The 53,520-nt window shown below is 33.9% G+C and carries 44 protein-coding genes and 1 other RNA gene; 26 read left to right on the top strand and 19 right to left on the bottom strand.

Annotated features, from left to right (window positions below; genetic code table 11):
* Window positions 1–225: 225 nt before the first annotated feature.
* The 4 genes from ES674_RS15250 to ES674_RS15235 all read left to right on the top strand — a co-directional run bounded on the left by ES674_RS15250 (window position 226) and on the right by ES674_RS15235 (window position 3,856).
* Complete coding sequence (locus ES674_RS15250) at window positions 226–903, top strand: hypothetical protein (protein WP_148405496.1); 678 nt, start codon at window positions 226–228, stop codon at window positions 901–903.
* Window positions 904–1,204: 301 nt separating this feature from the next.
* Window positions 1,205–2,377, top strand: a complete 1,173-nt coding sequence (locus ES674_RS15245) for a hypothetical protein (protein ID WP_148405493.1) — start codon at window positions 1,205–1,207, stop codon at window positions 2,375–2,377.
* Window positions 2,378–2,516: 139 nt separating this feature from the next.
* Window positions 2,517–2,963, top strand: a complete 447-nt coding sequence (locus ES674_RS15240; protein WP_148405491.1) for a hypothetical protein — start codon at window positions 2,517–2,519, stop codon at window positions 2,961–2,963.
* Window positions 2,964–3,127: 164 nt separating this feature from the next.
* A complete protein-coding gene (locus ES674_RS15235; RefSeq protein WP_148405489.1) occupies window positions 3,128–3,856 on the top strand; it encodes a hypothetical protein in 729 nt (242 codons plus the stop codon).
* Window positions 3,857–4,020: 164 nt separating this feature from the next.
* On the opposite strand, the gene ES674_RS15230 is transcribed toward ES674_RS15235, so the two are convergent.
* The 3 genes from ES674_RS15230 to ES674_RS15220 form a co-directional block, all read right to left on the bottom strand.
* Window positions 4,021–4,275, bottom strand: coding sequence for a hypothetical protein (locus ES674_RS15230; RefSeq protein WP_148405487.1), 255 nt, complete (start codon window positions 4,273–4,275; stop codon window positions 4,021–4,023).
* Between the two features lie 39 nt (window positions 4,276–4,314).
* A complete protein-coding gene (locus tag ES674_RS15225) occupies window positions 4,315–6,447 on the bottom strand; it encodes a prolyl oligopeptidase family serine peptidase (protein ID WP_148405486.1) in 2,133 nt (710 codons plus the stop codon).
* A 98-nt stretch (window positions 6,448–6,545) separates the two neighbouring features.
* Window positions 6,546–8,594, bottom strand: coding sequence for an HD family phosphohydrolase (locus tag ES674_RS15220; protein ID WP_148405484.1), 2,049 nt, complete (start codon window positions 8,592–8,594; stop codon window positions 6,546–6,548).
* Window positions 8,595–8,724: 130 nt separating this feature from the next.
* Between ES674_RS15220 and ES674_RS15215 the strand changes: the two genes are divergently transcribed.
* Window positions 8,725–9,903 carry an acetyl-CoA C-acyltransferase gene (locus ES674_RS15215; protein ID WP_148405482.1) on the top strand — a complete coding sequence of 393 codons (1,179 nt, stop codon included), beginning with the start codon at window positions 8,725–8,727 and terminating at the stop codon, window positions 9,901–9,903.
* 15 nt (window positions 9,904–9,918) lie between these two features.
* Window positions 9,919–10,671: a C40 family peptidase gene (locus ES674_RS15210; protein WP_148405480.1), complete on the top strand. Its 753-nt coding sequence runs from the start codon at window positions 9,919–9,921 to the stop codon at window positions 10,669–10,671.
* Window positions 10,672–10,759: 88 nt separating this feature from the next.
* Here the strand turns inward: ES674_RS15210 and ES674_RS15205 are convergent, their stop codons facing one another.
* A complete protein-coding gene (locus tag ES674_RS15205; protein ID WP_148405478.1) occupies window positions 10,760–12,010 on the bottom strand; it encodes a tetratricopeptide repeat protein in 1,251 nt (416 codons plus the stop codon).
* A gap of 11 nt (window positions 12,011–12,021) precedes the next feature.
* On the bottom strand, window positions 12,022–14,598 hold the full coding sequence (gene gyrA, locus ES674_RS15200) for a DNA gyrase subunit A (protein WP_148405476.1): 2,577 nt from the start codon (window positions 14,596–14,598) through the stop codon (window positions 12,022–12,024).
* Between the two features lie 260 nt (window positions 14,599–14,858).
* Between gyrA and ES674_RS15195 the strand changes: the two genes are divergently transcribed.
* From ES674_RS15195 to ES674_RS15185, 3 genes are all read left to right on the top strand, one after another.
* The gene (locus ES674_RS15195; RefSeq protein ID WP_148405474.1) at window positions 14,859–17,420 is read left to right on the top strand and encodes an ATP-dependent Clp protease ATP-binding subunit; all 2,562 of its coding nucleotides are present in this window, start codon (window positions 14,859–14,861) and stop codon (window positions 17,418–17,420) included.
* A gap of 78 nt (window positions 17,421–17,498) precedes the next feature.
* Window positions 17,499–17,867, top strand: a complete 369-nt coding sequence (locus tag ES674_RS15190; protein WP_246126086.1) for a hypothetical protein — start codon at window positions 17,499–17,501, stop codon at window positions 17,865–17,867.
* Window positions 17,868–18,095: 228 nt separating this feature from the next.
* Window positions 18,096–18,464, top strand: a complete 369-nt coding sequence (locus ES674_RS15185; RefSeq protein WP_148405472.1) for a hypothetical protein — start codon at window positions 18,096–18,098, stop codon at window positions 18,462–18,464.
* A gap of 40 nt (window positions 18,465–18,504) precedes the next feature.
* Here the strand turns inward: ES674_RS15185 and hutH are convergent, their stop codons facing one another.
* Window positions 18,505–20,016: a histidine ammonia-lyase gene (gene hutH, locus ES674_RS15180; protein WP_148405470.1), complete on the bottom strand. Its 1,512-nt coding sequence runs from the start codon at window positions 20,014–20,016 to the stop codon at window positions 18,505–18,507.
* Window positions 20,017–20,133: 117 nt separating this feature from the next.
* On the opposite strand from hutH, the gene ES674_RS15175 reads away from it, so the two are divergent.
* Window positions 20,134–21,171: a TlpA family protein disulfide reductase gene (locus tag ES674_RS15175; RefSeq protein ID WP_148405468.1), complete on the top strand. Its 1,038-nt coding sequence runs from the start codon at window positions 20,134–20,136 to the stop codon at window positions 21,169–21,171.
* A gap of 52 nt (window positions 21,172–21,223) precedes the next feature.
* Here ES674_RS15175 and ES674_RS15170 read toward each other — a convergent pair whose 3' ends face one another.
* A complete protein-coding gene (locus tag ES674_RS15170) occupies window positions 21,224–22,795 on the bottom strand; it encodes an NAD(P)H-hydrate dehydratase (protein ID WP_148405466.1) in 1,572 nt (523 codons plus the stop codon).
* Window positions 22,796–22,917: 122 nt separating this feature from the next.
* On the opposite strand from ES674_RS15170, the gene ES674_RS15165 reads away from it, so the two are divergent.
* The gene (locus ES674_RS15165; protein WP_148405464.1) at window positions 22,918–23,433 is read left to right on the top strand and encodes a GNAT family N-acetyltransferase; all 516 of its coding nucleotides are present in this window, start codon (window positions 22,918–22,920) and stop codon (window positions 23,431–23,433) included.
* Here the strand turns inward: ES674_RS15165 and ES674_RS15160 are convergent.
* Complete coding sequence (locus tag ES674_RS15160) at window positions 23,430–25,064, bottom strand: aminopeptidase P family protein (protein WP_148405463.1); 1,635 nt, start codon at window positions 25,062–25,064, stop codon at window positions 23,430–23,432. The genes ES674_RS15165 and ES674_RS15160 overlap by 4 nt on opposite strands.
* Window positions 25,065–25,250: 186 nt before the next feature.
* Here ES674_RS15160 and gcvT point away from each other — a divergent pair, with 186 nt between their 5' ends.
* From gcvT to ES674_RS15125, 7 genes are all read left to right on the top strand, one after another.
* Window positions 25,251–26,333: a glycine cleavage system aminomethyltransferase GcvT gene (gene gcvT / locus ES674_RS15155; protein WP_148405461.1), complete on the top strand. Its 1,083-nt coding sequence runs from the start codon at window positions 25,251–25,253 to the stop codon at window positions 26,331–26,333.
* A gap of 7 nt (window positions 26,334–26,340) precedes the next feature.
* On the top strand, window positions 26,341–27,255 hold the full coding sequence (locus tag ES674_RS15150) for a glutaminase (RefSeq protein ID WP_148405459.1): 915 nt from the start codon (window positions 26,341–26,343) through the stop codon (window positions 27,253–27,255).
* A gap of 20 nt (window positions 27,256–27,275) precedes the next feature.
* A complete protein-coding gene (locus ES674_RS15145; protein WP_148405457.1) occupies window positions 27,276–28,106 on the top strand; it encodes a sugar nucleotide-binding protein in 831 nt (276 codons plus the stop codon).
* Window positions 28,107–28,160: 54 nt separating this feature from the next.
* Entirely contained in the window at window positions 28,161–28,457 is a 297-nt protein-coding gene (locus ES674_RS15140; RefSeq protein WP_148405456.1) for a 4a-hydroxytetrahydrobiopterin dehydratase, read from the top strand.
* A 117-nt stretch (window positions 28,458–28,574) separates the two neighbouring features.
* Entirely contained in the window at window positions 28,575–29,297 is a 723-nt protein-coding gene (locus ES674_RS15135) for a YebC/PmpR family DNA-binding transcriptional regulator (protein WP_148405454.1), read from the top strand.
* 24 nt (window positions 29,298–29,321) lie between these two features.
* On the top strand, window positions 29,322–29,933 hold the full coding sequence (locus ES674_RS15130; protein ID WP_148405452.1) for a hypothetical protein: 612 nt from the start codon (window positions 29,322–29,324) through the stop codon (window positions 29,931–29,933).
* Between the two features lie 89 nt (window positions 29,934–30,022).
* Window positions 30,023–31,507 carry a carboxypeptidase-like regulatory domain-containing protein gene (locus ES674_RS15125; RefSeq protein ID WP_148405450.1) on the top strand — a complete coding sequence of 495 codons (1,485 nt, stop codon included), beginning with the start codon at window positions 30,023–30,025 and terminating at the stop codon, window positions 31,505–31,507.
* An 89-nt stretch (window positions 31,508–31,596) separates the two neighbouring features.
* Here ES674_RS15125 and ES674_RS15120 read toward each other — a convergent pair whose 3' ends face one another.
* From ES674_RS15120 to ES674_RS15100, 5 genes are all read right to left on the bottom strand, one after another.
* Entirely contained in the window at window positions 31,597–32,145 is a 549-nt protein-coding gene (locus ES674_RS15120) for a 1-acyl-sn-glycerol-3-phosphate acyltransferase (RefSeq protein WP_148405448.1), read from the bottom strand.
* Window position 32,146: 1 nt separating this feature from the next.
* A complete protein-coding gene (locus ES674_RS15115) occupies window positions 32,147–33,229 on the bottom strand; it encodes an iron-containing alcohol dehydrogenase family protein (RefSeq protein WP_170234033.1) in 1,083 nt (360 codons plus the stop codon).
* A 129-nt stretch (window positions 33,230–33,358) separates the two neighbouring features.
* Window positions 33,359–34,060: an HAD family hydrolase gene (locus tag ES674_RS15110; RefSeq protein WP_148405446.1), complete on the bottom strand. Its 702-nt coding sequence runs from the start codon at window positions 34,058–34,060 to the stop codon at window positions 33,359–33,361.
* Window positions 34,051–34,782, bottom strand: coding sequence for a 3-deoxy-manno-octulosonate cytidylyltransferase (kdsB, locus tag ES674_RS15105; RefSeq protein ID WP_148405444.1), 732 nt, complete (start codon window positions 34,780–34,782; stop codon window positions 34,051–34,053). Before kdsB ends, ES674_RS15110 begins: the two co-directional genes overlap by 10 nt.
* Before the next feature lie 192 nt (window positions 34,783–34,974).
* Window positions 34,975–36,399, bottom strand: a complete 1,425-nt coding sequence (locus tag ES674_RS15100; protein WP_148405442.1) for an ATP-dependent DNA helicase — start codon at window positions 36,397–36,399, stop codon at window positions 34,975–34,977.
* 122 nt (window positions 36,400–36,521) lie between these two features.
* Here ES674_RS15100 and ES674_RS15095 point away from each other — a divergent pair, with 122 nt between their 5' ends.
* From ES674_RS15095 to ES674_RS15085, 3 genes are read left to right on the top strand one after another with little or no spacing between them, the layout of a single operon-like run.
* Window positions 36,522–37,262, top strand: a complete 741-nt coding sequence (locus ES674_RS15095; RefSeq protein ID WP_211359311.1) for a hypothetical protein — start codon at window positions 36,522–36,524, stop codon at window positions 37,260–37,262.
* The gene (locus ES674_RS15090) at window positions 37,225–38,067 is read left to right on the top strand and encodes a DUF3822 family protein (protein WP_246126085.1); all 843 of its coding nucleotides are present in this window, start codon (window positions 37,225–37,227) and stop codon (window positions 38,065–38,067) included. The genes ES674_RS15095 and ES674_RS15090 overlap by 38 nt, the downstream gene beginning before the upstream one ends.
* Complete coding sequence (locus ES674_RS15085; protein WP_148405438.1) at window positions 38,067–38,630, top strand: RsmD family RNA methyltransferase; 564 nt, start codon at window positions 38,067–38,069, stop codon at window positions 38,628–38,630. Before ES674_RS15090 ends, ES674_RS15085 begins: the two co-directional genes overlap by 1 nt.
* 67 nt (window positions 38,631–38,697) lie before the next feature.
* Here ES674_RS15085 and rnpB read toward each other — a convergent pair.
* Together rnpB and ES674_RS15075 are read right to left on the bottom strand one after the other, a co-directional pair.
* Window positions 38,698–39,017: RNase P RNA component class A (gene rnpB / locus ES674_RS15080), an RNA gene on the bottom strand.
* Between the two features lie 163 nt (window positions 39,018–39,180).
* Window positions 39,181–40,395, bottom strand: coding sequence for a hypothetical protein (locus ES674_RS15075; protein WP_148405437.1), 1,215 nt, complete (start codon window positions 40,393–40,395; stop codon window positions 39,181–39,183).
* Window positions 40,396–40,650: 255 nt separating this feature from the next.
* Here ES674_RS15075 and ES674_RS15070 point away from each other — a divergent pair, with 255 nt between their 5' ends.
* The 3 genes from ES674_RS15070 to miaE are packed head-to-tail and all read left to right on the top strand — an operon-like array spanning window position 40,651 to window position 43,549.
* A complete protein-coding gene (locus tag ES674_RS15070) occupies window positions 40,651–42,387 on the top strand; it encodes a DNA polymerase III subunit gamma/tau (RefSeq protein WP_148405435.1) in 1,737 nt (578 codons plus the stop codon).
* Window positions 42,388–42,392: 5 nt separating this feature from the next.
* The gene (locus ES674_RS15065; protein ID WP_148405433.1) at window positions 42,393–42,965 is read left to right on the top strand and encodes a hypothetical protein; all 573 of its coding nucleotides are present in this window, start codon (window positions 42,393–42,395) and stop codon (window positions 42,963–42,965) included.
* Window positions 42,966–42,967: 2 nt separating this feature from the next.
* Complete coding sequence (gene miaE, locus ES674_RS15060; protein ID WP_148405431.1) at window positions 42,968–43,549, top strand: tRNA-(ms[2]io[6]A)-hydroxylase; 582 nt, start codon at window positions 42,968–42,970, stop codon at window positions 43,547–43,549.
* Between the two features lie 61 nt (window positions 43,550–43,610).
* Here the strand turns inward: miaE and ES674_RS15055 are convergent, their stop codons facing one another.
* From ES674_RS15055 to ES674_RS15040, 4 genes are all read right to left on the bottom strand, one after another.
* Window positions 43,611–44,141: a porin family protein gene (locus ES674_RS15055; protein ID WP_148405429.1), complete on the bottom strand. Its 531-nt coding sequence runs from the start codon at window positions 44,139–44,141 to the stop codon at window positions 43,611–43,613.
* Between the two features lie 100 nt (window positions 44,142–44,241).
* On the bottom strand, window positions 44,242–45,147 hold the full coding sequence (locus ES674_RS15050; RefSeq protein WP_148405427.1) for a Ppx/GppA phosphatase family protein: 906 nt from the start codon (window positions 45,145–45,147) through the stop codon (window positions 44,242–44,244).
* A 1-nt stretch (window position 45,148) separates the two neighbouring features.
* The gene (gene ppk1 / locus ES674_RS15045) at window positions 45,149–47,209 is read right to left on the bottom strand and encodes a polyphosphate kinase 1 (protein ID WP_148405425.1); all 2,061 of its coding nucleotides are present in this window, start codon (window positions 47,207–47,209) and stop codon (window positions 45,149–45,151) included.
* Window positions 47,210–47,293: 84 nt separating this feature from the next.
* Window positions 47,294–47,779, bottom strand: coding sequence for a SixA phosphatase family protein (locus ES674_RS15040; RefSeq protein WP_148405423.1), 486 nt, complete (start codon window positions 47,777–47,779; stop codon window positions 47,294–47,296).
* A gap of 508 nt (window positions 47,780–48,287) precedes the next feature.
* Here ES674_RS15040 and ES674_RS15035 point away from each other — a divergent pair.
* Both ES674_RS15035 and ES674_RS15030 read left to right on the top strand, forming a co-directional pair.
* Window positions 48,288–48,794, top strand: coding sequence for a hypothetical protein (locus tag ES674_RS15035; RefSeq protein ID WP_148405421.1), 507 nt, complete (start codon window positions 48,288–48,290; stop codon window positions 48,792–48,794).
* A 30-nt stretch (window positions 48,795–48,824) separates the two neighbouring features.
* Window positions 48,825–53,520, top strand: a 4,696-nt coding sequence (locus ES674_RS15030; RefSeq protein WP_148405419.1) for a SprB repeat-containing protein, incomplete at its 3' end; no start/stop codon positions are given.

Genomic DNA, 53,520 nt, shown 5'->3' with positions numbered 1-53,520 from the left:
GGCGAATCTGCTAGCCCACGCCTTCAGTCAGACTGCACGCTTTCTTTGTCATGTGTCGTATCCAGTATACATCTTTATCCAGTGCTTATCTTTTTTTTTTTTTTTTACTGATCCGGAGCCCACCAAGTTCAAACTTTTCTTTTTGGTCGGAGCGGCCAAATGGGTATAAAAAAAGAAATAATAATATAAATGTTGCCAGTAATGCAAAAAAAAATATGAGATAGAATGAAATTATCAAGATTAGCATTTTTTATATTAATTCTTGGAATCACATTGATTTTATTAGCGCCATTAATATTTACTCAATACGGAATAGTCTCATTTACTAATACTGGGCAAATTGGAGATACTATTGGAGGAATTACGGCGCCAATAACTGGAATTATTGGTGCGATATTAGTTTATTTAGCACTTAAAGCACAAATCAATGCAAACGAAATAATTCAAGGACAGATAACCGAACAAAAAGCAGATGAAAGGACTAAAAGAAAGTTAAGTTACATTTCAGATTTATATAAATATTTTCTTCAAGCTATAGATAATTTTGAATACACAAAGTCTAACGGAAATGGTGGTATAATAAAAATTTTAGCTGAACTTTCAAAAATGGAAAGAAAAATAGCTCACGACGATTCAATTTTTGATAAGGGAAAAATTGCTGAACTAAATGCCATATTTAGATTGGAAAATATGTTTATAAAACAAGTCAATAAAGCTGATATTGAAATTGAGGATAAAGAATATTTCAGAGAATTAATTCATTTTCATTTAGAATCATTTGTGTTACCTCACGTGTCATTTGAATCTGTAGCAGCACCTTGTTCGGTTTGTGGCGAGAAACATAACGGAATACCATTTAAATTGATAGAATTAATAAATAACATACAATCAAATTTAGGATAAAGCACAGCTGGCAACAATGTATATAAAACATAGCTAAAACAGGCTTTACAAGAGGTTTTCGCTTCTTTATTAAGTTCGCCAAATTTTTATTTTTGTATATTTAGAAAATAAAAGTTAAACATAAAAAATAAAAATTCGGCTCGTGTATAATCCGAAACGATAACGTCTTTTTACACGCTACGTTTCATATACGAGACGTTGGAAATAATTAACACAGCAAACCCAACAAGACATATTTCAAAAGTACATTTTACAAATAAGAAAACTAAAATTTAATATTAATTCAAACTTGAAATAGTAATTGAAAGAAATCAAACAAATAAATCTATTTATATCTTGTCCTGGAGATATCAAAGACGAACTAAATTCCATTGAAGTAATAGTAAAGGAATTTAATAAAACCTTTGGTAAGATAAGCAGTTTCTCAATACAGATTGTTCACTGGAACGAAGACACCTACACTGATGTTGGAGAAGATGGACAAGAAATAATAAATAATCAGATTGATTATGATATATTAATTGGAATATTGTGGATGAAGTTAGGAACACCAACCAAAAGAGACAAATCAGGAACTGTAGAAGAAATTAATAGAGCAATAAAAAACCCAGAAAAACAACAATTAATATACTTTAAAACTGCTACACCTAATAACTTGAATGCTATAAATACATCGGAACTAGATGATGTTATGTTATTTAAAAAAGAACTTTCTAATAAACTTCTATACAAAGAGTTTGAAAGTATTGAGAAGTTTGAGACTTTATTTCGATTAAATTTATCTAGCTTAATAAAAGATAAATTTATTGATAAACAAGAACTTAATCAAAGTTCAACAGAAATAATTTTACCTAAAAAAGATGTTAAATATCAAAACATAGTCTCATTAATAGATGAAATCGAAAACTCAACCAAAGGTAATTTTGGAGATATAGACATCTTTGAGATTAATAAAAATGGATATGAGTGTTTCGATAAAATCACTCTTAATTTAACAAAAATGACAGAATATCTTGAAAAACTAACAACTAATTTAAATAAAGGTACAGAAGAAATAAATCAAGCAAATAATATTAAAGATACTAGACTAAAATTATCAAGAGCAAAAAAAGTTGTGAATCGACTGTCTAAAGAATTAGACGATTTTAACGATGAAATCAACTCTGAATTACCTGATTTTTCTGAAAATCTTAAAGAGGTTGGCAAAGTAACATCTGATATATTTCTGACTTTGAAATCTTATAGCGGTATTGATGAATACGACATTGAATCAAATACAATAGCTTTTCGAGATTCAATGGAATATGCAATGAATTCAACCGCAGAAATGTTAAAGGAAATAATGAATTGGCCACCGATAAATCTAAAATTTAACACTAGTAAAAGAAATACAGAGGTTACTTTAAAGGATTTAACAAAAGAAATTATGTTTGGATTAACACTAATTGATGAAACACTTGATAATAAGGATTAAATAATAACTATGCAAAACACCCCACAAAATTAATTGCTAATACAAGCCTACCAACTAAGACCCTCCCAAATCTTATATCAGCTTCTTATTCACTAAATTTGTTTCAACAACATTCAAAATAATCCAACACTCAAAAAAAATGAAAAACAAATTGTTCCTCATAGCCCTTTCCCTAACCCTTCTTACTGCCTGTAAAAACGACCCGAAACAAGAAGACATAGACCTTCCAGAAATGGAAACCGTAGAAACACCCATTCAAGAAACCCCTGCCGCTACAAGCCCAGCTCTAACCTATGATAATCTAAAAGCAGATTATACCCTATTTGGAAAATGGAAAATAACCAACACCCTCATAGTGGACGAAGATTTTCCATTTGAAATCTACACCAACGGCACCGAATATTACGCCGTAATTCCAGAAGGTGCCCATAAAATTGAAGTCCTAAATAAAAAAGGAAACGATTATTTTATAGATAAAAATAAATATGGCGAGTATTACCGCGTAGATAAAGACATGAATTTAACATTATTTGATAGGGATGGCGATTTAACTACCGCAGGCTATTCCGCAGAAAAAGTACAATAAACTTAAATAAAATAAATAACCCCAAACCTGTCAACATATAGTATGTTGGCAGGTTTTTTTATGCCCCTAAAACAAAAAAATAATTAGGCCATAGCAACATTTACGGAGTTCCGTAATGATTTAATCATTACATTTAAAAACATTAACATCTAAAAATCAACAACATGGCATCAACATCAGAAGTAGGACACGCTAAAAATGTAGCGAACTTTCAAGACCTTATGGCGTTTGTAAATGGCTACGGCGCAAACTACAATCCATCAAAAACAAGCCTAAAACCACCACAACTCGAAGCACTTTACAACCAAGCAAGCGCAGGTTTAAATGGCGTTATAACCAAAAACACCGCCTATAATAACGCCGTAAATCAGCGTATGGAAGTTTTTAGTGATATGCGCCCATTGGCAACCCGTTTGGTAAATGCACTCGCAACAACCAATGCCGGTGAAGAAAAAGTAGAAGACGCAAAAAGTTTTAATCGAAAAATTCAAGGCCAACGCGCATCCAAAAAAGTCGAACCCCTAGATCCAAACCAACCCGTACCCAAAACAATTAGTTCCAGCCAACAATCCTATGACCAATTAATCCAACACTTTGAAGGTATGATTTCCGTCCTAGATTCCGAACCAAGTTACACCCCAAACGAAACCGATTTAAAAATAACAACCCTTCAAACCAAACTTCAAGAACTAAAAGATGCCAATGAAAACGTTTCAAAAGCCTATGCTCAAGTCAGCAACGCCCGTTTAGATAGAAATAAAATACTATACGCAAAAGACGCCGGATTAGTGGATGTATCAGCAGATGTAAAAAAATACGTCAAGTCTGTTTTTGGTGCAACAAGCGAAGAATTCGCACAAGTTAAAGGTATACAATTGGTAAAAGTGAAATAAAAACCACGTTAACTATTAGGTTAGGCTTCTGTCTGTCATAAGGCAGGCAGTCGTAGCCTGATAATTCCCTTATCATCTTATTAAAAGCATGCTACAATTTTCACAAAATTAACAGTCATACTTTAAGGAATAGCATCCAAGTAAGCAAACATAGCATGTGCCATTTATATTTTCAAACCCCTATTTATACTTCTCCCTTCCACATTTGTAAAGTTCCTAACTTCATTAACAAATCTCTCAACTTCATTAACATATCTCCTAACTTCATTAACAAATCTCTTAACTTCATTAACATATCTCTTAACTTCATTAACAAATCTCCTGACTTCATTAACATATCTCCTAACTTCATTAACAAATCTCTTAACTTCATTAACAAATCTCCTGACTTTACACGTAAACAAAAAAAGCCCAAACATAAGTCTGGGCTTTCTCTATAAATTAAAACATCAAATTACTTATTTCAATTCCTTAACACCCATATTATAAAGTGCAAAAGCCTGAATATCCACTTGCTCATTAATAGTCGCTTCAGTCGATTTTCCTGCACCATGGCCAGCATTCACTTCAATTCTAATTAATGTTGGATTATTACCCGTTTGTTTAGCTTGTAATTCAGCAGCAAATTTAAAACTATGCGCTGGTACCACTCGATCATCATGATCACCTGTCGTAACCAAAGTCGCCGGATATTCTACACCCGCTTTCACATTATGAACCGGAGAATAGGCTTTAATATATTCAAACATCTCCTTGTTTTGTTCAGATGTTCCGTAATCAAAAGCCCAACCAGCACCTGCAGTAAAGGTATGGTAACGCAACATATCTAAAACCCCAACCTGTGGAATTGCCACTTTCATTAAATCTGGACGCTGCGTCATCGTAGCGCCAACCAATAAACCACCGTTACTTCCACCTTTAATAGCCAAATAATCTGATGATGTATAGTTTTCTTTAATCAAGTATTCAGCGGCGGCAATAAAATCATCAAACACATTTTGCTTTTGCATTTGCGTTCCCGCGTTATGCCATTTTTTACCGTATTCGCCACCACCACGTAAATTAGCAACCGCATACACACCGCCATTTTCTAACCAAACAGCATTGGCAATACTAAAAGAAGGCGTTAAACTAATATTGAAACCACCATAAGCATAAAGCATCGTCGGGTTTTTTCCGTTTAATTCGGTCCCTTTCTTAAAGGTAATAATCATCGGTACTTTAGTGCCATCTTTGGAATTATAAAACACTTGTTTAGACTCATAATCATCCGATTTGAAATCAATTTCTGGTTTATCATAAATAGTAGATTCGCCCGTTTCAGGATTATAAGAATAAATAGTTCCTGGAGCTGTATAATTGGTAAATGAGAAATACAAAGTCGTATCTTCTTTTTTACCACTAAATCCACCAACAGAACCAAGGCCTGGTAAGGTAACATCGCGTACTAGAGTGCCATCAAATTTATATTGTTTTATTACCGAAACGGCATCTTTCATGTATTCAGCAAAAATATAACCAGAACCTTTAGAAACCGATAATACATTTTCTGTTTCAGCAATCACATCTTTCCAATTAGCTTGCCCAACTTTATCAATAGTAAACTTCGCAATCCGTTGGTTTGCCGCTTCATAATCTGTTACAACAAAAAAGGTGTTGCCGTCATTATCCAAGATACTATTACTACTTTCAAAATTGTCAACAACGGTTACAATAGGTCCGTTTTTACGTAAATCCTTTACATATAATTCATTCCCGTAGGTAGAATTTGCCGCCGTAATTACTAAATAACTAGCATCCTGCGTAACATAACCACCAACATAACGTCTCTTTTCAGTATCACCAAAAACAACTGTATCATCACTTTGCGGCGTGCCTAATTTATGATAATACAAACGGTGCTGATCTGTTTTAGCAGATAACTCGCTACCTTTTGGCTTCTCATAACTGGAATAATAAAAACCTTCGTTTTTATACCAAGACATACCACTGAATTTCACATCCATAATAGTATCACCAATAATTTCTTTGTTTTCAGCTTTTAAAACAATAATTTTTCGCCAGTCACTTCCACCTTCGGAAATAGCGTAAGCAGCCATAGAACCATCTTCCGTGAAACTTAATCCACCTAAAGACGTGGTTCCATCTTTTGAAAACGCGTTAGGATCTAAAAATACCTCGTCATTTCCTTCGGCATCTTTTCTATATAAAACCGATTGATTTTGAAGGCCATCATTCTTATAGAAGTATGAAAAATCACCTTCTTTAAATGGTGCCGAAATTTTCTCGTAATTCCAAAGCGTTTCCATGCGCTTTTTAAGCTTGCTTCTAAAAGGAATTTGATCTAAATAATCAAACGTTACTTTGTTTTGGGCTTTTACCCAAGCTTTAGTATCGTCTGCATAATCATCTTCTAGCCAACGGTACGGATCTTTAACGTCACTTCCAAAATAGGTCGTTACCGTATCAACGGTTTTCGTTTCCGGATAGGTTAATTTCATGCTAGTGTCTTCTTTTTCAATTTTGTTTTGGTCGTCCTTACAAGCAACAACTGTTGCCAGCGCCAAAACACAGATTAGTGATTTCCTCATGGTTGTTTTTGGTTTTAATTGAGTAACTCCCAAAAATAAGGGAATTAAATGTTAAGTAATGTTAAAGGGTTTAACAGAAACTAAAATGGCTAACAAATTTATTCAGGATATTCTATTCGTAAATGAAAAATATTAGTCAGTTTTTGCTTTAAAACCTTTTTAATAGATTGAATTTCCTTGAAGGTAATATTCGCATTTAAAAACTGCTCATCATTCATTTGCTTGTTCAGAATATTCTCTACAAAATCATCAATTTTAGAAGACGTTGGATCTTTTATACTCTTGGAAGCGGCTTCCACACTATCACACATCATTAGAATAGCAGTTTCTTTACTAAACGGGGTGGGACCAGGATACCTAAAATCTTCCATATCTATGTTTTCATTCATTTCCTTTTCTTTCACATAGAAATAATAAACCATACTCGTGCCATGATGCGTTCTTATAAAATCGATAACCCGATCTGGAAGATTGTTTTTTCGGGCTATTTCAATGCCATCAATAACGTGATTAATGATTATTCGGGCACTTTCAGTTGGTGATAATTCGTCATGCGGATTAATCCCCGTACTTTGATTTTCAGTGAAATACGTCGGGTTTTTCATTTTACCAATATCATGATACAAAGCGCCAACACGAGCCAACATAGCGTTCGCACCAATTTCATTGGCAGCAGCTTCGGCTAAATTGGCCACGTTTAAAGAATGGTGAAAGGTGCCTGGTGCTTTATTTGAAAGTTCTTTTAGTAATTTAGAATTGGTATCTGATAATTCTAAAAGTGACACATCAGAAACTAATCCGAAGAGCCTTTCATAGGCATAAATCAACGGCTGCACGAACAAGGTTGCTAACCCACATAATATAAATAAGCCGAAAGTTTCCCACTTTAAAGTTTCAACACTCCCTTCATGTATCACAAAAAACGCAAAATACGCCACAATGTATATTAAGGTGATTTGTGCCACGGAAATAAACAGATTCGCACGCTTATATAATTCAGAAACCGTTAAAATAGTCACGATTCCCGCCGTAATTTGAAGAAACATATATTCATAACTATTGGGCACAATAAGACCCAATAATAAAACCGTGACAACATGAGTAAAAAGTCCCAATCGCGAATCAAAGAAGGCTTTTAAAACTAATGGAAGAATACAAATAGGCACCACATACAGGTATTGCGAATTATAATTCACCACCAGCGTCGTTATTAAAACCATAAACGCCACGTTAAAGAATATAAAGGTGACTTTTACATTGTTTTCAAAAACGGATAAACGGTATTTTCGTATAAAAAGTAAAAGCATCAGTAAAGCCAACGTCACTAAAAGCGTGTAAGCAAACACAATCCAGTTGTAATTGGATTTGTTCCAAACCTGCGATTCATACTCGGATTCTAACGATTTTAATATTTGAAATTTTAAGCCTTCAACTACTTCACCTTTAGAAATTATAAGCGTTTCCCGTTCCACACTGCCGCGTGTGTAGGATACTTTTTCCAATTCCTCTTGCAGCACCCGTGAAGAAAACTCCTGATTGAATTCTAAATTGGGTTCCACCAAATCAAAAAACAAGGACGTAAATTCATTTTTATAGGATAGTAAATCCTCTTCTTCTAAAATTCTAGTAATGATAGCAGAAACCTCATTTTCCTCGGTAAGATTGGTAAATTGGGTTTGCTCCTTCTCCACCCGACCATCTAAAATGATTACTTTTTTGGTTTCTGAATGCTCAATATCATCGCTTAACACACCAAAACGGTAAAGCTCATCTAAAATTTTGGTACCAGATTGGTTTAAGGCGTTTCGTTTATAATAAGGTATAGAATCTGAAAATGCATTTTTAAAGCCCTTCTTAAAATTGGTAGTAACCGTTTTCTGAACAGCGGGATTAATATTAAAGTATAAAGGCACATTGTCTTTTACCTCTTGCTTTTCCGTGGCCACTTGCTCATCAGTCTTTTTTATAGCAAAATTAAAAGGCGCATATAAATTTTCAGACTGCCAGGGTTTCCCTCTTTCAAAATTGTACTTAAATTTTCCACTTTTAGGAAATAAGTACACTATTAAAAGCGTAGTAGATATAAAAAGCAGCAATTTATAAGCTAAAGCGTGATTTCTATATAATGCATTTATAAAGTCTTTCATAGATTGAAGGAATATTTTCAAATGTAGTAAAATATAGTCGAAAATTATGGCTCTATAAAATGCTAATCATTCTCCATTCTACTAAAAAATGATTAATTTTGTGACATTCAAAAAAATAAAAGTTAATATCATGAGTAAAGAAGTCGTCATTGTATCCGCAGCCAGAACACCAATTGGTAGTTTTTTAGGAGCCTTATCCACTATTCCAGCACCACGTTTAGGGGCTATAGCCATAAAAGGCGCTTTGGATAAAATTAATTTAAAGCCTGAATTAGTTCAAGAAGTAATTATGGGTCACGTGGTTCAGGCAGGCGCTGGTCAAGCACCTGCAAGACAAGCGGCTATTTACGCAGGTGTTCCAAACACCGTTCCATGTGTTACTGTTAATAAGGTATGTGCATCTGGAATGAAAGCAGTTATGCAAGCAGCTCAATCTATTGCTTTGGGTGATGCTGACATTATTGTTGCTGGCGGAATGGAAAATATGAGTTTAATTCCTCATTACTTATATGCTAGAACAGGTACTAAATTTGGTCCTGCTCAATTAGAAGACGGCATGCAACGTGATGGATTAGTGGATGCTTATGACCAAAATGCCATGGGTGTTTGTGCCGATGCATGTGCTACAAAATATAAATTTTCTCGTGAAGATCAAGATGCTTTTGCTGTTCAATCTTATGAAAGATCGGCAGCTGCATGGAAAGCTGGGAAATTTGATAATGAAGTGGTTCCAGTTGAAGTACCTCAACGTCGTGGTGATGCTATTATAGTGGATATAGATGAAGAATTCACGAATGTGAAATTAGATAGAATTCCAACCTTAAGAGCTGCTTTCTCCAAAGATGGAACAGCTACAGCCGCAAATTCGTCTACGATAAATGATGGTGCCGGAGCTATGGTTTTAATGAGTCGTGAGAAAGCTGATGAATTAGGCTTAAAAGTTTTAGGAACTATAAAAGGATACGCAGATGCTGCTCACGAACCAGAATGGTTTACAACAGCACCAGCTAAAGCCCTACCAAAAGCTTTGGATAAAGCAGGAATTGACATTAAAGATGTGGATTTCTTCGAATTTAATGAAGCGTTTTCTGTTGTTGGTTTAGCAAACATGAAACTATTAGGTTTAAATGATTCTAACGTCAACGTAAATGGTGGCGCCGTTTCTTTAGGTCATCCATTGGGTTGTTCTGGTGTGCGTATTTTAATTACCTTATTAAACGTATTAGAACAAAATAATGCAAAAATTGGTGCAGCCGCTATTTGTAATGGTGGTGGTGGTGCTTCTGCAGTTGTTATCGAAAGAAACTAATAGGATATTTTTTGCATGCAATACGGAATTTGTAATTTAAGTATGGTTCCCTTACGATTGGAACCTAATGATACAAGTGAACTGGTTTCACAAGTATTGTATGGCGATTATTTTAAGGTGCTTGAAAAACGCAAGTCTTGGAGTAAAATCCGTTTGGGTTTTGATACCTATGAAGGCTGGATTGATAATAAACAATATCTACATATTACAGAAGAACAGTATTATAATTTGCATGAAGAAACGCCAATTCTTTCAACCGATTTAGTCGAATTTATAGAAGATAAAGACCAGCAATTATATCCAATTTCTCTAGGCTCTAGTTTAAATGCTTTGGATTTATTGCACCATACCTTTGAAGGACATTCTGTAAATACTATTTCACCTAAAGCCGCTATTTTAAAAACAGCTTTTAGCTATTTAAATGCACCTTATTTATGGGGGGGGAAAACACCTTTTGGTATAGATTGTTCGGGTTTTACCCAAATGGTATATAAACTGAATGGTTATAAACTGTTTAGAGATGCCTCCCAACAAGCAAGTCAAGGAGAAGCTTTAAGTTTTATTGAAGAAAGTGATGCTGGCGATTTAGCTTTTTTTGATAATGATGAAGGTAGCATTGTTCACGTTGGTATTATTATGCCAGACAATTTTATTATTCACGCTCATGGTAAAGTTCGAATTGATAGATTAGATCATTCGGGAATTTACAATGTAGATACCGGAATACACACACATAAATTGCGCGTCATTAAAAAGATAATTGCCTAGTTAGTTTATAATGATTGGAAAGATTATAAAAAAAAATGCTACTGAAATTCAGTAGCATTTTTTTTATGAAGTATGTTTTAAAACTGGATTATAATTTACCCTCCAATTCAGCAACTTTAGTTTTCATACGCTTAAGATTTGTAGCATCTGGAATAGCGCTATAAATATTCATTAAGGTTCTAGAAACTTCCAAGTTATTTGGATCTGTTTTTAATACAGCTTCCAAATATGGAATAGCTTGCGTATATAAATCAGCACGTGCTTGTTTCAGTTCATCATAACGCTTATTATCTTTTGCTGAAGTTCCAAGACCATTCATTTCTTGAATAATTTGTTCTTCTTCACCTAAAATTAAAGCAGCTAAGTTTGTATGCGCGTTTGTGTAAGTAGAGTCCATTTCAATTACTTTATCGTAATATTCTTTAGCCTTTTCATTATCACCAGCTTCTGAAGCTAATACACCAAGGTTATAGAATAAATCAATATTGTTTGGATCTAACTCAATAGCTTTTTCAATAAGCGCTCTGTATTCTTCCTTATTTTCTAACTTATAATGTAAGTTAGCTTCTGTAAGAATAATATTTACATCCGTTGGATTTTGAGCACGTGCTTTTTTAATAGCTTTTAAAGCTTCATCAGTTTTACCTAGATTTACATAGATAAAAGCAATGTTTTTAGTGATTTCACCAACTTTAGATTCTGAAACACGCTCGCCTGGTTTAATATAGCTACCTGTTTTTACAAATAAATCTCTATTTGCTTCATCAAAAATTTCTTCTTCACCTGTCTCTTTGTTTACAGCATAATATTCAGTTGTAATACCGCTATAGCCTAAGTCACTCAATTTTAGATAGTGCTTTAAAGCTTCTTCATAATCCTGACCACTAACGGCACTTACTGCTGCGTAATACAAATAGGTAGTATCTGAAGGAATTACATGATATAATTGCTCAAATTTAGTTCCAGCTTCAGCAAAATTGTTAGCCTTATACATGGCATTCGCCTTTGTTAGAAGCTCATTTTCCATGGCTGTTGTAAGCGCCGAAGTTTCTGATGGGTAATTTTTACCTACCAAAATTAAACTTTCAATAGCCTTATCCAAATCTGTATTATTGGCAGTTCCTTGCGCATATAGTGCTTCGGCAACCAATAAATGGTATTGGGATTTTTGCTTATCATCCATAGCAGACATCATACCTTCCGCTTCGTTTAATGCTGATTTAGCTTCAGCATAGTTTTTGCTTTTTATTGCTTTTTCGGCAGTACGTAATTCTTTCTTCTGTGCGAAAGAAATGGTGCTTACCAATATAGCCAATGCAATTAAAATTGGGTTTCTCATTTTAGTTATAATTAATTATCAATATTTGTTTCTGTTTCATCATTATCAAGAGTTGTGCCATTGTCCATTTCTGATATTTCATCGGCGTTTTCTTCAGCCAATTCATCAATAACGTCTTCGGCTTCCTCTTCTTTCATAACTTTAGCAACGGCGGCAATAGAGTCGGTTCCTTTTAAGTTAATCAATTTTACACCTTGCGTTGCACGACCCATAACACGTAAATCGGCAACCGCCATACGGATGGCAATTCCAGACTTATTAATTATCATTAAATCCTCTTCATCTGTTACAGACTTTATAGCGACTAAATGACCTGTTTTTTCTGTAATAGAAATCGTTTTAACACCTTTTCCACCACGGTTCGTAATTCGATATACAGCTTCACCATCTGCTGGATCATCAATATAGGTACGTTTTCCGTAGCCTTTTTCTGAAACTACTAAAACAGATTCTTCCATTGGGTTTTCAATAGCAATCATCCCAATAACTTCATCGGTATCATGAGCTAGAGAAATACCTCTTACACCTGATGCGTTTCTACCCATTGGTCGTGTTTTAGCTTCTTCAAAACGAATAGCTTTACCAGATTTTAAAGCTAACATAACTTGACTGTTTCCAGTAGTTAATTTAGCTTCTAATAATTCATCATCTTCTCTGATGGTAATAGCATTAATTCCATTAGTACGTGGACGTGAATACTGCTCTAAAGATGTTTTCTTAACCTGACCTTTTTTAGTAGCCATAATGACATAATGACTATTAATATAATCTTCATCTTTTAAATCTTGTGTACAAATGAAAGCTTTCACTTTATCATCCTGCTCAATATTTATAAGGTTTTGAATGGCGCGACCTTTAGATGTTTTACTACCTTCTGGAATTTCATACACACGCATCCAGAAACATTTTCCTTTTTGAGTGAAGAATAACATATATTGGTGATTTGTTCCTACAAATAAATGCTCTAAAAAGTCTTCATTTCTAGTAGTTGACGCTTTTTGTCCAACCCCACCTCTATGTTGTGTTTTGTATTCTGTAAGGGATGTTCTCTTAATATAACCCGCATGTGAAATGGTAATAACCACTTGCTCATCTGGAATCATATCTTCAATGCTTAAATCGCCACCAGCATACTCGATTACGGAGCGACGCTCATCACCATATTTATCTTTTACAACTTGTAATTCGTCTTTAATGATTTCCATACGACGCTCTTTTTTAGCAAGAATGTCTTTTAGGTCTTCAATGGTTACCATTAAATCCTCGTATTCTGAACGTAACTTATCTTGTTCTAATCCTGTTAATTGACGCAGACGCATTTCAACAATGGCCTTCGCTTGGATTTCAGATAATTTAAAACGTTCAATTAACTTCTCACGTGCTTCATCGGCATTTGAAGAGGCACGAATAAGTGCAATTACCTCATCAATATTATCTGATGCAATAATTAAACCTTCAAGAATATGCGCGCGCTCTTCAGCTTTACGTAATTCATAAGTGGTTCTGCGTACAACAACTTCATGTCTGTGTTCCACAAAGTGATGAATCATTTCTTTCAGATTCAATAACTGCGGACGTCCATTTACTAAAGCAATGTTGTTTACGCTAAAGGACGACTGTAAAGCCGTATATTTATATAAAGTGTTTAGAACGATATTTGGAATAGCATCACGTTTTAAAACGTAAACAATGCGCATTCCGTTTCTATCGGATTCATCACGAATGGTTGCAATACCATCAATTTTCTTTTCGTTTACTAAATCGGCCGTTTTTTTAATCATATCGGCCTTATTCACTTGATATGGAATTTCGGTAACGATAATAGATTCACGTCCTTGAACTTCTTCAATTCGTGCTTTTGCGCGAACAACAATACGTCCACGACCCGTTTTAAAAGCCTCTATAACGCCGTCATATCCATAAATAGTTCCTCCTGTAGGAAAATCTGGTGCTTTAACGTGCGTAATTAATTCATCAATTTCAATATCGGTATTTTCAATATAAGCTACAATACCGTCTACTACTTCGCTTAAGTTATGAGGTGGCATATTGGTTGCCATACCTACAGCAATACCAGATGCACCATTTACTAATAAACCTGGGATACGCGTAGGAAGAACGGTTGGTTCATGTAACGTATCATCAAAATTTAATTTATGATCTACTGTCTCCTTATCAATATCCGCCAACATATCTTCAGATATTTTACGCATACGTGCTTCTGTATAACGCATGGCTGCAGGACTATCGCCATCCACAGACCCAAAGTTTCCTTGTCCATCCACTAACATATAACGTAAACTCCATTCTTGAGCCATACGAACCATAGCATCATAAACAGATGTATCACCGTGTGGGTGGTATTTACCTAAAACTTCCCCAACAATTCTTGCGGACTTTTTATGGGCACCTGTAGCTCTAATTCCAAGTTCGTGCATACCAAAAAGTACACGTCTGTGCACCGGTTTTAATCCATCTCTTACATCAGGTAAGGCACGTGACACAATGACTGACATTGAATAGTCAATGTAAGCCGATTTCATTTCATCTTCAATGTTAATTGGGATCAATTTTTCTCCTTCTGCCATATATAATTATAATTAGATTTTTGTAGGTTTACAAATCGTGCTAATATAACCATTTCCTCAACTACAGCAAGGGTTTCTTTAATGTTTTTTCGCTTTTTTTATTAACAATGTTAACCCTGCTTTTCGTTAACAAGTAAGCTGTTAAAAATTTTGACTTTATAAACTTTTTTTTGTCTATTAGCATACTGCGTATTAATTAGGGTATGATTTTTGTCCTTGATGATATGATTTAGTACATTTAATGCAGAAAGGAATTATTTATGGATGACAATTTTTCACCAAGAGTTAAAGATGTAATTGCTTACAGCAAGGAAGAAGCCTTAAGATTGGGACACGATTTTATAGGTACGGAACATTTAATGCTTGGATTATTACGAGACGGTAACGGGAAAGCAATTGATATTTTGAGTGCTTTAGAAATAGATTTAAACCATTTAAGACGTAAAGTTGAAATATTAAGTCCTGCAAACCCTAACGTGGCAGTAGCTTCTAATAGCAAGAAGAACTTACACCTGACTAGACAAGCCGAAAGGGCTTTAAAAACGACATTTTTGGAGGCCAAGCTTTTTCAAAGTAACTCCATTAATACGGCACACCTATTATTGTGCATTTTAAGAAATGAAAACGATCCCACAACCAAACTTTTAAATAAGTTGAAAGTGGACTATGATAACGTAAAAGAACAGTTTAAGTTTATGATAACAAACGACGAAAATTATCTTGATATAACAGGAGAGCCGAAAGCGGAGTCTTTTCAGGATGACGATTCAGCTACAGATGACGACACTTCAAAAGATAACTTATTTAATTCGCCTACTGGAAAAACAAACAAGAAGTCTAAAACACCTGTTTTAGATAATTTTGGACGTGATTTAACCGCGATGGCTGAAGAAGGTAAGTTAGATCCGGTTGTTGGACGTGAAAAAGAAATAGAACGCGTTTCGCAAATTTTAAGTAGACGTAAGAAAAACAATCCACTTTTAATTGGTGAACCAGGCGTAGGTAAATCGGCTATTGCTGAAGGTTTAGCTATTCGAATTATAAAGCATAAGGTATCGCGAACTTTATTCAATAAGCGTGTTGTGACTTTGGATTTAGCGAGTTTAGTAGCAGGTACTAAATACCGTGGCCAATTTGAAGAGCGTATGAAAGCCGTTATGAACGAGCTGGAAAAGAATGATGATATTATTCTTTTTATTGATGAAATCCACACCATTGTTGGTGCAGGTGGTGCTACAGGAAGTTTAGATGCTTCCAATATGTTTAAGCCGGCTTTAGCACGAGGTGAAATTCAATGTGTTGGTGCTACTACTTTAGATGAATATCGTCAGTATATTGAAAAAGATGGAGCTTTAGAACGTCGTTTTCAAAAAGTAATTGTAGAACCAACAACGGTTGATGAAACGATTGAAATTTTAAACAACATTAAAGATAAATACGAATCGCATCACAACGTCGAATATACTCAAGAAGCTATTGAAGCCTGTGTGAAATTAACCAACCGTTATATGACGGACCGTTTTTTACCAGACAAAGCTATTGATGCCTTGGATGAAGCAGGTTCTCGTGTTCATATTACGAATATTAATGTTCCAGATCAGATTCTTGAATTGGAGAAACAACTAGAAGCGGTTAAAGAAACCAAATCTACCGTTGTTAAAAAGCAAAAATATGAGGAAGCAGCTAAATTACGAGATGATGAAAAACGCCTTGAAAAAGAATTAGCTATAGCTCAAGAAAAATGGGAAGCAGACACTAAATTACACCGTGAAATTGTAACGGAAGATAATGTAGCTGATGTAGTTTCTATGATGACAGGAATTCCTGTAAATAGAATAGCCCAAACCGAAATTAACAAATTGGCTATTTTACCAGATTTAATTAAAGGTAAAGTTATTGGTCAAGACGAAGCCGTTGCGAAGGTGGTTAAAGCCATTCAGCGTAATCGTGCGGGATTAAAAGATCCGAATAAGCCCATTGGTTCATTCATCTTTCTAGGACAAACTGGTGTTGGTAAAACGCAATTAGCAAAAGTGCTTTCAAAAGAATTATTTGATAGCGAAGATGCTTTAGTCCGAATTGACATGAGTGAATATATGGAAAAATTCGCCATTTCTAGATTAGTTGGTGCACCTCCAGGATACGTAGGTTATGAAGAAGGTGGACAGTTAACTGAAAAAATCAGACGAAAACCTTATGCTGTTTTATTGCTTGATGAAATTGAAAAAGCGCATCCAGATGTTTTCAATATGTTATTACAAGTTCTAGATGACGGTTTTTTAACAGATAGTTTAGGTCGGAAAATTGATTTTAGAAATACCATAATCATCATGACATCTAATATCGGTTCTCGAAAACTTAAAGATTTTGGAGCAGGTGTTGGTTTTGGAACAGCTTCGCAGAAATTGCAAGAAGACGCCAATGCTAGAGGTGTTATTGAAAATGCACTTAAAAAAGCTTTTGCTCCTGAATTCTTAAACAGAATTGACGATGTCGTAGTATTTAATGCTCTTGAAAAAGAAGACATTAATAAGATTATTGATATTGAATTAGAAAAACTTATTCTACGTATTAAAGATATTGGCTACACGCTTAAATTAAGTAAAGCAGCCAAAGATTTTATTGCAGATAAAGGTTTTGATAAGCAATATGGTGCTAGACCTTTAAAAAGGGCTATTCAGAAGTATGTTGAAGATGCTTTAGCTGAAGAAATTATCAATTCTAAAATTACAGAAGGTGATAAAATTGCTATGGATTTGGATACTAAAACCAATGAATTAGTGATTAAGATTGAAGCTGGAAAAAAAACGACAGAATCTTAAAATAAATTAGTAATTATTGAAAACTCCGCTTACTTTTGCGGAGTTTTTTTTTATAAAAATTTTTAATTAATTTTATAAATGTCCGTGGTTAACAAATATCATTTTGGTGAAATCACCTTTCACGATAACTACATGATTGCCGTAATGAATGAAGGTATTACCATTTCTTTAGTTTTAAATAATGAACTATATGATATAGCAAGATCATATTTTAATGATAACAAATTTGTATATATAACACACCGAAAAAACTCCTATTCTGTAGATCCAAATGTGTATTTTGAAACAGTAAAAATTAAAAATCTTGTAGGTTTTGCTGTTGTTTTTGGTGACACGGTTCAAATAGATAATACTGATTTTGAACGTACTTTTATCAGTATTCCTTTCAAATCTTTTAACAATATAGATGAAGCCACAAGCTGGGGAAACTATTTGTGCTGCTCTTAACCCCTTTCAAATGATATCCATCTCTTTAATTTTACGTCCTATTCTTCCCTAATGAATTTAATGAAGAAATATAAGTATGAATATCGAATTGATGCAATCACAACTTGATATAATATTAGCCTTGAATAATATAAATCTACAATCAAAAATTACATAAAATTCTGATATATAAAAGATTATATATAATTAATATAGCTTTTTAATTCAAAAATTTAATTAACTTTATATATGCCAGTTATTAAAAAATTTCATTTTGGTGAACTTACATGTTACAGCCATTACGCTATTGCAGTTATGGATAGAGGCATCACTGTTACTAAAGAATTAAATAAACAATTGCGAGATTTTGCTGCAGAACATTATAATGGCGAGAAATTTGTTTACATAACCCACAGAGTAAATTCCTATTGTGTAGATCCAAATATTTATTATAAAACCTCCAAAATTGAAAATCTGATGGGTTTTGCTATTGTTTTTGGGGAAACGGTTCGGATAGACAATTCCGATTTTGAAAGCGCGTTTATTAGTATCCCGTTTAAAGCTTTTAACTCTATGGATGAAGCCATTGCCTGGGCTGACGATTTATGTGATAAATAAAATCCTGTTACCTAACCTCAATTTTTATATTGCTAATCTCCTATTCGTAAATTTCGCGATCGTCAATTTGTAAATTGCTTAAAAACGAAATGGAATTCTGAATATCAATGTGCAACTCACGATCATTGGATACAAATGAAACATCTTGACGGAATGCTGTTAAAACAGATTCTATAAATGGGGAAGATTTTAATGGCGCTCTAAAAAATAAAGCTTGAGATGCATTAAACAATTCAATAGCTAAAATACGCTCCACATTATGAATCAAGGTATAGGCTTGAGTTGCAGCATTGGCGCCCATACTTACGTGATCTTCTTGACCATTACTAGACACAATACTGTCAATACTCGCAGGGCTAGCCAATTGTTTATTAGCACTTACAATGCTGGCTGCTGTATATTGTGGAATCATAAAACCAGAGTTTAAACCGGGATTATCCACTAAAAATGTTGGCAAGCCTCGTAAACCAGAAACTAGTTGAAAAATCCGTCTTTCTGAAATATTTCCTAATTCTGCCATGGCAATTTTTAAATAATCTAAAGCCAACGCTAAAGGTTGACCGTGGAAATTTCCTCCTGAAATAATTAAATCTTCCTGACTAAATATATTCGGGTTATCGGTTACAGAATTGATTTCTGTGATGAATGTTTTTCTAACAAAATCCAACGTGTCTTTTGTAGCACCGTGAACTTGTGGCATGCATCTAAAAGAATACGGATCTTGTACATGCTGCTTATGTTGAGAAATAAGTTCACTTTCTTCTAGAAATTCACGAATACGTTCAGCTGTTTTTAATTGCCCATTATGAGGGCGAACCAAATGCACCAACGCATTGAAAGGTTCAATTCTACCGTCAAAAGCTTCTAATGACGTACTTCCTATTAAATCCGCTAAATAAGATAATTTGAAAGCCTTCATTAATAAATGAATCCCGTAAGCTGACATAAATTGCGTGCCGTTTAAAAGCGCTAAACCTTCTTTAGATTGTAAGGTAATAGGTTCCCAATTAAATTTCTTTAAAATAGATTCTGACGTATGAACAGCATCTTCAAAATACACTTCGCCTTTGCCAATTAATGGCAATGCCAAATGCGCCAAAGGAGCTAAATCACCTGAAGCTCCTAATGAACCTTGAGTATAAATTACCGGTAAAATATCATGGTTATAAAAATCCATTAAACGCTTAGCGGTTTCCAATTGCACACCACTATGACCGTAACTTAAGGACTGTACTTTTAAAAGCAACATCAATTTAACAATGGCTTTTGGAACCAATTCTCCCGTTCCACAAGCGTGAGACATAACCAGATTCTCTTGCAGTTTGGTTAAATTTTCTGTGGAAATTTTCACATTATACAAAGAGCCAAAACCGGTATTAATACCATAAATTGGTTGGTCTTGATTAACTAATTTTTCATTTAAATAATCCCGACAAGCCTGCATTTTCTTAATAGAATCGTTAGAAAGCTCAAGCGCTTTATTTTCCTCTAAAATACTTGAAATGGTTTCTAAATTAATGCGGTCTTGTGAAATGTAATGGATTGTTCTCATGCTTGTATCGATTAGGCCAAAATTCCACATTCATATGCTATTATGCAAACAAAACCTGATAATTCATTTATAATTCATCTTAAAAATCTATTTTTGAGTAAATAAACCTATTCAAAAATGAATAAAACACTCATATTAATATCAGTATTATCCATATTAGCTTGCAAAGAAGAAGCACCTAAAGACTACGCTACTTTTACAGGGAAAATAACTAATAAAAATAGCGATTCGCTACTTATTAGAACCCGTGATTACTCCAAAACTATCGCCGTAAACGCTGATGGTACATTTAGTGATACCCTAAAAGTTAAAACAGATATTTACAATGTTTTTGATGGTACCGAATCTACTTCTGTCTTTTTAAAGAATGGTTATGAAATTGACATGACTATTGACACTGAAAAGTTTGACGAAAGCGTTAAGTTTTCGGGAACTGGATCTGAACACAGTAACTTTTTAGCTCAAAAATCCTTAAAAGAAGAGCAACTTTTAGACTTTGAAGCTTTAAGTACTATTGAAGATATGGAAACGTTGGAAACCAAATTAAATGGTATTGAAACGGAATTATCGGATTTCTACAATTCGGATAAAACCATTGATACGATGATAACAAACAACGCGAATAAGGATTTAACACCAATGTTAAAATCATACAAATCGTTTATAGGCCAATCCATTGCTTTAAAAAATGAATTACCTAAAGGCGCTCCTTCTCCAACTTTTAGCGATTACGAAAATTATGATGGTTCCACAACCTCGTTATCAGATTTAGCTGGAAAGTATGTGTATATAGATGTATGGGCAACTTGGTGTGGACCTTGTAAAGTTGAAATTCCCTTCTTAAAAGAATTAGAAAAGAATTACCACGGCAAAAACATTCAATTTGTTAGTATGTCTATTGATGATGACAGAGCTCATGATAAATCTTGGGACAAAGCGCGTGAAGCATGGAAAGCTATGATTGCGGATAAAGAATTAAGTGGTATTCAAATTTTCGCACCTAAAGGTTGGAAATCAGAATTTATTGAAGCTTATAAAATTAACGGCATTCCGCGTTTTATTTTAATTGATCCTGCAGGAAACGTAGTATCTCCGGATGCTCCAAGACCTTCAAGTGATGCTTTAAGAGCATTATTAACGGAATTAAAAGTGTAATTTTTAGAGTGCTTATAAATTTAAAGAGTCGCAAATTTGCGACTCTTTAAATTTATATTTTCTTTTGAGATTCTTTGGGTTCCGCTTCGGTCTCTTCCACTTGCAGCGGTTCGGGTTTAGTAAACAAATCAATATAAGCATCGCCTAAAGTTTCTATGACATGAGACGCAATCATGGCTTCATAACCCAGACTTTGCACCGCAATATCAGCAGATTTACCATGCAAATACACGCCAAAAATGGATGCTTCCAACGGTTGGTAACCTTGAGCAATTAAACCTGTAATAATCCCGGTAAGCACATCACCAGTTCCTCCAGTTGCTAAACCAGGATTTCCAGTAGAATTAATATAAATTTTATCCTCTAAAATTGTTAAGGTATAAGCGCCTTTAATCACCATAATGACTTTATGTTTTTTTGAAAATGCTTTTACTTTTTTCAACTTATCAAAATCATTCTTCCATTTTCCTATTAAACGTTCTAATTCTTTTGGATGTGGCGTTAAAACTGTGTTTTCTGGCAATAATGCTAATAAATCAGTGTTTTTAGACAATATATTTATGGCATCTGCATCAATAACCAAAGGTGTTTTGTTGTTCGTTAAAAACACTTTTAACGCTTCAGACGTTTCTTTTTCAGTTCCTAATCCAACTCCTAATCCTATAACCGTAGGTTTTATTTTAAATTGAATATTGCTTATATATTCCTCGTTTTCATCTGTTATAACCATTATTTCAGGCAAACTAGATTGCATAGGAATATAGCCACATTTTGGAACAAAAGCCGTTACTAAACCAGCGCCAGCGGACATAGCAGAATGGCTTGCCAAAATAGCAGCGCCTATTTTACCATAGCTACCGCCAATTATCAAGGCATGACCAAAGCTTCCTTTATGCGAAAATTGATCGCGTGTTTTATAAATAGGAAGTACTTCTTGTTTGCCTATTAATTCAACTTCTGTTGGTGTGTTTATTAGGTAATCCCGATCAATACCAATATCTAAAACTTCCCATTGCTCCGTATATTTAGCTGTTTCAGGTAAAAAGAAAGCCAATTTAGGCGATTGAAAACTTAAGGTATAACTTGCCCAAACCATATCTTTTTCATCAGCGGGAACACTATCTGTTTTCATTCCAGAAGGCAAATCGATAGCCAAGGTATAGGCTTTGGAAGTTTTAAAATGTTGAAATAAATTCACCACCCAATCATCAGCAGGACGGTTTAATCCAATGCCAAAAACAGCGTCAATGATAATATCATCTGGGCCAATTTCGGGAAAATCATCTTTTGGACCAATAAGGGTTGGCCACTTTTTAGAGGTTTGCTTAATTCTATCGTAATTAATTAGAAAATCTTTGGTGCGCTTGTCACTAAAATTAACCACATAGGTATGCACATTATAGCCATGATTAATTAAATGGCGCGCTACTACTAATCCATTGCCACCATTATTTCCAATACCACAAAAAACTTGAATAGGCACTTGAGCACCTTGCATCCGCATGTGCAACCAGTTAAAAATTTGCGTACCAGCACGTTCCATAAGCTCTGTAGAACTTATATTTTGGCGTTGGGCTGTTAATTTATCGCCTTCGTAAATCTGCTTATCGGAAAATATTTTCATAGGTGAATGTCTCTTTTTCAATTATGGGATTAAAATGGACTGTGAATCAAAAATACATCTAATTTTATAGTCCAAAAAAATATACTTTTGCATTTTATAAACTTCATGCTGCCAAATACCAAATGATTAAAATAATAAAAGCGGACACAAATCATGCGGAACTTCTATCCGGAATTGCAAGACAATCCTTTATAGAATCGCACGCCATAAGTGCGTCAGAAACGGATATTTCCAATTATATCAATTCGAAATTGACAATTGCAGCCTTTGAAACCGAATTAAAAGATGTCAATAACCATTTCCATATTCTTTACTTTAATGAAAAACCTACTGGTTATTCAAAGATAATCTTCAATTTCGCTCAAGATAATCTTCCTTTTAAAAACGTAACTAAACTCGAACGAATTTATGTTTTGGAAGAATTCCATCATTTAAAACTGGGTTTACACCTTTTTACATTCAACCTTGAATTATCTAAAAACAACCAGCAATCTGGCATGTGGTTATATGTTTGGACCGAAAACCAAAAAGCTATTAATTTTTATAAAAAAGCTGGTTTTGAAGTTGTAGGTCGTTACGATTTTAAAATTTCTGAAACACATTCCAACCCTAATCATCAGATGCTTTTAAGTTATTAGTTTAAAGTCGGCAAAACAAAATCATCTAAAGCGCTTTTCTCTTTCATTAAAGCTTCAATTTCTTTAGAACTTCTTGGTGCTTCTGCAGATAAATTTACAGGACCATTATTGGTAATTAATATATCATCTTCAATACGAACCGCAATTCCCCACCATTTTTTATCGCAATCACTACCATCTGGAATATAAATTCCTGGTTCTACAGTTATAACCATATTATGTTTAAAAGCACCGTAAAGTCCCGGGTCATGAACATCTAATCCTAAATAATGTGAGGTGCCATGAGGGAAATATTGTCTAGCTTCTTTTTCCGTTTTGGCAATACCTAAACCTATTAAACCTTTATGAATTACAGCACGACTCGCGGCATCTGCTGCATTAAATGAATTCCCCACTTTGGCTGCTGCTATGCCAGCTTCTTGTGCTTCATACACTAAATCGTATATTATTTTTTGATCTTTGGTAAATTTACCATTAGCAGGAATTGTTCGCGTAACATCTGCTGAATAGCCATGATACTCCGCGCCCAAGTCCATTAAAACCAATTCATTATTCACTTGCATTTTACTATTTTCAATATAATGTAAAACACAACCGTTATTTCCAGCACCTACAATACTTGGGTATCCTTCATATTCACTACCATATTTTTTATAAACGAATTCATGAATCCCTTGAATTTCTAGTTCTGACATTTTAGGATGCATGGCCTTCATGATTTCGCGCTGGCCCATAGCCGAAATACGCACAGCTTTTGTTAATAAATCCAGTTCTTCTTCCGTTTTAATTTCACGTAAACCCGCCATTAATGTGGATAAACTTTGAGTATCTAAATTCGATTCTGGTTTTTCCTGTTCAATTTTAATGACTTGTTGTTTCAGTTCCAAACGAACTTTAGGATCTGTTGTTTCTGTATAGTCTGAAATAACCTGATCCTTTTTTAAATCGGGATAATATTCCAAAGCACGACCAATTGTTTGAGCTACATTGGCACTATTTTCAATGTCGGTAGCTTTAATCATATCATAAATACGCGATTTCATAGGATTTGGCAAGCTGGCCTCATCATAATTAGCTTGCTGTTTAAACTGCTCAATTAAACTGTATAAATCGGCTTGATTACGCTTGGAATCGCGATAATCATTATTAAAATCATTAAATAACACTTTAGTAAATTTTGAATACTCTACTTCTGAACTTGGGAATTCGCTACCATTAGAAACCATCTTAAAACCTAATTGATTTTTAGCGCCTTCCACTCCTAGTCGTTTTCCGGTCCACTGCTCTGCTTGCGGATTTTTCTCTTGAACATATAACATTTCATTATAAGAATTACCATCACTCGTGGTTTGATCTTCTGAAAACAACACCAAAACAGCATGCGGTTCTTTATAACCTGTTAAATAGTAAAAGTCAGGATCTTGGTGGTACATAAAGTCCACATCATTTGCACGATTCCTAACGGGATTCGCAAAAAATACGGCTACACTATTTTTAGGCATGCCTTTACGCAAAGCATCACGACGCTCTTGGTGAAATTCTGCAGATAAATAATCTGTGGCAATATTTTCCTGCGCAATCATATTGATACCAAGAAATAGCGAAAAAAGTGTAATAAATAGGTTTTTCATAGAATGTGTAGTTTATTAACTTTCCAAATTAATAGAAAAATAGTTTGAATTACTTTTAAAATTTAAAATTAACAGTTTTTTAAGCCTAGTTTACTATTGGGTCCCACTTCAAAACAGATAAATTTCAATACATTTGCGCAACAACTGAAGTCTAATTTAAAGATTCCGAATACGCGGAAAATACTTATGAAAAATATAGCTTTATCATCAACACATGAAGCACTTGGAGCTAAAATGGTTCCTTTTGCAGGTTTTAATATGCCCGTTCAATATGAAGGCATCAATATCGAACACGAAACGGTTCGTAATTCTGTAGGTGTTTTTGACGTATCGCACATGGGTGAATTTTTAGTTGAAGGCCCAAATGCTTTGGCATTAATTCAAAAAATCACCTCTAATGATGCTAGTAAATTAACCATTGGTAAAGCGCAGTATAGCTATTTCCCAAATGAAACTGGCGGCGTTATTGACGATTTAATTATTTACAAGTTAAAAGAAGAAACCTATCTTTTGGTTGTAAATGCTGGAAATATTGAAAAGGATTGGAATTGGGTAAAAGCTAAAAATGATGTTGGAGCAGATATTCGCGATGTAAGTGATGATTATTCACTTTTAGCCATTCAAGGCCCAAAAGCTATTGAAGCTATGCAGTCTATTACCAGTCATAATTTATCCGATATTAAATTTTACAACTTTGTAGTTGGCGATTTTGCTGGTGTAGAAAATGTAATTATTTCAGCAACGGGTTATACTGGTAGCGGTGGATTTGAAATTTATTGTAAGAACTCGGAGGTTAAGAAAATCTGGGACGCTGTATTTGAAGCGGGTGCCGATTATGGTATTAAACCAATTGGTTTAGCTGCTCGTGATACCTTGCGTTTGGAAATGGGTTATTGTTTATATGGTAATGATATTGACGAAACCACTTCGCCTTTTGAAGCTGGATTAGGTTGGATTACGAAGTTTACAAAACCGTTTACCAATTCAGAAAAATTGGCCAAAGAGAAAGAAGCAGGTTTAAAACGCAAATTAATTGCTTTTGAATTAGACGAAAAAGGAATTCCAAGAACGGGTTACGATATTGTAGATGCTGATGGAAACGTTATTGGAACCGTGACCTCTGGTACTATGTCACCGTCCTTAAAAAAAGGTATTGGTTTAGGTTATGTTCCTATGGATTTTACTGCTGTAGATTCTAAAATTTATATTCAAATTCGAAAAAATGCCATCCCTGCAACGGTTATAAAATTACCATTCTATAAAGGATAAGGAATGCATGATAGACTACCAAGCCATTTTAAATACCATTTACGCCAACGTAACTCAAGAATCTGATAAGGGTGAAATTGCCACGTATATTCCTGAATTATCTGGCGTAGATCCGAATCGGTTTGGCATGCATTTAAAGCTCATTTCAGGTGAAGAATTCGCGGTTGGCGATTCAGAAGTGGGGTTTTCAATTCAAAGTATTTCCAAAGTTTTAACGCTTGCTATGGCTATGAGCCAAGTAGGATCGACAATTTGGGAACGCATGGATGTAGAACCATCTGGAAACCCTTTTAATCATTTGTCACTTTTAGAATTAGAAGAAGGAATTCCTAGAAATCCGCTTATTAATTCTGGAGCTATTGTAATTGCTGATATTTTGGTAACACAATTAAAGAATCCGAAAGCTGATTTTTTAAAATACGTGCAAGATATCACTGGCGATTCTAGTATTTCCTATAATTTGAAAGTAGCACAATCTGAAAAAGAAACTGGATTTAATAATTACGCGGCAGCCAATCTTTTAAAGTCGTTTGATAATCTGCATAATTCGGTTGATGATGTTTTAGATTTTTATTTCCATCAATGTTCATTGGAAATGTCCTGTTCTCAAATAGCCAAAGCCTTCTTTATGTTTGCAAATAAAGGCGTTTGTTTAAGAGATGTAGGGCGACTGACTAAAACGCAAGCCAAAAGAATAAACGCCATTATGTTAACCTGTGGATTCTATGATGAAGCCGGTGAATTTGCTTTTGAAGTAGGATTGCCCGGAAAAAGTGGCGTTGGTGGTGGCATTGCGGCCTCACTTCCACATGAATTTAGTATTTCCGTTTGGGCGCCAGGATTAAATCCGCAAGGAAATTCCAAATTGGGCATGTTAGCTCTAGAGCAATTTACAACGCTTACCAAACAATCTATTTTTTAATAAAAACCTACTTATTGGCCATGTCGGCATCTCAAAACAAACATAGAATACTTATTTTAGGTGCTAGTGGCTTTATTGGCAATGCCATTTACAAAGAGCTCTGCTCCTATTTTAAAACCTATGGAACCTACCGAACACCAAAACCAGAATTTGAAAAAAATCAGCACTTTTTTCATTATGATTTGGAAGAAGATGATGTTTTTGAAATATTAGAAATTGTTAAACCAACCATCATTATTTCAGCTCTTCGTGGCGATTTCAACGCGCAAGTTATAGCACATTCTCATATAGCGCAATATGTGCAAATGTATAAAAGTAAATTGCTGTTTTTATCATCTGCAAATGTATTCGATTCCTACAGTAAATACCCAAGCTATGAAACCGATAAAACTTTAAGCCATAGCGTTTATGGACATTTCAAAATTAAAATAGAAAACATGCTTTTGCGTTTGCCCAAACGTCAAGTCGCTATTTTAAGGTTGCCTATGGTTTTTGGAAGTAAATCGCCTAGAATAACTGAAATAAAAGAATTCATCAAGAATAAAGAAGCTATTGAAGTGTTTCCCAACTTGATCATGAATATTGCAACCGATTTAAAATTAACCCAACAAATTCATTATATCATTAATAGAAATAAGAGTGGTATTTTTCATGTGGGAAGTTCAGATTTGGTGCATCATGACGAATTTATTTCTGAAATTTTAGAAACATTACACTTTAAAAATGTTTTGCTAAAACAGGTTTACACCTCTAATGATGATAGGTATTTAGCCGTTATGTCCAAGTATAATTTATTACCCAAGCATTTACAGTTTACCAGTAAAAATTTCCTAACAGAAATAGAAATTTAGTTGATTTTCATTTGTAATTTAGCTATATTATCAATTAAAATAAAACACAAGACTATGAGTAAATTATCCAAAGAAGATATCGAAAAGAAATTATTGCGTTTTCCAGATTGGGAATATTTTGATGAAGCTATTCATGCGGAATTCGAATTCGAATCCTTTAAAGATTGCTTTAGTGCCATGAGCCGTATTGCTTTTGAATGTGAAGCTTTAAACCATCACCCAGAATGGACCAATGTTTATAATGTATTAAATATTTCATTGTCCACGCATGAAGCTGATGGTGTAACCAACAAAGATTTCAAATTGGCAGAAGCTATTGATGCTATTGTAGTTCCTGAAGATGAAGACTAAATAATAGATTTATTTTTAACAAATATCTCTAAAAATGATTCCGATTACTTTTAGAGATTTTGTTAATTTGTACCACAAAAACAAATTACTTTTAAATTTTAAAATTTCACTTGAACTATGGGAAGAGCTTTTGAGTTCCGTAAAGCACGAAAAATGAAACGTTGGTCTGCCATGAGTAAAGCGTTTACGCGCATTGGGAAAGACATTGTAATGGCTGTTAAAGAAGGCGGACCTGATCCAGCTTCTAACTCCCGATTACGTGCGGTAATTCAGAATGCCAAGGCTGTTAACATGCCAAAAGACAACGTTGAACGTGCCATTAAAAAAGCTTCAGATAAAAGTCAAGGCGATTATAAAGAAGTTATTTTTGAAGGTTACGCACCTCATGGTATTGCTATTTTAGTGGAAACGGCTACCGATAATAACACCCGAACTGTTGCTAATGTACGCAGTTATTTCAATAAATGTGATGGTAGTTTAGGAACTTCAGGCTCTGTTGTTTTTATGTTTGACCATACCTGTAATTTCAGAATTGATGCCGAAGGATTAGATCCAGAAGAAATGGAATTAGAATTTATAGATTTTGGTGCTGAAGAAGTATTTGCCGATGATGATGGTATTTTAATTTATGCCCCTTTTGAAAATTTTGGTGCCATTCAAGCCGAATTAGAGAAACGGGAAATTGAAATTCTTTCTTCAGGTTTTGAGCGTATTCCACAAGTATTAAAAGCCCTAAATGAAGAGGAAATGGCAGATGTTGAAAAGCTTCTAGAAAAATTAGAAGAGGATGATGATGTCCAAAACGTTTACCATACCATGGAAGAAAGTGGTGACGAATAATAATTAAAATTATAAATTTTTATTTTGAAACGAAGCTACCTACTTCTAATCTTTACTTTAATCTTTTGTTTTCCAACAACCGATTGTCTTGCTCAAAATGCGGATAAGAAAATTATTTATAAAAATTTAGATGGTAAAAAAATCTGCAAAAGAAAATTTAGAAATAAGATAAAACCAGCCGTATTTGTAAAAACTACTGAAACCGATACCTATATTATCAAACGCTTATCCAATCGTATTGTAGATGGTCAGTTCTCTTCTATTAATCAAGAAAGTTTTTATAGGGAGATTGAAAACATAGTGCAGCAAAAAGTAGATCCTAGTAAAAAACTGGTGTTGCATTATTATAAAAAGCAGAATGAAGCCTTTGAAAAAGATGTTGCTGACGACTTGTATTGGGATTTCATAAAACGAAATTCATCTGAATTTGCTTCGTATTTAATTGTCAGTAAGGATTCTAATATTCCAGCAGATGCTGATAAAAACGTATTTGTGGATGGTAATAATTATTTAGAATCGGAGTTTTTCACGGAATCCGATTCGGAATTATACCATATGCTTTTGAGACCAGATGGCAGTTACAAACTATTTTACGGGTCTTTTGATATCGTTTATATTTTGGATGGCGTTCTTTAAATTTTAAAAACCATTTTGCACTTTGAGTTTATTTTTTCGTTAGCTTGTAACAAATTGTAGCTAGATTCGTCATTATCTAAAATAATCTTATGGTATCAAAAAACACATTCCATTTACTTCATATAGCTGGTCTATTTTTAATTTCATCTTCTAGTTTCAGCCAAACTATCAATGGGAAAATTTTAGACGATGCAAATGCGCCAATTCCTTTTGCTACTATTCAAATTGGTGAAGAGTATGGCGTTATTTCTAATGATGAAGGTAATTTTACTATTCATACATCTAGTTTCCAACCCACAGATTCTGTTTATATTTCCTGTATGGGCTATGAAAAAATAGGATTTCAGGTACACCAATTTAAATCTCAAAAATATATTCTAAAAGATCAGGTTAATGAACTTTCTGAAGTTTATGTAACCGACAGAAAATTGAGCATTGATTCGATTCTATATTATGTAAATGCCAATGCCTCCAAAAACTACCGCTTAAATAATCATGCGTTTAAACTTTTTGGAAGACGTACGGAATATGTGGTGGGAAAAATGGCAGATTTCGAAATAGAAAAATCGTCAAATTTCAGAAAGAAACAATTAGAAGCTTTCAACAGAGATTTTGATGCTTTAGAAAAATCTTTGGTGACTAACAAAACCAAACAGTACACCGACATGGTTTCTACCTTGTATATAAAAGATGCCAAAACTGCTAAATTAAAAGTAGATAAAGCGGTTAGACTTTTAGATGAGCGGAATGATCAGTCTATGGAAAAATTGGCAGATAAGGGCAGTGATATTGTTTTAAAACATTTGGATACGAGTAAGGTTTACACCGTTAAATCGGGCTGGTTTACCGTTTCAGATTCCGTATCCTTAAATAAAAAAAATGACAAAGTATCAGATTCTATAAATGCTATTCGCTTTGTGCGGGAAGCCGCATTTAATATGGTAAAAGAAGTAAATCCTATTTCTGAAACCCTAGAATTAGACTTCCTAACCGATACCAGAAAATACGATTACGAACTTAAAGATTTAACGTTTTTAGATAATGAAATTGTGTATATCATAAGTTTTAAACCGAGACGTGGTTCTGCTAATTATGTGGGAACTATGTATGTTTCCAATCAAACTTTCGCTGTTTTAAGAGCTGATTATGCTTTTTATCCAGGTCGCGAGGGTAAGAAATTAAATTTACGTTTAATTTTAGGTATTAAATTTATAGAGAAAAATAAAGCAAGATCTGTTGCTTATAAAAAAGACTCTGATGGCTATTATTATCCCTATTATATTAAAAATGAAGTGGATCGATATTTCTATCTAAACCGACCTATAAAATTTATTGAAAACGGAAATCGCAGTAATAAAGTGTCTTTCAATTTTAAAGTTGAAGGTACTTTCAAAGAACGTACCGAAATATTAACGCTAGATGTTACTGAATTAGATGCTACACGTTTTAACGGCATTCAAGAAGCTAAAACATTAGATTATGAAACCATAAAGCAATACGATCCGGCACTATGGAAAGACTATAATGTATTAGAACCGCTTCAGGAAAGGAAAGATTTTAAAGTAGAAGACTAATACAGATAAAGATAAAAAAAAGCTACCGTAATTGGTAGCTTTTTATTTAACGTTTATTTTATAATTGAAACATGTTTCCGTTTTCATTCTTATGAATAAGCTGAAACCTTCCCTTCCACACCTTTGAAAAAAGCTTTCATAAATTCGAAATCTGCTTCTAGATTATCCGTTGGATAAAACGGTTCTGAAATGTTATTTTGTTTATTCTTAAAATCTAAAGTAAACATAATAATAGGTACGTTGGCAGCTTTAGCAATATAATAAAATCCTGTTCGCCATTCATTTACTTTTTTACGCGTGCCTTCCGGGGCTAAAGCTAGTCTGAACTCATCATGCTCTTCAAAAAGTTGCGCAATAGCTTCTACTTTATTCTGTTTATTCCCTCTATCTATCGGTGCGCCACCAATGGCTTTTAAATACCAACCGATAGGCCCCATAAAAAGTTCTTTTTTAGCTATAAAATTAGATTTCAAGTGCGAAACTTTTCTTAATAACACACCAATATAAAAGTCGTGCCAACTGGTATGTGGAACCGCAATTAGAACTGCTTTTTTAACGGTATCTTGAGAAAAATTCACATTTCCTGTAACTCGCCATCCAAGCACTTTGAAATAAATAAAGTCAGAAAATCCACCCATATTACATTTTGGAATAGAGATCTCTTAATTTTTGACGCGTCATTATTTTTTTCCATTCTTTACCTAGTGCATTTTCCCATAGTGGTCCTAAACTTAAAGCCACATCAATCATTGTATCAAATTCCGTATCGCTTAAATGGGTGCAAAGACCTTGAGGCAATTGAATTTCATGCTTGGCTTTCATTTCTTTAAAAACGCGCACACCTTCTGGATAAAATTCTTCTAAATGATCAAAAACAATGCAGTTACCAATACCATGTTTGGTGCCTAATAAATAGCCTAAACCATAGCTCATGGCATGAGCAACACCAACTTGAGAATATGCAATACTCATTCCGCCGTGCCAAGATGCCATCATTAATTTATCTTGTCCTTCTTCTTCTGAAAGATTATTATCTAAAAATAGTTCGTAGCATAATTCGTAAGCCTTTTCACCATAACTCTCGCTAAAGGCATTTAAATAAGTTCCTTTTAACGATTCTACACAATGAATAAAACAATCCATTCCCGTGTAAAACCACTGATCTTTAGGAACACCTTTGGTTAATTCTGGATCTAAAATAACTTGGTCAAAGGGTGTATAATCGGAATTTATACCTAATTTCTTTTCAGGACCCGTTAAAACGGTGGTTCTAGAAACTTCGGCACCTGTTCCAGAAATGGTAGGAATACCAACGTGGTAAATAGCAGGGTTTTTTACCAAATCCCAACCTTGATAATCTTTAGCTTCACCATCATTTGTAATCATAATAGCAACGGCTTTTGCCATATCCATAACGGTACCGCCACCAATACCAATAATTCCGGAAGGTCGTTGTTTGGAGGTTACTATTATTTCTTCAACTAAAGCATCTACTTGTGATGTTTTGGGTTCTTCTTCAGCTGAAATAAAAATTATTTTATCGTCATAACCCAAAGGAATACGACTTGTTAATGCGGTATTTTTCTCAAAAACATCATCAACTAAAAAAATAAATGGGGCAATAGAACTTAATCGTTTGGGAGCGATAATATCTTCTAATTGACTAAAACTTCCTCGACCAAAAACAACTCGAGACACCATTGGGTAATTTTTGTAACTCATGTAATATTGTTCTATAATAGAAAAAACAGTACTGTTTTAAAATTCTATTTAATTAATCTTTCCTTATTTATTTGGGAGCTAACTTCAATTTATAAATATCGTTATAATTTCTGAAATCAGCCTGTACTATCATAACATTTCCAGTAAAACCTTTAAACTTTTTATCGTTTTATACGCTTTTCCATTCGTTTCATGTTCTTGAACCTGCTCATGCACCCACGTTGTATGAAATGGCACATGAATGGCATGTGCTTTTAAATTTACCAAGGGTAAAATATCCGATTTTAAAGAATTCCCAATCATTAAAAATTCCGATGGTTTAATATCTAAATGGTTTAAAAGTCGCGAGTAATTGCCTTCTTTTTTATCACTTAAAACTTCTATATGATGAAAATAATCCAGCAATCCAGATTTTTCTAGTTTCCGCTCTTGATCCAATAAATCACCTTTGGTGACAACAATTAAGCGGTATTTTTTTGATAATTCCTTTAAAACCAATTCCACATCATCCAGCAATTCTAAAGGTTTCTCCAACATATCTTTACCAATGTCCAAAATGGCTTGCATAGTTTTGGCAGATACATTATTATGAGAAATTTCTAAAGCTGTTTCTACCATGGACAACATAAAACCTTTAATCCCATAGCCATAAATGGGTAGGTTTTTAATATGGGCTTTATATAACTCTTGATCTATTTTATTTAAGGTTTCGTAAGATGATAATAGGTTTCCAAACGCCACTTCAGCTTCCCGAAAATAGGTTTCATTCACCCAAAGTGTATCATCAGCATCAAAGCCAATAACGTGTATGTTATTATAAATTATTTCCACAATTTGTTAGCTAGTTCTAAATCTTCAGGGGTATCAATTTCAACACCTTGAACATCCGTTTCTACCATTTTAATTTTTTTACCATATTCCAAATAACGAATACACTCAATTTTTTCCGAAGCTTCCAAAGGCAGCATCGGTAAACGGTAAAAATCTAATAAAGCTTGGCGCCTAAAGGCATATACACCTTTGTGCTTATAATATTTCGTATTAATTTCTTTATCTCTTGGAAACGGAATGGGACTTCTTGAAAAGTATAAGGCAAAATTAGAATTATCAACAATGACTTTTACAGTATTTGGATTGGTAATTTCTTCCCAATCGTGAATATGCACCATTAAGGACGCTAAATCTACTTCTTTTAAAGGATCATTATTAAAAACGGTAATTAGCTTTTTTAGGGAGGCAATTTCGGTAAAAGGCTCATCACCTTGTACATTTACCACAATATCCACATCGTCCATGAATTCAATAGCTTCAGCAATTCGGTCGCTTCCACATTCATGTTCTTTAACACTCATAATGGCTTTTCCACCGTGGTTTACAATTTCATCATAAATTATAGCGCTATCGGTAACTACAAAAACATCATCAAATAACTGTGTGTTTACCGTGGCTTCATAGGTTCTTAAAATTACCGTTTTGCCTGCTAAATCTTGCATCAACTTGCCTGGAAAACGCGAGGCTTTGTATCGTGCAGGTATCATGGAAATAATTTTCATAGATAAAGGTGTATTAAACAACTTCAAAAATAAGATAATAAACCTGATTTACCATTTAGAACCTTTAAACTTTTATAAAAGTTCCGGAATACGAACAAGAGCGTTCAAACATTCATATTAAAGCTTAAAAATAGGCCTAGTAATAAGTTCTTAAAGCATTTTAATATTTTGATTTACGCGTAAAATGATTAGCTATTGTTCAAAAAAATCATCTTTAAAACCTATTAAATATAATTTTTCTTTAGCTCTGGTAACGGCCGTGTACAACCAACGCAAATAATCCACAGTTATCCCATCTGGAAGATAGGGTTGCTCCACAAAAACAGTGCTCCACTGCCCTCCTTGCGATTTATGACAGGTGATAGCATAGGAAAATTTCACCTGTAAGGCATTGAAAAATTTATTGTTTTTTACGCCTAAAAACTTCTTGTAATTACTGGATTCATTTTCATAATCCTTCATCACTTCTTGATAAAGCCGATTGGAATCTTCATACGGCAAAGACGGTGTTTCGGCCGTAATAGTATCCAACATTAAAACGGTTTCAAAAGGTATCATCCGCGGATAATCTACCATGCGGATTTTTACTTCAGCAAAGCGAAACCCATATAAATCGATGATGCTGAAAATTTCTAATATTTCAATTATATCACCATTGGCAATAAATCCGGCATCCGAATTTGGCTTCACCCAATAATAATTATTTTTCACCACCATTAAATAATCGCCCGTAGATAATTCATTTTCATTGAACAAAATCCGATTCCGAATTTGCTCATTATACATATTGGCCCGTTTATTACTCCGCACAATTATAGCCGTTTCTTCATTCCCTAGTTCGCTATACGAATCCGTTATAGCGTCCATAATCTCGTAACCATCAATAAGTCTAACAATATCTGTAAAACCCTTTAAATTGAATTTAAAGGTGTCTAGAAACGGTTGATCCAGCATTTCACGTAAAAGTGTGGCGTTTGCCAAAATTCCAGAATCTTGTTCTTGACGCATAACTTCATCCAGTTCCATCTTGGTTACAGATTTATTATAGGTCAATTCCAAAGTGCTTTCATTTAAAGCAGGACTTAAATCTAATTTAACTGGCGGTAATTGGGCTGTATCTCCAATTAATAATAACTTACAGCCAATTCCAGAATAAACATATTGCATTAAATCATCCAACAAAGAGTTTCCGTCAGAAAATTTAGAATCGCCAGGCGTATCTGGAATCATAGAAGCTTCATCTACAATAAAAATCGTGTTTTTATGCTTGTTGGGTTGCATCACAAACTTAACGCCTCCACCTTTTTCTTTCTTCGGAAAGTATATTTTTTTATGAATAGTAAAGGCTTCTTTTCCCGAATAATTAGAGATTACTTTTGCCGCTCGCCCAGTAGGCGCCAATAGTACAGCGCTTTTTTTGGCATGCCATAAATTAGAAACCACAGAGCCAATGATAGTAGTTTTCCCTGTTCCGGCATATCCTTTTAAAAGATATAGATCGTTTTTCCTTTCTGAAAAAATAAATTCTGATAATTGCTGCAAAACAATGTCCTGTTTTAGGGTTGGTTTGAACGGAAACTGTTGTTTTACAAGCGAATAAAATTCATTAGAATTCATTAACAAATAGGGTTTTTAAAATTTTAAGTAAAGATAACAATGATTTTTAGGCTCATTGGCTTTTACGATTAAAAAAAAATTGTAGATTTGCGTACAACCTTAATTCATTTTAATTAAATACTATGTTAACAATAATTTTAATAGTAGTTGCGGTAATCCTTGTAACGATTGGTTTAGTTTGGCTTGTAGACAAATTTGTACCAGCAAAACTTAAACCTGTAATAATTGTATTACTTTGGGTACTTATTGGCTTTTTAGGGTATCAAACATTTATGTCTGTATACAAACCTATTCAATTTGATGAAGCAAAAAACAAACGTTATGCGCAAGTCATTACACGTTTAATTGACATTCGGGATGCCCAATTGGCACACCGTCAAGTAACTGGTGTTTTTGCTCCAAACTTTGAAAACTTAATTAAATTTATTGATACAGCTCAATATACTATTACGCAACGTCGTGATACCTTGGTAATTGACGCTGAATTAACAAAACGTTATGGTGGTGTTGAAACGATGAAAGAATTGACATTAATTGATACATTAGCTTTTGTTTCAGTTAAGGATTCATTATTTCGTACATCTACGCGATACAAGGACATGATGAATGTTCCAGTAGGGAAAGAAGGTGCTAAATTTGAAATGAATGCTGGATTCATAGAATCTGAAGATATTAAAATTCCTGTTTTTGAAGCTTTTGTTAAAAAAGACGTGATTTTATATGATTTAGATAAAGATTCAAGAATTCAAGAAAATCAAGTAATTTCTGTTGATGGTGTAAACGGTGATGCTATCCGTGTTGGATCCATGAACGAAGTTAAAACAAATGGAAACTGGCCAAAAACTTATGGCGATAACGAATAAAATCGATTCTATAAAGAGTAATAAGAACTTGTCCATTCAAATTAGTTTGAATGGACTTTCTTTTTGTATTCTGAATACAGAAAGCAATACAGTTGTGTTTTTAAAGGAAATTTCGACTAAAAAACGAGAAACGCCTTTTAAAATCTTGGATTTGCTAATCGAAACATTTGAAACTGAAAAAGCGCTTCAAACAGCTTTTAATGAAATACATGTAATTCATGAAAATGAATTAGCCACTTTAGTTCCTGAATCTCTTTTTCAAGAAGAGAATCTAGCCGATTATCTAAAATTTAATTCTAAAATATTACGCTCGGATTTTATTAGTTTTGATAAAATTGAAAGTAATAAAAGCGTGAATGTTTATGTGCCTTATGTAAACATCAACAATTATATTTATGAGCAGTTTGGTGTGTTTTCTTACAAACATTTTTCAACGGTTTTAATTGAAACTATTTTAGAAAAAGAGCAAACGGAAACAGACATAAAAATGTATGTGCATGTTCAAAGTTCGCATTTTGAAATTGTTGTTGTAAATCAAGGCCAACTTATACTCTACAACAGTTTTGAGTATATTACAAAAGAAGATTTTATCTATTATGTCCTTTTTACTGCAGAACAATTACAACTTAATCCAGACGAACTTATTTTAGTATTTTTAGGAAAAGTTTCAGATAATGATGAGTTGCATAAAATAGCCTATAAATACATTCGTCATATTCGATTTGCTAAACGCCATGACACGTTTAAATATTTAGAAAAACCTGAAAGCAATCATGCTTTTTTCACTTTAATTCACAGTTTATAATGCGTATCGTATCAGGTCAATTTAAAGGCCGTAGAATTACAGCACCAAAAAAACTTCCGGTTCGTCCTACAACGGATATGGCGAAAGAAGCCTTGTTTAATATTTTAAACAATCAGTATTATTTTGATTCAGTCTCCGTACTCGATTTGTTTTCCGGCACCGGAAACATCAGCTATGAATTTGCATCTAGAGGTTCTGAAAACGTAACTTGTGTAGATGAAAATTTTGCGTGTATTAAATTTATAAATGAAACGGCCGATGGTTTTGGTATGTCCTTAAACACCATAAAAAGCGATGTTTTTAAGTATTTAGAAAAATGCAATAAGAAGTTTACTATTATTTTTGCCGATCCACCTTATGATTTCCCGTTGGAGGAATTCAGTAAAATTCCCGCATTGGTTTTTCAAAATAATTTATTAGAGTCTAATGGTGTTTTAATTGTAGAACATTCCAAGCATACGCCACTGTCAGAATTAGAACATTATAGTTATTCCAAGAGCTATGGTGGTAATGTGTTCAGCTTTTTTGAAATGCCTTCAGATGAAGACGACGAAGAAGAATAGATTTAAATTTTCTGAAAAAATTATTTTAATATAAAAACAAAGCTCCTTGAAATTCAAGGAGCTTGTTTATTTAAACAAATCTATAAGCCGAATTCTGTACTTTCTAATTAAAAATTAAAAAGCCCTTATCATTTATCTGGATGCATTGTTACCAATACATTCTAGCTGCCTACCCTCCAACAATCGCACGTGCCGCGCTCAAACGTTGGTATACATGACATTGCACCACATAGAGTTTACCTGGTTTCACTACAGCATAACCTGTACATACTTTCTGTTGCACTTTTCCTAACCTCACGGCTGGTGGCTGTTAGCCACTATGTTTGCACTCCGGTGTTCGGACTTTCCTAACCAAAACAAGTTTGGTTCGATAAGGCGATTTACTTGTGCGTAAAACTACAATAAAGTAATTTATGTTTTTAAAGGAAGATGGCTTTTATTTTAAAAGTTTGCTTGACGCTTATTAATAGGAGAACTGGATTTTTGTAAAAGTAAATTGGAAAGTGTTGTTCATCTATTACTATATGTTATATACGGATGTTGGCAATAGTTATTTTACTTTCTGTTCAAATTTAAAGGACTGTTTTCCATTCGTAACTACAATTTCATAAGTTCCTTTTTTCAAACCAAGATTACAGTTATCTGTTTTATTTTCTATCTCTGTTATGTCAACTGGAATTGCGAAATTTATATCTTCTCCTTTTTTGAATGCTAAAATCATAACTGGAAATTCAATTTGAATGTCATTTAGCGAAATAGAAATATTTTTATTTCCATTTTCAAATAGCCAATTAGGTCTATTGTTAATATATTTGGTATTTGGATGAAACACGACAATATCTGTGTAAGCTTCATCACGTTCATATTTTAAAGGGTTTTTGTTTTTATCTATTAGAATGGTAGATTCCGATATGTTAAGGGCTTTTAAAAATGGTTGATTTAATTCAGAATTTCCTCTTTCACTAAATTTAGTTTGATTTATTGTAAAAGGATTTATTCCTGTATATTCAGTTAATCTACTTGCCATAGCTTTTTCCCAATAATCGTGATTGCCTTCTAATGCGTGGTCATAACCACAATGAATTAAAAATTTTTCATTCGGTTTTGAGTTGATTACTTTTTGAATATTTTTAGCTTGCTCAATTTCTCTTGGCTTTCCACTACCATTCCCCATACTCTCATAGGCAAACAAATTATAACCAATATTTAAAGCATCTCTAACTAAATTCCCAAATTGAGGGTCTTTTATATAATATCCTGTTTTTTGAATTGGATATTTTCTATTAATGAGGGTTGAATTTAGACTATCATTATTGGTCAAAGCTTCAAGTCCTAAATTTGTATATCCATTATCGAACAACTCTTTAAGAAGTGATTTTGTAAATACTCGATGAAACGAATTATGATGAGCTTCGTTTATTATTACTATTTGATTTTCTTTGGCTTTTTCTATAATATAATTTCGAGCATTAATTTTTTTATACTTATTATTTATAGAATCTATTTGTGTTTTAGAAAAGTTTTTTTCTTTTCCTCCCATTCCCAAATCATACTGAATTAAGGCGTTTTTATAGTCTCCTTTTGTCGCATAACTCGTTGCAGATTTTTGATATTTCCAATTAACTGTATCTTTAGAAGTCTCATTCTCAATTACTGAAGAAAATTTATAATTTGTTTCAAAATCAATTTTTTCAATTGTTATTTTGTTTTCTTTGCAAGATGTTAAAAGAAGAATGACTGTTAATATGTAAAATGTTTCTCTCATAATTATTGCCAACTCGTTATATAACAACTTTTATTATCCATATCCCGCAAATAAATCAGGATATGGAAATTTTCAGTTATCGTTATCCTGTAAATATAATTTATTTTTGTTAGAATAGAATCTTAATTATACCAATGGCTATTGTTAATAACTCCTATTAAATTCTATGTTCAAAATCTTGAATTATGAACTTGTTGTTTAACTTTGTTACTGATTCAGTTTTCTATAAAAAAACTGAATTAAATTCAGTAAAAAATGGAACACTTTGTAGTATCAGCGCGCAAATACAGACCACAAACGTTTAAGGACGTTGTTGGGCAGCATGCTATTACAAATACTTTATTAAACGCCATTGAAAACAACCATTTAGCTCAAGGTTTATTATTTACAGGTCCTCGTGGTGTTGGTAAAACAACATGTGCGCGTATTTTGGCCAAAATGATTAATAGCGATGGAACTGAAAAAGAAGATGAAGATTTTGCTTTTAATATTTTTGAACTCGATGCAGCTTCTAATAACTCGGTAGATGATATTAGAAATTTAACGGATCAAGTCCGTATTCCGCCGCAAGTTGGGAAATATAAAGTCTATATTATCGACGAGGTCCACATGTTATCTCAAGCTGCTTTTAATGCGTTTTTAAAAACATTAGAAGAGCCACCAAAACATTGCATCTTTATTTTAGCAACAACCGAAAAGCATAAAATTATTCCAACCATTTTATCGCGTTGCCAGATTTTCGACTTTAAACGTATTACGGTTAAAGACGCCAAGGCGTACTTACAATATATTGCCAAAGAGCAAGGTATTACTGCCGAAGATGATGCCCTTCATATTATAGCTCAAAAAGCCGATGGCGCCATGCGTGACGCTTTATCCATTTTTGATCGTGTGGTTAGTTTTTCAGGGAAAAATTTAACGCGTCAAGCGGTTACTGAAAATTTAAATGTGCTGGATTATGAAACGTATTTTAAAAGCACTGATTTAATTTTAGAAAATAAAATCCCAGAATTATTATTACAATTCAATAGTATTTTAGCTAAAGGGTTTGATGGCCATCATTATATTGCTGGTCTAGCATCGCACTTCAGGGATTTGCTAGTTTGCCAAAATCCAAGTACAGTTGAATTATTGGAAGTGGGTGAAGAAACACAAGTCAAATATTTAGAACAATCCCGAAAAGCATCTCAAGCCTTTTTATTTGAAGGTATTGAAAAAGCTAACGATTGTGATTTGAAATACAAGTCCAGTAGAAACCAGCGTCTGCTGGTAGAACTCTGCCTTATGCAACTTGCCTCTATCACTTTCGATGGAGAAAAAAAAAATTCTAAACAGTTTATAATTCCGCCGAGTTATTTTGAAAAGATTGGCATAAAACCCATTCCTGTAAATACCAAGGCTATTACCTCCACTCCTGCTTCAACTGTGGCCAGTCCGGAGATTTCTAAAGCTACACAACAAGTAACAAGCAATCAAGTTGCTGAACCTGTACAAGACGACTCAAGACGTGTTCTAACTTTAGACGCTAAACGGAAAACGACATCGGGTTTATCAATAAAAAGTCTTAAAACCAAAAAAGAACATAAAATCCGACAAATGGATGTGGTGGTAGACGAAACCGAACTACCTAAAGATACTTTCACGCAAGACCAATTAGTAAGTGTTTGGAATGTTTTTGTTAAAGAATTGGAAGCGACTGGAAAATTCAATTTAGCTTCTATTTTATCCATTGATGTTCCTAAAGCAAATGGAAATGCCATTCAACTAGAATTTCCAAATGCCACTAATAAATTGGAAGTTGAACGGGAACAATATGAACTTTTAGGATTTATTCGAAAAGAACTGAACAATTTTGATATTCATTTAGACATTACTATTAATGAGGAAATGGAAAAGCAATATGCCTATACAACTGAAGAGCAGTTTGAGAAATTAAAAGAAAAAAACCCGGCTATTGATGTCTTAAAAAAGACCTTTGGTTTAGATTTTTAAAACCTATGAAATATACAAGCCTTATTATATTATTGGTATTTGCAATCACCTTTGCCGCTTGTGATGGACGCGATAGATTGGAAAAAACGCCACAAGAAATACTGAAAGAAACCAAACTGTTAGATTCTTTTTCAACCAAGACAGTCTTTATCCCTCAAACGTATACGGAAATTAAAACCGATACCATTTTAAACAATGGTTTTCGTATTAAAATTAAAACCTATTCCGATTTGGAAAACAATTTGGTAGACAGTATAAAAATCGATTCCATTACGACTAAAACGTTTTACCGCGAATTTATAAGTGAGGTAACCGTTTTTAAAGATGAAAAAGAAATTTTCAATAAAACCGTGGATAAATCCTTTTTCAATACTGAAAATGAGAGCCTCAATGAAGACTTAAAGATGATGACTTTATTAAGCGTTGCTGTAGAAAATTCACCAGATTTAGCATTAAAAGAATTGGAAGAAGCCCAAATAAGCTTTTATTACAATCATATTAAAGGCGATTATAAATTACAATACACACTACGAATTAAGCCAAATGGAAAATTCATAGTATCTAATTTTGAAAATTAAACATGTTAGGACTTAAATTACCAACAGACCCAAGATGGGTAAACATTGTAGAAAAAAATATTGAAGATATTTTAACGGATCACGCCTATTGCGAGCAAAAAGCAGCGAGTACAGCTATTTCGCTTATAGTCGGTTTTCCAGAATACACAGACTTGGTGCAAGAAATGATTACTTTGGTTAAAGAAGAAATCAGTCATTTTAAAATGGTTCATGACCGGATTATAGATCATGGTTGGATATTAGGTCGGGATCGTAAAGACGATTACGTTTTAAAGCTAATTACCTTCTTTCCAAAAGGTGGCAGCCGTACCACGCAATTGGTTCACAGATTGCTTTACGCAGCTTTAATTGAAGCTAGAAGTTGTGAACGTTTTCGTTTGCTTTCCGAAGAATTAAAAGATAAAGAATTAGCTGAATTTTATAGAAAATTGATGGTTAGTGAAGCCAATCATTACACCATGTTTTTAGGTTTTGCTAGACAGTATGGTAATCGTGAAGAGGTAGATAAAAAGTGGAATGACTTATTAGAGTTTGAAGCAAATATTATGAAAGATTTAGGCACTAAGGAAACCATTCACGGATAGAGCAAAAAAAAACTCCAACACAAAAAGCGTTGGAGTTCTTCAAATATAATTGGTTAATTAGTTAAATCTTTACACCAATACCTATTTGGATATTAGAGTTTTTAGCTTCTAATCCTGCAGGATTATCATCTAAAATATTAGTTACACCATAATGGTATCTAGCGTCGATAAATAATTCATCAGTAATCATAAATTCGATGGCACCAACTCCAGAGAAACCGAAGTTTCCATATCCATCTTCAAATTCATGAACCTTAACGCCAATTAAAGGACCAGCACCCAATGACATTCTATCACCAAGTTTAAATTTCAATAAAATAGGCGCTTGAATATAATCCACACGTAAGTTTCTATCTTTTGCTCCTTCTGCAGAAAATTGAATTTCTGGTGCTAAAGAAATAGAAGATGACAAGCTATATTCTCCAAAGAAACCAATAGCAAATCCATTTCGGTGTTGGTTATCAAAGGTTGCATCTGGTTCAAAATCTAAATTTGAAACGTTCATTCCTGCTCGAACACCATACATAGCATTTTGGGCATATGAAACGGATGCAATTATAACAAAGGCTAATAAGAGTAATTGTTTTTTCATAATTAAATAAGTTTTACAAGGTCTTAAATTTGATTTAGTTCTAGCGAATATATATCATTTTCTTAAATATAGGTTAATAAAAAGACAAACTGCATGATTTTTACTGTGTATTACTTGAAACGGTATCGAAATAGATACTTTTTATAATTCCATCTGCTAAACCAATTTTTGGCACAAAAATGTCCTTGGCACCACTCCATTTCATAGAAGATAAGTAAATACGGGTTGCTGGAATAATTACATCAGCACGATCCTGATTTAAATCGAGTTCCGAAATACGTTCTTCATAAGAATAGGTTTGCAACATATTGTAATAGGATGTTAAATAAAAGTAAGTCAACGGTTTGCCTATAGGTTTACCCGAAATTTTGAATATTTTATTAATGTTTCCACCAGTTCCTAAAACGTCAATTTTCTCAAAATCTTTGGTATGCGTTTTAATCCATTGTTCCAGCTCGTACCAAGTTTCATTTTTTACAATATCATTCAGTAATCTAACCGTTCCTATTTTAAAAGATTTAGATGTTATGGAGTTTCCATTATGAATTACAGTAAACTCCGAACTTCCACCACCCACATCAACATATAAATAGGTTTTATCTGGATTTATGTAAGCGTTTAAATCTGTTGCAGCAATAATTGCCGCTTCTTCTTCGCCATCAATGGTATCAATTCTAATGTCGGTTTTTTCTAATATTTTATTGGAAATTTTAGTACCATTACTCGCTTCTCTCATGGCCGATGTAGCACAGGCTTTATATTTTACCACATTATGAGATTTCATAAGCAGTTTGAAGGCTTGCATAGTGTCTAATAAGCGTTCGCCGTTATGTTTTGAAATTTTACCTTTCATAAACACATCAGAACCTAGACGAATGGGCACACGAACCAGCGAACTTTTTTTAAAGCGCGTGGGTTTACCTTTTTCCTCTATAATATTCGCTATTAGCAACCTTACGGCATTGGAACCAATATCTATTGCAGCGTATTTTTTTATGGTTAGCATGCTAACTTTTTAGTTTATTTAAATAGTATTCATAAATGGCAAATTGCGCACGAATAATAGGCTCCTTACGCTCTTTATACTGATTATTTTGGGTTTCATTTAAGATACGTGCTTTTACGTTAGCACTCCAAAAAATAGCAAAATTATCTAATAATTCCTGTTTAATATCTTCATCATAAATAGGACAGCTTACTTCCACTCTATTTTCAATATTTCGGGTCATTAAATCGGCTGATGAAATATAAATTTGTGCATTTTCATCTGGACCAAAAATATAAAGTCTGGAGTGTTCCAAAAATTTATCAACGATGCTCACTACCTCAATGTTTTCACTCATGCCTTTAACACCTGGAATTAAACAGCAAATGCCTCGAACAACCATTTGAATTTTAACACCAGCACGACTTGCTTCATACAATTTATCCACCATTCGATAACTCGATAAACTATTCATTTTAAACCGTATTTGCGCAGGTTTCCCTAAAGATGCATTTACAATTTGTGCATTAATTAACCTAAAAAATGCTTTCTCCGTATAATGCGGTGATGTAATTATGTGCTTGTATTGGTATATTTTATAATTAATTTCAAAGAAACTAAAGACCTTATTAATGTCTTTCAATATTTTTTGATTGGCCGTAAATAAGGTATAATCCGTATATATTTTAGCAGTAGATTCATTGAAATTCCCGGTGCTAATAAAGCCGTAGCGAATAATTTTATGCGCTTCTTCACGCTCAATAACACACATTTTGCTGTGTACTTTTAAACCTTGAACACCAAAAATTAAATGCACACCTTCATTCTGCATTTGCTGGGCATAATCAATATTGGCTTGCTCGTCAAATCGGGCTTGAATTTCAATAGAAACTATTACCTTTTTGCCGTTTTTAGCAGCGTTAATAAGTGAACTCGCTACATGCGAAATTTGAGCCAATCGGTAAATGGTAATTTTAATATTACTCACTTTAGGATCTAAAGCAGCTTCTCTTAAAAATTTAACGATATAGGAAAATGTATGATATGGTGTATGAATTAAATAATCTTTATGCGCAATAGATTTAAAAATACTATCCTGAAAATTTAATCCTTTTACCGATAAAGCCTCAATTTTGGTGTACAATAAATCGGTTCGACCCAAACTTGGAAAATCCATATAATCACGACGATTGTGGTACCGGCCTCCTGGAATTTTACTGTCGGTAGAATCAATATTCATTTTCTTCATTAAATAGGACAAGGTTTCCGCATCAATGGTTTTATCATAAACAAAACGAACAGGCTCTCCTATTTGACGGTGCTTAACACTATCTGAAATTTTTTCTATAAAACTTTTACTTAAATCACTTTCCAAGTCCAACTCACCATCTCTGGTAATTTTAATCATGTGGGCTGAAATGGTTTCGTAATCAAAAATATCGAAAATTTCATCTAAACAATAACGCAAAAGATCATCCAACATGATGATATAGCTTTTACCATCTTTTTTTGGTAAAACTACAAACCGATCCATGGATTTAGATATTTCAATCAATGCATATTGATTGCTGCCATTCGCCAAGCCTAATTTTATAGCTAAATAGGCTGCACTATCCTTTAAATTGGGCAATTCTATAGAATCGCTTAAAATAATAGTCACCAAAGCGGGACTCACTTTTTGATGAAAATATGTTTTTATAAAGTGATGTTGCGAAGGTTGAATCTCCGTTTCATTAATAATAAAAATATTTTCGTCTTCTAATTTCTTATGAATTTTGCTTAATATTTCTAAACTATCACTTTGTTGTTTTATAACAATTTGGGTAATAATATCTAATAACTCATTCGCTTTAATACCACCAAGTTCACTTTTTCCTCCTTTTCCAGCTTCCACGATACGTTTTACTGTGGCATAACGGACTTTAAAAAATTCATCTAAATTGTTTGAGAAAATACCTAAAAAGCGAAGCCTTTCAATTAATGGAACGGTTTCATCATCGGCTTCCTGTAGCACACGGTCGTTAAACTGGAGCCAACTAACTTCTCTATTTATATAGCGGTTTTCTATTACGTGGTTTGTCATTAACTATTTTTACTTGTCCTACAAATATATTATAATAAGATGAATTTTCGCTCATCAGTATGAGACTTGAAGCATTTCTTTATATCATTTAAGATCTTTGGGGAAAATTACCTGTACGGTTTCACCCAAAGCTATTTCTTTCCAAGATTTAACATCAAAAGTAATGGTTACAAGCCCAGAAGTTGGAACATTTTCTATAAATCTATCGCCGAAGGTGTTAACAAAATTAGTTATGGCTTCGTTATGTCCAAAAACCATAAGATGATTTATAGAATCCGAGCAATTTTTAATGTGAAACGTTAAATATTTACCCGAAAAATCATACAATTCATGATTAAATTCACAAATTTTTGATGGAATTTTCAAAATATCTATGAAAATTTCTGCTGTTGTTTTAGCACGAACTGCTGTGCTCGAAATTAATTTATCGGGCTGAAATTGACGCAAATTAATATGATTTGCAACTAAATGGGCATCGCTAAAACCGCGGTCGTTTAACGGTCTTTGGATATCAGGAAGGTTGAGAACCCAAGATGATTTAGCATGGCGAATAAGTGTCAGTGTTTTCATATAATATCGATTAAAGGTTAAATAATTCAGTTTAAGTGTTGTTTTAATAAGACAAAAAACCTACATTGCCGTCCTTAAAACCAATTAAACGCTATTAACCGACCTAATTTACATGAAAAAATGAATCTACAAAACCACTTCCCCTAAATTTTGCAATCCTTAAAAATGAGTTTATTAGATAAAGCGCAGCCGTTTAATCTAACCTATTCATCGACTAAGTGTTTTAATTATTCCTTTGAACGAATTTTTGAGTTATTTAACATTTTTTTTTGATTAGATGCTTTAATCGTATGTTATTTGCTAAGTAAGCTATTAATCAAATGATTCCAAATCCATCTAAAAAACCTAATCCATTGGCATGTTCGCATGCTCTTCCCTCAACAATTTTTAGAAAATCGAATATGTCATTAAATCTTGTAAAGACTTAAGACTCTTTTGAACGATTAGAATAAATTGATTTTATAGCTCTTATTAAAGAAGAAGTTAAAAAAATTATATATCACTACTTATGAAAAATAGAATGAACGCAACTTTAGCATCCCTAACAATGGTTTGTATGCTATCAATTTTGTTTTCTGCAAATGGATTTGCACAAAATAATATTCAAAGAATTTTTGACAACAGTTCTGAAAATAGCAGTATGCGATCTTCGGTAACTATTCCAAATGAGTTATTGCATGGTAACAATCCAACCATCTACATTCAGAATTCAGAAATCATTAATGTTACGGGAACTGAAAGTCCTACAGTTTTAAAACTTTTAGATGCATCGTCTAACAGTTTATTACAAGCTAGCAACAGATCCTATAATAGTGTACAAGTAATTACTATTACGCTTAACCAAATGTCAGATTTAAATAACAGATTGGACTTATCTAGAATCAACGGATTTACTTCTTTAAGATATGTGTACATAAAATGTTTGTTCGAGTGTTCAGATGAACAAGTGCGAAATTATCTTATGAACGCCGATTCTGTAACGACCGTTTTTTATAAAGTTGTAAACCCTTCCTAAATTAAATAATAATAATTAATTATTATAAACATGAAAAAACTATACGCTATTAAAGTTCCAGCTCATAGAAATATTGTACAGCTACTGCTAGTAACGATTATGTTATTAGGTGCTAGTTTCTATAGTTTTGGTCAAGTTCGTGAGCCTTTTACTCCAAGGACTTCAGATTTTTCGCCAAGCAAAACGGTTTACAATGTAAAAGGTGATTTTACCATGGCTGGTAATACCAACCTGACATTAGTAAATTATTCCGATACTAAAAACAACAGTAACAACGACATGAAATTTGTGGACGTTGATGGAGATCCTTTAACTAAAAACTCCTCTTCTTCTACTTTAAAATTTTCAGAAGAAAATGGAGCCACGCCATCTTGTTCAAATATTGTTTATGCTGGTTTATACTGGTCAGGTAGAAGTAACGCTAATAATTTTACAGATTTACAACGTAGAACCGTTAAATTTAAAGGACCTGGACAAAGCTATCAAACTATAGTTGCTGATGCTGGTGATATTAGATATCCTGGTGATGCTGGTATGTATGCTGGTTATAAAGAGGTAACCAATATTGTTAGAAATGGTGGTATCGGGGATTATTTTGTTGCTGATATGGCACTTACTCAAGGAGACGGCGGAAGTACCGGTTATTACGGCGGCTGGGGACTTGTAGTTGTTTACGAAAACTCTAAAATGGATTGGCGTGATGTAACCGTTTTTGATGGTTATGCTTATGTGGTTGGTGGAACTGCTCAACATACTATAAATGTTTCTGGGTTTAAAGCGGTTCAAAATGGCCCTGTAAACTTCAAGCTTGGTATGATGGCTGGTGAAGGTGACGTAGGAATTTCAGGTGATTATTTCCAAATAAAACGACAATCAGATAATCAATTTCAAAGTTTATCACATTCTGGAAATTCAGCAAATAACTTCTTTAACTCTTCCATTTTAACGGGTGGAAATGCAAGAAATTTAAATAGAAAAAACAATACAGGTATAGACATTGCCATGTTTGATGTTGCAAATACAAACAACTCAATTATTGACAACAACCAAACAAGTACACAATTTAGATATGGCTCTACAGGAGATACGTACATTATTTATAATGTAATTTTTTCGGTTGTAGCCTATGTTCCTGAATCTGAAGGTTTATTATCAGCAAATACGATTAATGGTGCGCCAGCGACTCAACCTTATGTTGTTGAGCCTGGTGATGTTGTGCAATATGGTGTAGAAATTAGAAACCGTGGAACAGAAGCCATAACTAATGGAAAATTAGTAATTCCTATTCCATATACATCGCAATTTGTTCCTGGAAGTATTTCATACAATGAAATTAATCCATTGTTTACTTCTTCTCCACCCTATTTCGCTCCTAATTTAGGTGCAACAGGTTCTATTGTTTGGGATATTTCTTATCTTCCTTTAAACATTAACAATTTAAATGAGTTAATGGCCAGCATCACATTTGAGCTGACATCCACAACGGATTGTGCCATTCTTATAAATAATAATTGTGCGCCTAAAATTGTAATTGTAGGTGGTAATATTTCTGGTACAGGTGTTGTTTCTCAAAGTAATTACTCCTTACCACTTATACAAGGTTACCAACAAAATGGTGTTTGTCAAGGTGAACCTAATATAAATCCTATTGAAATTGATATTGACTCGGCTCAATACATTATTGATAACTGTACTAACGTTTCAGTAGAAAGAGAGTTCTTTTATTGTGATTTTCAAGGAAATACCATTCCGGTATCAGCTGTTTCAGCAAATTTCCCTCCAGGATCTAGATTTTACAACTCATATCCCGTAACGGATTCTTCAACGCAGTATACAGTTAACAACCCTTTTCCTGCAACAATTGGTATCACTACTTATTATGCAGTTCCTCCGGGAGATACGGGATGTAGCTATATTTTTACTATTGAAGTAAATGAGGTTACAACTTCACCTACAACTTCCAACGTAACATATTGTCTAGGTGAAACGGCAGTTCCTTTAACAGCAACTCCTACCAATCCAAGCTACGTTCTTTTATATTACACCGATAATACTACAAATGATGGTTTAACGAGTTTAACACCTTCTACCAACATAGCAGGGACTTTTACCTATTATGTTGCTGAAGGACCAAGTACTACTTGTACTGGAGATCGTTCACCAATTACGGTAACGGTACTTAACCCAATTACCATCACATTAAATAGCTTAACGAACACAGGATGTTCTGGAGGCAATAGTGGTGCTATTGATATTTCTGTAATTGGCGGAACAGGTCCTTATACGTATTCTTGGAATAATGCAGGAAATGCAACAACACAAGATTTAACAGGTTTACCTGCGGGAACTTATACAGTTACAGTTTCAGACACAAATTCAAATTGTTCTGCAACTGCTGATTATGAAATTATTTTAGAGAATTCTACACCTCCTACATTAATAGCACCTGATGCGATTGTGATGAATGGTTGTAATGCCACTGATATATCAGTTGGAAGTGAAACTGCTTTAGATTTCAATATCGCAATTACGACTATTACAGAAGCTCAATTTCTAGCGGAAGGCGGAACATTTACAGCAAATGCTGTTGCTAGCATTACCTATCAAGACAAATCTTTAGGTACCTGTCCTGTAGGCGTAGTTAGAACTTATACAATAACAGACGATTGCGATCAAACAGCGACAGCTACTCAAACCTTCACAATTAACACGCCACCTTTAGTGATTAGTACTATTAATGGTAGTGGTCTTGTAAATTGCGCCGCTGAAGCTACTGAAACCTTTACAGTTCCTACTATTACAGATGCTTGTGGTAATACAATAACACCGTCTGCTGCTGCAATTACAAACAGTCCAGATCCAATTACTTGTGAAGGAACACGCACTTATACATATACGTTTACGGATTGTAATAACAATGAAGCTACGTGGTCTTATGTTTACACTATTGAATATTTAGAATTTGATACTATCACTGCGACATCTGCCCCTGCTGATTGTTATGCAGGTATTGTATTACCAACATTGCCATCAGTTACTGATGCATGTGGAAATGTTTTAACACCAACGGGTCCTGTAGAATCGTCTACGCCAACTTGTGAGGGTGCTGTTACTTACACTTGGACATATACCGATTGTGCTGGTAATACACAAGATTACGTGCATACTGCAAATATTACTTTACCTGAATTTGATACGATCACTGCGACATCTGCCCCTGCTGATTGTTATGCAGGTATTGTATTACCAACATTGCCATCAGTTACTGATGCATGTGGAAATGTTTTAACACCAACAGGTCCTGTAGAATCCTCTACGCCATCTTGTGAAGGTGCTGTTACTTACACTTGGACTTATACAGATTGTGCTGGTAATACACAAGATTACGTGCATACTGCAAATATTGCTTTACCTGAATTTGATACGATCACTGCGACATCTACTCCTGCTGATTGTTATGCAAGTATTGTATTACCAACATTGCCATCAGTTACTGATGCATGTGGAAATGTTTTAACACCAACGGGTCCTGTAGAATCCTCTACGCCATCTTGTGAAGGTGCTGTTACTTACACTTGGACTTATACAGATTGTGCTGGTAATACACAAGATTACGTGCATACTGCAAATATTGCTTTACCTGAATTTGATACGATCACTGCGACATCTGCCCCTGCTGATTGTTATGCAGGTATTGTATTACCAACATTGCCATCAGTTACTGATGCATGTGGAAATGTTTTAACACCAACAGGTCCTGTAGAATCCTCTACGCCGTCTTGTGAAGGTGCTGTTACTTACACTTGGACTTATACAGATTGTGCTGGTAATACACAAGATTACGTGCATACTGCAAATATTGCTTTACCTGAATTTGATACGATCACTCCGACATCTGCCCCTGCTGATTGTTATGCAGGTATTGTATTACCAACATTGCCATCAGTTACTGATGCATGTGGAAATGTTTTAACACCAACAGGTCCTGTAGAATCCTCTACGCCAACTTGTGAGGGTGCTGTTACTTACACTTGGACTTATACAGATTGTGCTGGTAATACACAAGATTACGTGCATACTGCAAATATTGAATTTACAGCTTTTACAATTGATACACCGAATGGTGATGCGGACGTGGCTTGCGCATCTTTAGCAGTTGAGCCAACGCCTCCTGTTGTTGTAGATAGTTGTGGAAATAATATAGTGCCATCAGGCCCTGTTGAAGGTGGAACCTTTGTTGATTGTGAAGGTACTGTTTCATATACCTATACTTATACCGATTGTGCTGGAAACTCACTTGATTGGTCGTACGTTTATAACGTTCAATTAGAAGAAATTCAATTGCCAGCTAATGAAGGAACACAAGTTGCTTGTGCTGCTGATGCTGATGTAAGTCTTGTAAATCCTCCAGTTATTAATGATAGCTGTGGTTTACCAATCAATCCTATTGGCCCTGTTCAAGGCGGTACTTATGATAATTGTGAAGGTACAATAACGTTTACTTACACATATCCAAGCTGTCAAGGTTCCAGTAATGAATGGGTTTACACATACACCATAGTAGCTGTAGATTTTGATACTATCACTGCGACATCTGCCCCTGCTGATTGTTATGCAGGTATTGTATTACCAACATTGCCATCAGTTACTGATGCATGTGGAAATGTATTAATACCAACAGGTCCAGTAGAATCGTCTGCGCCAACTTGTGAAGGTGCTGTTACTT

This window comes from Bizionia myxarmorum (assembly GCF_008086205.1).
Lineage (GTDB): Bacteria > Bacteroidota > Bacteroidia > Flavobacteriales > Flavobacteriaceae > Algorimicrobium > Algorimicrobium myxarmorum.
Note: the sequence above shows the minus strand (reverse complement) of the source record. Positions and strands in the feature narration are given on the sequence as shown.

Excerpts from the sequence above, each read along its gene's own strand:
- ES674_RS15035 (WP_148405421.1), top strand. The coding sequence starts at position 48,288 with ATGAAAAATAGAATGAACGCAACTTTAGCATCCCTAACAATGGTTTGT.
- ES674_RS15100 (WP_148405442.1), bottom strand. The coding sequence starts at position 36,399 with ATGAATTCTAATGAATTTTATTCGCTTGTAAAACAACAGTTTCCGTTC.
- ES674_RS15085 (WP_148405438.1), top strand. The coding sequence starts at position 38,067 with ATGCGTATCGTATCAGGTCAATTTAAAGGCCGTAGAATTACAGCACCA.
- kdsB (WP_148405444.1), bottom strand. The coding sequence starts at position 34,782 with ATGAAAATTATTTCCATGATACCTGCACGATACAAAGCCTCGCGTTTT.
- hutH (WP_148405470.1), bottom strand. The coding sequence starts at position 20,016 with ATGAGAACAATCCATTACATTTCACAAGACCGCATTAATTTAGAAACC.
- ES674_RS15125 (WP_148405450.1), top strand. The coding sequence starts at position 30,023 with ATGGTATCAAAAAACACATTCCATTTACTTCATATAGCTGGTCTATTT.
- ES674_RS15225 (WP_148405486.1), bottom strand. The coding sequence starts at position 6,447 with ATGAGGAAATCACTAATCTGTGTTTTGGCGCTGGCAACAGTTGTTGCT.
- ES674_RS15220 (WP_148405484.1), bottom strand. The coding sequence starts at position 8,594 with ATGAAAGACTTTATAAATGCATTATATAGAAATCACGCTTTAGCTTAT.
- ES674_RS15230 (WP_148405487.1), bottom strand. The coding sequence starts at position 4,275 with ATGTTTGGGCTTTTTTTGTTTACGTGTAAAGTCAGGAGATTTGTTAAT.
- ES674_RS15250 (WP_148405496.1), top strand. The coding sequence starts at position 226 with ATGAAATTATCAAGATTAGCATTTTTTATATTAATTCTTGGAATCACA.
- ES674_RS15170 (WP_148405466.1), bottom strand. The coding sequence starts at position 22,795 with ATGAAAATATTTTCCGATAAGCAGATTTACGAAGGCGATAAATTAACA.
- ES674_RS15175 (WP_148405468.1), top strand. The coding sequence starts at position 20,134 with ATGAATAAAACACTCATATTAATATCAGTATTATCCATATTAGCTTGC.
- ES674_RS15120 (WP_148405448.1), bottom strand. The coding sequence starts at position 32,145 with ATGGGTGGATTTTCTGACTTTATTTATTTCAAAGTGCTTGGATGGCGA.
- ES674_RS15055 (WP_148405429.1), bottom strand. The coding sequence starts at position 44,141 with ATGAAAAAACAATTACTCTTATTAGCCTTTGTTATAATTGCATCCGTT.
- ES674_RS15215 (WP_148405482.1), top strand. The coding sequence starts at position 8,725 with ATGAGTAAAGAAGTCGTCATTGTATCCGCAGCCAGAACACCAATTGGT.
- ES674_RS15240 (WP_148405491.1), top strand. The coding sequence starts at position 2,517 with ATGAAAAACAAATTGTTCCTCATAGCCCTTTCCCTAACCCTTCTTACT.
- ES674_RS15150 (WP_148405459.1), top strand. The coding sequence starts at position 26,341 with ATGATAGACTACCAAGCCATTTTAAATACCATTTACGCCAACGTAACT.
- ES674_RS15195 (WP_148405474.1), top strand. The coding sequence starts at position 14,859 with ATGGATGACAATTTTTCACCAAGAGTTAAAGATGTAATTGCTTACAGC.
- ES674_RS15160 (WP_148405463.1), bottom strand. The coding sequence starts at position 25,064 with ATGAAAAACCTATTTATTACACTTTTTTCGCTATTTCTTGGTATCAAT.
- ES674_RS15205 (WP_148405478.1), bottom strand. The coding sequence starts at position 12,010 with ATGAGAAACCCAATTTTAATTGCATTGGCTATATTGGTAAGCACCATT.
- miaE (WP_148405431.1), top strand. The coding sequence starts at position 42,968 with ATGTTAGGACTTAAATTACCAACAGACCCAAGATGGGTAAACATTGTA.
- ES674_RS15190 (WP_246126086.1), top strand. The coding sequence starts at position 17,499 with ATGTCCGTGGTTAACAAATATCATTTTGGTGAAATCACCTTTCACGAT.
- gcvT (WP_148405461.1), top strand. The coding sequence starts at position 25,251 with ATGAAAAATATAGCTTTATCATCAACACATGAAGCACTTGGAGCTAAA.
- gyrA (WP_148405476.1), bottom strand. The coding sequence starts at position 14,598 with ATGGCAGAAGGAGAAAAATTGATCCCAATTAACATTGAAGATGAAATG.
- ppk1 (WP_148405425.1), bottom strand. The coding sequence starts at position 47,209 with ATGACAAACCACGTAATAGAAAACCGCTATATAAATAGAGAAGTTAGT.
- ES674_RS15115 (WP_170234033.1), bottom strand. The coding sequence starts at position 33,229 with ATGAGTTACAAAAATTACCCAATGGTGTCTCGAGTTGTTTTTGGTCGA.
- ES674_RS15135 (WP_148405454.1), top strand. The coding sequence starts at position 28,575 with ATGGGAAGAGCTTTTGAGTTCCGTAAAGCACGAAAAATGAAACGTTGG.
- ES674_RS15185 (WP_148405472.1), top strand. The coding sequence starts at position 18,096 with ATGCCAGTTATTAAAAAATTTCATTTTGGTGAACTTACATGTTACAGC.
- ES674_RS15090 (WP_246126085.1), top strand. The coding sequence starts at position 37,225 with ATGGAAACTGGCCAAAAACTTATGGCGATAACGAATAAAATCGATTCT.
- ES674_RS15210 (WP_148405480.1), top strand. The coding sequence starts at position 9,919 with ATGCAATACGGAATTTGTAATTTAAGTATGGTTCCCTTACGATTGGAA.
- ES674_RS15065 (WP_148405433.1), top strand. The coding sequence starts at position 42,393 with ATGAAATATACAAGCCTTATTATATTATTGGTATTTGCAATCACCTTT.
- ES674_RS15075 (WP_148405437.1), bottom strand. The coding sequence starts at position 40,395 with ATGAGAGAAACATTTTACATATTAACAGTCATTCTTCTTTTAACATCT.
- ES674_RS15040 (WP_148405423.1), bottom strand. The coding sequence starts at position 47,779 with ATGAAAACACTGACACTTATTCGCCATGCTAAATCATCTTGGGTTCTC.
- ES674_RS15070 (WP_148405435.1), top strand. The coding sequence starts at position 40,651 with ATGGAACACTTTGTAGTATCAGCGCGCAAATACAGACCACAAACGTTT.
- ES674_RS15145 (WP_148405457.1), top strand. The coding sequence starts at position 27,276 with ATGTCGGCATCTCAAAACAAACATAGAATACTTATTTTAGGTGCTAGT.
- ES674_RS15165 (WP_148405464.1), top strand. The coding sequence starts at position 22,918 with ATGATTAAAATAATAAAAGCGGACACAAATCATGCGGAACTTCTATCC.
- ES674_RS15050 (WP_148405427.1), bottom strand. The coding sequence starts at position 45,147 with ATGCTAACCATAAAAAAATACGCTGCAATAGATATTGGTTCCAATGCC.
- ES674_RS15095 (WP_211359311.1), top strand. The coding sequence starts at position 36,522 with ATGTTAACAATAATTTTAATAGTAGTTGCGGTAATCCTTGTAACGATT.
- ES674_RS15235 (WP_148405489.1), top strand. The coding sequence starts at position 3,128 with ATGGCATCAACATCAGAAGTAGGACACGCTAAAAATGTAGCGAACTTT.
- ES674_RS15140 (WP_148405456.1), top strand. The coding sequence starts at position 28,161 with ATGAGTAAATTATCCAAAGAAGATATCGAAAAGAAATTATTGCGTTTT.